General features: G+C 64.7%; 55 protein-coding genes, 1 pseudogene and 2 riboswitches (2 of these 58 cut by a window edge). Of the genes and pseudogenes, 38 read left to right on the top strand and 18 right to left on the bottom strand.

Annotated elements, in window-relative coordinates; all coding sequences use genetic code 11:
* Positions 1-678 carry the 5' portion of a cytochrome P450 gene (locus CH293_RS14815; RefSeq protein WP_094720648.1) on the bottom strand. 561 nt of this gene lie to the left of the window's left edge, so only the first 678 of its 1,239 coding nucleotides appear in the window; the start codon lies at positions 676-678; its stop codon lies off the left edge, out of view.
* Positions 679-740: 62 nt separating this feature from the next.
* On the opposite strand from CH293_RS14815, the gene CH293_RS14820 reads away from it, so the two are divergent.
* On the top strand, positions 741-2,342 hold the full coding sequence (locus CH293_RS14820; protein ID WP_255122864.1) for an NAD(P)/FAD-dependent oxidoreductase: 1,602 nt from the start codon (positions 741-743) through the stop codon (positions 2,340-2,342).
* 61 nt (positions 2,343-2,403) lie between these two features.
* Here CH293_RS14820 and CH293_RS14825 read toward each other — a convergent pair whose 3' ends face one another.
* The gene (locus CH293_RS14825) at positions 2,404-3,801 is read right to left on the bottom strand and encodes an FAD-dependent oxidoreductase (RefSeq protein ID WP_094720649.1); all 1,398 of its coding nucleotides are present in this window, start codon (positions 3,799-3,801) and stop codon (positions 2,404-2,406) included.
* A 385-nt stretch (positions 3,802-4,186) separates the two neighbouring features.
* On the opposite strand from CH293_RS14825, the gene CH293_RS14830 reads away from it, so the two are divergent.
* Genes CH293_RS14830 through CH293_RS14845 form a run of 4 tightly spaced genes read left to right on the top strand, consistent with a single transcriptional unit; the run spans position 4,187 to position 7,271 of the window.
* Complete coding sequence (locus CH293_RS14830; RefSeq protein WP_019663192.1) at positions 4,187-5,053, top strand: TauD/TfdA family dioxygenase; 867 nt, start codon at positions 4,187-4,189, stop codon at positions 5,051-5,053.
* A 29-nt stretch (positions 5,054-5,082) separates the two neighbouring features.
* Positions 5,083-5,610 (top strand): hypothetical protein, encoded by a 528-nt coding sequence (locus tag CH293_RS14835; RefSeq protein ID WP_019663193.1) that lies wholly within the window; start codon positions 5,083-5,085, stop codon positions 5,608-5,610.
* Between the two features lie 12 nt (positions 5,611-5,622).
* A complete protein-coding gene (locus tag CH293_RS14840) occupies positions 5,623-6,036 on the top strand; it encodes a rhodanese-like domain-containing protein (RefSeq protein ID WP_019663194.1) in 414 nt (137 codons plus the stop codon).
* 11 nt (positions 6,037-6,047) lie between these two features.
* Entirely contained in the window at positions 6,048-7,271 is a 1,224-nt protein-coding gene (locus tag CH293_RS14845; protein WP_026347444.1) for an O-succinylhomoserine sulfhydrylase, read from the top strand.
* Positions 7,272-7,273: 2 nt separating this feature from the next.
* Here the strand turns inward: CH293_RS14845 and CH293_RS14850 are convergent, their stop codons facing one another.
* From CH293_RS14850 to CH293_RS14860, 3 genes are read right to left on the bottom strand one after another with little or no spacing between them, the layout of a single operon-like run.
* Entirely contained in the window at positions 7,274-8,365 is a 1,092-nt protein-coding gene (locus CH293_RS14850; RefSeq protein ID WP_094720650.1) for an isochorismate synthase MenF, read from the bottom strand.
* Positions 8,365-9,162 (bottom strand): HAD-IIA family hydrolase, encoded by a 798-nt coding sequence (locus tag CH293_RS14855; protein ID WP_019663197.1) that lies wholly within the window; start codon positions 9,160-9,162, stop codon positions 8,365-8,367. The genes CH293_RS14850 and CH293_RS14855 overlap by 1 nt, the downstream gene beginning before the upstream one ends.
* Positions 9,163-9,210: 48 nt before the next feature.
* Positions 9,211-9,510 carry a WhiB family transcriptional regulator gene (locus tag CH293_RS14860; protein ID WP_026347446.1) on the bottom strand — a complete coding sequence of 100 codons (300 nt, stop codon included), beginning with the start codon at positions 9,508-9,510 and terminating at the stop codon, positions 9,211-9,213.
* Between the two features lie 295 nt (positions 9,511-9,805).
* Between CH293_RS14860 and CH293_RS14865 the strand changes: the two genes are divergently transcribed.
* The gene (locus CH293_RS14865) at positions 9,806-11,032 is read left to right on the top strand and encodes an amidohydrolase (protein WP_094720651.1); all 1,227 of its coding nucleotides are present in this window, start codon (positions 9,806-9,808) and stop codon (positions 11,030-11,032) included.
* Here the strand turns inward: CH293_RS14865 and CH293_RS14870 are convergent.
* Complete coding sequence (locus tag CH293_RS14870) at positions 11,011-12,891, bottom strand: HNH endonuclease signature motif containing protein (RefSeq protein WP_094720652.1); 1,881 nt, start codon at positions 12,889-12,891, stop codon at positions 11,011-11,013. The two genes, CH293_RS14865 and CH293_RS14870, sit on opposite strands and share 22 nt — an antisense overlap.
* A gap of 168 nt (positions 12,892-13,059) precedes the next feature.
* Positions 13,060-13,157: riboswitch (SAM riboswitch) on the top strand.
* A 162-nt stretch (positions 13,158-13,319) separates the two neighbouring features.
* Between CH293_RS14870 and CH293_RS14875 the strand changes: the two genes are divergently transcribed.
* From CH293_RS14875 to CH293_RS14970, 21 genes and pseudogenes are all read left to right on the top strand, one after another.
* Positions 13,320-14,285: an amino acid ABC transporter permease gene (locus tag CH293_RS14875; protein WP_094720653.1), complete on the top strand. Its 966-nt coding sequence runs from the start codon at positions 13,320-13,322 to the stop codon at positions 14,283-14,285.
* Positions 14,282-15,079, top strand: a complete 798-nt coding sequence (locus tag CH293_RS14880; protein ID WP_037163946.1) for an amino acid ABC transporter ATP-binding protein — start codon at positions 14,282-14,284, stop codon at positions 15,077-15,079. The genes CH293_RS14875 and CH293_RS14880 overlap by 4 nt, the downstream gene beginning before the upstream one ends.
* 32 nt (positions 15,080-15,111) lie before the next feature.
* Positions 15,112-16,086, top strand: coding sequence for an ABC transporter substrate-binding protein (locus tag CH293_RS14885; RefSeq protein WP_094720654.1), 975 nt, complete (start codon positions 15,112-15,114; stop codon positions 16,084-16,086).
* 7 nt (positions 16,087-16,093) lie between these two features.
* Positions 16,094-17,170: an FAD-dependent oxidoreductase gene (locus CH293_RS14890; protein WP_094720655.1), complete on the top strand. Its 1,077-nt coding sequence runs from the start codon at positions 16,094-16,096 to the stop codon at positions 17,168-17,170.
* Positions 17,171-17,326: 156 nt separating this feature from the next.
* Complete coding sequence (locus CH293_RS14895; RefSeq protein WP_033190170.1) at positions 17,327-17,839, top strand: GNAT family N-acetyltransferase; 513 nt, start codon at positions 17,327-17,329, stop codon at positions 17,837-17,839.
* Positions 17,840-17,923: 84 nt separating this feature from the next.
* Positions 17,924-18,961: an LLM class flavin-dependent oxidoreductase gene (locus CH293_RS14900; RefSeq protein ID WP_037163937.1), complete on the top strand. Its 1,038-nt coding sequence runs from the start codon at positions 17,924-17,926 to the stop codon at positions 18,959-18,961.
* A 1-nt stretch (position 18,962) separates the two neighbouring features.
* Positions 18,963-20,354, top strand: coding sequence for an NtaA/DmoA family FMN-dependent monooxygenase (locus CH293_RS14905; RefSeq protein WP_019663208.1), 1,392 nt, complete (start codon positions 18,963-18,965; stop codon positions 20,352-20,354).
* A complete protein-coding gene (locus tag CH293_RS14910; protein WP_094720656.1) occupies positions 20,326-21,765 on the top strand; it encodes an MFS transporter in 1,440 nt (479 codons plus the stop codon). The genes CH293_RS14905 and CH293_RS14910 overlap by 29 nt, the downstream gene beginning before the upstream one ends.
* A 44-nt stretch (positions 21,766-21,809) precedes the next feature.
* On the top strand, positions 21,810-22,910 hold the full coding sequence (locus CH293_RS14915) for an LLM class flavin-dependent oxidoreductase (RefSeq protein ID WP_217900764.1): 1,101 nt from the start codon (positions 21,810-21,812) through the stop codon (positions 22,908-22,910).
* Between the two features lie 65 nt (positions 22,911-22,975).
* Positions 22,976-23,078, top strand: a riboswitch (SAM riboswitch).
* 4 nt (positions 23,079-23,082) lie between these two features.
* Positions 23,083-23,178 (top strand): putative leader peptide, encoded by a 96-nt coding sequence (locus tag CH293_RS28790; RefSeq protein WP_342585481.1) that lies wholly within the window; start codon positions 23,083-23,085, stop codon positions 23,176-23,178.
* A 99-nt stretch (positions 23,179-23,277) separates the two neighbouring features.
* Positions 23,278-24,894: an ABC transporter substrate-binding protein gene (locus CH293_RS14920; protein ID WP_037163930.1), complete on the top strand. Its 1,617-nt coding sequence runs from the start codon at positions 23,278-23,280 to the stop codon at positions 24,892-24,894.
* A gap of 2 nt (positions 24,895-24,896) precedes the next feature.
* Positions 24,897-25,871 (top strand): ABC transporter permease, encoded by a 975-nt coding sequence (locus tag CH293_RS14925; protein WP_037112284.1) that lies wholly within the window; start codon positions 24,897-24,899, stop codon positions 25,869-25,871.
* The gene (locus tag CH293_RS14930) at positions 25,864-26,754 is read left to right on the top strand and encodes an ABC transporter permease (protein ID WP_033190175.1); all 891 of its coding nucleotides are present in this window, start codon (positions 25,864-25,866) and stop codon (positions 26,752-26,754) included. Before CH293_RS14925 ends, CH293_RS14930 begins: the two co-directional genes overlap by 8 nt.
* Positions 26,751-28,394: an ABC transporter ATP-binding protein gene (locus CH293_RS14935; protein ID WP_094720657.1), complete on the top strand. Its 1,644-nt coding sequence runs from the start codon at positions 26,751-26,753 to the stop codon at positions 28,392-28,394. The genes CH293_RS14930 and CH293_RS14935 overlap by 4 nt, the downstream gene beginning before the upstream one ends.
* Positions 28,384-29,532: an LLM class flavin-dependent oxidoreductase gene (locus CH293_RS14940; RefSeq protein ID WP_094720658.1), complete on the top strand. Its 1,149-nt coding sequence runs from the start codon at positions 28,384-28,386 to the stop codon at positions 29,530-29,532. The genes CH293_RS14935 and CH293_RS14940 overlap by 11 nt, the downstream gene beginning before the upstream one ends.
* Positions 29,529-30,908: an NtaA/DmoA family FMN-dependent monooxygenase gene (locus tag CH293_RS14945; RefSeq protein WP_019663217.1), complete on the top strand. Its 1,380-nt coding sequence runs from the start codon at positions 29,529-29,531 to the stop codon at positions 30,906-30,908. The genes CH293_RS14940 and CH293_RS14945 overlap by 4 nt, the downstream gene beginning before the upstream one ends.
* Complete coding sequence (locus CH293_RS14950; protein WP_037163927.1) at positions 30,905-31,678, top strand: DUF1684 domain-containing protein; 774 nt, start codon at positions 30,905-30,907, stop codon at positions 31,676-31,678. Before CH293_RS14945 ends, CH293_RS14950 begins: the two co-directional genes overlap by 4 nt.
* A complete protein-coding gene (locus CH293_RS14955; protein WP_037107633.1) occupies positions 31,675-32,802 on the top strand; it encodes an LLM class flavin-dependent oxidoreductase in 1,128 nt (375 codons plus the stop codon). The genes CH293_RS14950 and CH293_RS14955 overlap by 4 nt, the downstream gene beginning before the upstream one ends.
* Positions 32,803-32,868: 66 nt before the next feature.
* Positions 32,869-33,810 (top strand): NADP-dependent oxidoreductase, encoded by a 942-nt coding sequence (locus CH293_RS14960; protein WP_176460016.1) that lies wholly within the window; start codon positions 32,869-32,871, stop codon positions 33,808-33,810.
* A 36-nt stretch (positions 33,811-33,846) separates the two neighbouring features.
* Positions 33,847-34,086, top strand: a pseudogene (locus CH293_RS14965) (multidrug efflux SMR transporter); the annotation flags it as partial.
* A gap of 109 nt (positions 34,087-34,195) precedes the next feature.
* Positions 34,196-34,510 (top strand): multidrug efflux SMR transporter, encoded by a 315-nt coding sequence (locus CH293_RS14970; RefSeq protein ID WP_019663223.1) that lies wholly within the window; start codon positions 34,196-34,198, stop codon positions 34,508-34,510.
* A 2-nt stretch (positions 34,511-34,512) separates the two neighbouring features.
* Here CH293_RS14970 and CH293_RS14975 read toward each other — a convergent pair whose 3' ends face one another.
* The 5 genes from CH293_RS14975 to CH293_RS14995 all read right to left on the bottom strand — a co-directional run bounded on the left by CH293_RS14975 (position 34,513) and on the right by CH293_RS14995 (position 40,476).
* The gene (locus CH293_RS14975) at positions 34,513-35,841 is read right to left on the bottom strand and encodes an LLM class flavin-dependent oxidoreductase (protein ID WP_094720660.1); all 1,329 of its coding nucleotides are present in this window, start codon (positions 35,839-35,841) and stop codon (positions 34,513-34,515) included.
* Positions 35,838-36,593, bottom strand: coding sequence for an ABC transporter ATP-binding protein (locus CH293_RS14980; protein ID WP_255122865.1), 756 nt, complete (start codon positions 36,591-36,593; stop codon positions 35,838-35,840). Before CH293_RS14980 ends, CH293_RS14975 begins: the two co-directional genes overlap by 4 nt.
* A complete protein-coding gene (locus tag CH293_RS14985; RefSeq protein ID WP_094720662.1) occupies positions 36,569-37,465 on the bottom strand; it encodes an ABC transporter permease in 897 nt (298 codons plus the stop codon). The genes CH293_RS14980 and CH293_RS14985 overlap by 25 nt, the downstream gene beginning before the upstream one ends.
* Positions 37,465-38,550: an ABC transporter substrate-binding protein gene (locus tag CH293_RS14990; protein ID WP_255122866.1), complete on the bottom strand. Its 1,086-nt coding sequence runs from the start codon at positions 38,548-38,550 to the stop codon at positions 37,465-37,467. The genes CH293_RS14985 and CH293_RS14990 overlap by 1 nt, the downstream gene beginning before the upstream one ends.
* Before the next feature lie 66 nt (positions 38,551-38,616).
* A complete protein-coding gene (locus CH293_RS14995) occupies positions 38,617-40,476 on the bottom strand; it encodes an FAD/NAD(P)-binding domain-containing protein (protein ID WP_094720663.1) in 1,860 nt (619 codons plus the stop codon).
* A gap of 216 nt (positions 40,477-40,692) precedes the next feature.
* Between CH293_RS14995 and CH293_RS15000 the strand changes: the two genes are divergently transcribed.
* Positions 40,693-41,979: an NtaA/DmoA family FMN-dependent monooxygenase gene (locus CH293_RS15000; protein WP_094720664.1), complete on the top strand. Its 1,287-nt coding sequence runs from the start codon at positions 40,693-40,695 to the stop codon at positions 41,977-41,979.
* 285 nt (positions 41,980-42,264) lie between these two features.
* Here CH293_RS15000 and CH293_RS15005 read toward each other — a convergent pair whose 3' ends face one another.
* The 4 genes from CH293_RS15005 to CH293_RS15020 form a co-directional block, all read right to left on the bottom strand.
* Positions 42,265-42,894 carry a hypothetical protein gene (locus tag CH293_RS15005; RefSeq protein WP_094720665.1) on the bottom strand — a complete coding sequence of 210 codons (630 nt, stop codon included), beginning with the start codon at positions 42,892-42,894 and terminating at the stop codon, positions 42,265-42,267.
* 13 nt (positions 42,895-42,907) lie between these two features.
* Positions 42,908-43,621 carry an aminoglycoside 3'-phosphotransferase gene (locus CH293_RS15010; protein WP_094720773.1) on the bottom strand — a complete coding sequence of 238 codons (714 nt, stop codon included), beginning with the start codon at positions 43,619-43,621 and terminating at the stop codon, positions 42,908-42,910.
* Between the two features lie 65 nt (positions 43,622-43,686).
* Complete coding sequence (locus CH293_RS15015; RefSeq protein WP_094720666.1) at positions 43,687-45,369, bottom strand: HNH endonuclease signature motif containing protein; 1,683 nt, start codon at positions 45,367-45,369, stop codon at positions 43,687-43,689.
* Positions 45,370-45,505: 136 nt separating this feature from the next.
* Positions 45,506-45,976, bottom strand: coding sequence for a GNAT family N-acetyltransferase (locus tag CH293_RS15020; RefSeq protein ID WP_037107609.1), 471 nt, complete (start codon positions 45,974-45,976; stop codon positions 45,506-45,508).
* 211 nt (positions 45,977-46,187) lie between these two features.
* Between CH293_RS15020 and CH293_RS15025 the strand changes: the two genes are divergently transcribed.
* The 3 genes from CH293_RS15025 (at position 46,188) to CH293_RS28585 (ending at position 48,267) form a co-directional block, all read left to right on the top strand.
* Positions 46,188-47,120 carry a sulfite exporter TauE/SafE family protein gene (locus CH293_RS15025; RefSeq protein ID WP_037107605.1) on the top strand — a complete coding sequence of 311 codons (933 nt, stop codon included), beginning with the start codon at positions 46,188-46,190 and terminating at the stop codon, positions 47,118-47,120.
* A 166-nt stretch (positions 47,121-47,286) separates the two neighbouring features.
* A complete protein-coding gene (locus CH293_RS15030) occupies positions 47,287-48,105 on the top strand; it encodes an alpha/beta fold hydrolase (RefSeq protein WP_094720667.1) in 819 nt (272 codons plus the stop codon).
* Between the two features lie 36 nt (positions 48,106-48,141).
* Positions 48,142-48,267, top strand: coding sequence for a hypothetical protein (locus tag CH293_RS28585; protein ID WP_255122867.1), 126 nt, complete (start codon positions 48,142-48,144; stop codon positions 48,265-48,267).
* A gap of 12 nt (positions 48,268-48,279) precedes the next feature.
* Here CH293_RS28585 and CH293_RS15040 read toward each other — a convergent pair whose 3' ends face one another.
* Together CH293_RS15040 and CH293_RS15050 are read right to left on the bottom strand one after the other, a co-directional pair.
* The gene (locus CH293_RS15040; protein WP_037107647.1) at positions 48,280-48,486 is read right to left on the bottom strand and encodes a dodecin; all 207 of its coding nucleotides are present in this window, start codon (positions 48,484-48,486) and stop codon (positions 48,280-48,282) included.
* Positions 48,487-48,943: 457 nt separating this feature from the next.
* A complete protein-coding gene (locus CH293_RS15050; protein ID WP_094720669.1) occupies positions 48,944-49,423 on the bottom strand; it encodes a winged helix-turn-helix domain-containing protein in 480 nt (159 codons plus the stop codon).
* 165 nt (positions 49,424-49,588) lie between these two features.
* Between CH293_RS15050 and CH293_RS15060 the strand changes: the two genes are divergently transcribed.
* Entirely contained in the window at positions 49,589-50,083 is a 495-nt protein-coding gene (locus CH293_RS15060; RefSeq protein ID WP_094720670.1) for a GNAT family N-acetyltransferase, read from the top strand.
* On the opposite strand, the gene CH293_RS15065 is transcribed toward CH293_RS15060, so the two are convergent.
* Positions 50,073-50,939, bottom strand: coding sequence for a formylglycine-generating enzyme family protein (locus CH293_RS15065; RefSeq protein WP_255122868.1), 867 nt, complete (start codon positions 50,937-50,939; stop codon positions 50,073-50,075). The genes CH293_RS15060 and CH293_RS15065 overlap by 11 nt on opposite strands.
* Before the next feature lie 51 nt (positions 50,940-50,990).
* On the opposite strand from CH293_RS15065, the gene CH293_RS15070 reads away from it, so the two are divergent.
* The 6 genes from CH293_RS15070 to CH293_RS15095 all read left to right on the top strand — a co-directional run.
* A complete protein-coding gene (locus CH293_RS15070) occupies positions 50,991-52,352 on the top strand; it encodes a sulfatase (RefSeq protein WP_094720671.1) in 1,362 nt (453 codons plus the stop codon).
* Positions 52,353-52,434: 82 nt separating this feature from the next.
* On the top strand, positions 52,435-53,241 hold the full coding sequence (locus CH293_RS15075; protein ID WP_176460017.1) for a Stf0 family sulfotransferase: 807 nt from the start codon (positions 52,435-52,437) through the stop codon (positions 53,239-53,241).
* Entirely contained in the window at positions 53,238-54,170 is a 933-nt protein-coding gene (gene cysD / locus CH293_RS15080; RefSeq protein ID WP_019663258.1) for a sulfate adenylyltransferase subunit CysD, read from the top strand. Before CH293_RS15075 ends, cysD begins: the two co-directional genes overlap by 4 nt.
* Positions 54,170-56,023 carry an adenylyl-sulfate kinase gene (cysC, locus tag CH293_RS15085; protein ID WP_094720673.1) on the top strand — a complete coding sequence of 618 codons (1,854 nt, stop codon included), beginning with the start codon at positions 54,170-54,172 and terminating at the stop codon, positions 56,021-56,023. Before cysD ends, cysC begins: the two co-directional genes overlap by 1 nt.
* A gap of 90 nt (positions 56,024-56,113) precedes the next feature.
* Complete coding sequence (locus CH293_RS15090) at positions 56,114-56,827, top strand: GNAT family N-acetyltransferase (protein WP_094720776.1); 714 nt, start codon at positions 56,114-56,116, stop codon at positions 56,825-56,827.
* Between the two features lie 110 nt (positions 56,828-56,937).
* Positions 56,938-56,975 carry the 5' portion of a rhodanese-like domain-containing protein gene (locus tag CH293_RS15095; protein WP_094720674.1) on the top strand. Its footprint extends 283 nt past the window's final position, so the window shows 38 of its 321 coding nt (coding positions 1-38); the start codon lies at positions 56,938-56,940; its stop codon lies beyond the right edge, outside the window.

Raw genomic sequence — 56,975 nt, forward strand, 5'->3', positions numbered from 1 at the left:
GATCGGGCGGTCGTCGATGGACTGCTGAACGAGGAAGCTGATGGCGTCGTCGGTGGGGCTTTCGCGGCGTGCGGCGATGGTCTCGTGCATCTGTGCGGAGCACGCGGGAAGGTCCACCTCGACGGCCTGCTTGAACTCCGGGCTGTCCTGAGGAGATGCGAGAGTTGCTCGGTGCGCGGAGGAGTAGCGACGCCACTCGTCGGTGGGAATTCCCAGCCAGTCGATCGTGACGATCGACGGCACCCCGATGATGTCCGAGAAGTCGCACTCGCCTGCTTCGATCACCTCGTCGATGAACCAGGTCGTGTAGTGCGCGATCATGTCCGTCATCCGGCCGACGGCGGCGGGCGCGGTGATCAGGTTGACGATCTTGCGATACTTCCGGAACTCCGGTGGATCGAGCTCGATCGGGATGTGCTGATGCATAGGGGTCTTGGGGATGACCACCGACAGTCCGTCGCCACCGGAGGGGGTCCTGCGTGAAGTGAAGATGTCGTCGTTGCGGGCGGCCTCGAAGACTGCGTCGTATCCGGCGAGAACCCAGTAGCCTCCGTTGGCCTCACTCCATGCAATGTCGTGCTTGGACCGAAACTTGCTGTAAGAACCGATCGGGTCAGCGGAGTGCTCGGGCGAGTTGTGATCGAAATGGGCTACTGGGCAACGTGACTGGTCGGTCATGGTTGCTCCCTCCGCGCTTGTGACCGTTGACACAACCAGGCTACACCAATACCGTGCTAATCATGCGCACTAATACGAGATGTTCTCACGACGCGATCATCGTGGGCGCTGGCTTCTCCGGCCTCTACCTGCTGTGGAAGCTCAGAGGCCAAGGCCTGAACGTCCATCTCTTCGAGGCAGGCGACGACGTAGGAGGAACCTGGTTCTGGAACCGGTATCCAGGTGCGCGGTGCGACGTCGAGAGCGTCGACTACTCGTTCTCGTTCGACGACGAGTTGCAGCAGGAGTGGAAGTGGAAAGAGCGATATCCGGCGCAGCCCGAGATCTTCGAGTACCTACAGCACGTTGCAGATCGATTCGATCTCCGACGCGACATCTCGCTGACAACGCGAGTGCGGTCGGCGCGGTACGACGAGGACACGCGGACCTGGACGGTATACGCCGACGGAGCGGGGGTCACGACGCAGTTTCTGATCATGGCAACGGGGTGTCTGTCGGTTCCTCAGACGCCGAACATCCCTGGGCTGGAATGCTTTGCAGGCAGGACCTACCACACCGGAGACTGGCCCAAGGAGGGGGTCGATTTCAGCGGCAAGCGCGTAGCGGTGATCGGCACGGGGTCGTCGGGCATTCAGCTCATTCCGGAGGTCGCGATGGTCGCTGAACACCTGACCGTGCTGCAACGTACGGCGAGTTTCTCGGTGCCGGCGCTCAACGGGCCGCTCGACCCCGAGTTCGAGCGCGAGGTAAAGGCAAACTATCCCGAGCGTAGGCGTCGGGCGCGTGCGTCGTCGGCCGGTGTCGAGCGTGGAGACAACGAGCAGAACGCGCTGGATGTGCCCTACGAAGATCGGGTGAAAGAGTTCGACGGGCGATGGGGCAAAGGTGGATTCGCCCTCTTGGGTGCCTATCAGGACCTGATGCTCACCGACGAGGCGAACGACACCGTCGCCGATTATGTCCGGGACAAGATTCGCGCCACTGTCGAGGACCCTGATACTGCCGAATCGTTGATCCCGCGCGGTTACCCGCTGGGTGCCAAGCGAATCTGCGTCGACACGAACTACTTCGAAACCTACAACCGAGGCAATGTCACCTTGGTGGATCTACGGAAATCACCACTGGAATCGATCACTCCCGCGGGAGCGCGTACCGGAGATGCGGAGTACGAGTTCGACGTGCTCTGCCTCGCCACCGGATTCGACGCCATGACCGGTGCTCTCGATCGTATCGACATCACCGGCGTCGGCGGCGAGACGCTGAAGAACAAGTGGCAGCACGGACCGACCACCTACCTGGGCCTCGGTGTCGCAGGCTTCCCGAATCTGCTTCTCATTGCCGGATCGGGCAGCCCGTCCGTGCTGGCGAACATGGTCACCGCCATCGAGCAACACGTCGAATGGGCGGCGGAACTACTGGGTTACATGAGCTCTCACGGATACGACACCATCGAACCCGCCCAGGAAGCAGAGGACGGCTGGGTGGCGCACGTCAACGAGATGGCGTCGTACACGGTGTTTCCGAAGGCCGCCTCGTGGTACATGGGAGCCAACATTCCGGGGAAACCGCAGATCTTCATGCCCTATGTCGGCGGCTGCGTGGAGTACGAGAAGAAGTGCAACGAGGTCGCCGAGAAAGGCTACTCAGGGTTCGTCCTTCGTTGATGTGCCCGTGAGTGGTTCTACACAAGTGCTGTGCAGAACTACTCACGGGAACGCAACGTGCTCATTCCTTCGACGCGGCGACCATCTCTTCGCGTTCGACGACCTTGACGCGTTCGCGGCCTTCGGGTTCGCCGAGGGAGCGTTCGTGGGCGTCGAGGCGGTACCAGCCGTCCCAGGTGGTGAAGGGGACCTTCTTGTCTTCGAGGAACGTGGTGACCGCGTCGAGTTCGGGGTCGGTGGCGCCGGTGAAGCCGGGTGCGTCCTCGAGGAGGTTGGCGACGGTTTCGTTGGCGTCGCCCTTGGTGTGACCGATCAGGCCGACGGGTCCACGCTTGATCCAGCCGGTGACGTAGGTGGCCGGGACCGGGGTGGTCGAGGACGGGGATTGGCCGGGAGTGGAGTCTGCGGAATGACCCGGTGAGGCAAGTACGCGGCCTGCTTCGTTGGGGATGGTGCCGGCTTGGTCGTCGAAGGGGAGTTGGGCGATGTTCTGGGAGAGGTAGCCGACGGCGCGGTAGACCGCTTGGACGTCCCAGTCGTTGTAGGTGCCGGTGCCGCGGACGTTGCCGGTGCCGTCGAGTTCGGTGCGTTCGGTGCGTAGTCCGACGACTTTGCCGTTCTCGCCGAGGATTTCGGTGGGGGATTCGAAGAAGTGCAGGAACAGTTTGTGGGGGCGGTTGCCGACATCGCGGATGGCCCAGTCCTGCAGGGTGTTGGCGACCATGTCGACCTGCTTGGATCCGCGGCGGGCGGCTTCGGAGCCTTCGTCGTAGTCGATGTCCTCGGGGGCGACGATGACCTCGATGTTGGGGGAGTGGTCGAGTTCGCGGAGTTCGAGGGGGGTGAACTTGGCTTGCGCGGGTCCGCGGCGTCCGAAGACGTGGACTTCGAGGGCCTTGTTGGCTTTGAGGCCTTCGTAGACGTTGGCAGGGATTTCGGTGGGGAGGAGTTCGTCGCCGGTCTTGGCGAGGACGCGGGCGACGTCGAGGGCGACGTTGCCGACGCCGAGGACGGCGACTTTCTCGGCCTCGAGGGGCCAGGTGCGGGGGACGTCGGGGTGGCCGTCGTACCAGGAGACGAAGTCGGCGGCGCCGTAGCTGCCGTCGAGGTCGATGCCGGGGATGTTCAGTGCGCGGTCGGCGTTGGCGCCGGTGGAGAAGATGACGGCGTCGTAGAAGCGGCGCAGGTCGTCGAGGGTGATGTCGGTGCCGTAGTCGATGTTGCCGAGCAGGCGGACCTGGGGCTTGTCGAGGACCTTGTGCAGGGCGGTGATGATGCCTTTGATGCGGGGGTGGTCCGGTGCGACGCCGTAGCGGATGAGGCCGAAGGGTGCGGGCATGCGCTCGAACAGGTCGATACTGACATCTGTGTCGGACTTCATGAGTGCGTCGGCGGCGTAGATGCCTGCGGGTCCGGCGCCGACGATGGCGACGCGGAGTGGACGAGTCTGATCGGTCATGTGCAGCGAACTACCTTCGTCGAGGGCATGTACGGACACCCCAGCATAAATTAAGTGTTACCTGATCTGGGCTGGTGGTCGTCACTCAAGGCTACGTCGCACTCCGGGCACACTCCAAGGCATCCGGACTTGAGCTATTTCCCGGTTTCAGGTAGGAATTGCATCATGCAGACGACATTCCTGGTCCGGCGAATCGCCCTGGACCTTTGTCGTACCTGCACCACCATGTGTTGTCGGTGACCTCTCCCGCGCACCGGGCCCTCTGAGCGCCCTTCGCTTCTTTCGCCACACATCCAGTACGGCTGCACCGACCACGGTCTCGGCGCGGACGGGCCATGCGGCTCGCCGTCGAAACGTCCGCGGCCATCATGAATCGAGGACAGACATGACCACTGTGGAAACCACGGTTTCACTCACGCTCGACAAGTTCGGCCCGAGTTTCGGTGCCGAGGTGATCGGGCTCGATGTGGCGTCGGCGTCCGATGCGCACATTCGAGCGGTGCGCGACGCACTGGTCGAGCACAAGGTTCTGGTACTGCGCGGGCAGTCCCTCGACGATGCGGGGCAGATCGATTTCGGTCGACGGCTCGGCGAGCTGACGGCGGGGCATCCGGTGCACGACAGTGGTCATGTCGCTGCCGAGGTCTATGCCCTCGACAGTCAGGACAACGGGTTCGCGGACATCTGGCACACGGACGTGACGTTCATGGAGCGTCCGCCGATGGGGTCGATTCTGCGGCCCGTCGTCCTCCCTCCGCACGGGGGTGACACCAACTGGGCGGACAGTCAGCTCGCCTACGAGTCGTTGGCTGCGCCGGTGCGGCAGATGATCGACCAGCTGACCGCGGTGCACGACGGTAACCGCGAGTTCGGCTACTACCTCGCGCAGAAGCGAGGAGGCAAGGGCAACGTCTGGGACGGCAAAGAGGTGACTGCGCTGGTACCCGTCGAGCATCCGGTTGTTCGGGTGCACCCGGAGACCGGTCGCAAGGGCATTTTCGTCAACCCTGGTTTCACGTCGCACATCGTCGGTGTCTCCGAGGCGGAGAGTCGGGGCATCCTCGACTTCCTGTACGCGCATCTGACCAAGCCGGAGCACGTGGTGCGTCACCGCTGGCGTCTCGGTGACCTGGTGCTGTGGGACAACCGGAGCACCTCGCACTACGCCAACCGTGATTACGGCACCGAGCACCGCAAGATGCACCGCATCACCCTGCGCGGCGACATTCCAGTCGGACCCCAGCAGCACTAGAGGTTTGCCGGGCGGGGAAGATTGTCGCCATGGCGTCGTGGCGTGAACGTAGGCAACAGTGGGTCGACAGTCGTGAGGAAGCGCAGAACAACGCGTCTGCAGCAGCTGCCGCGTCGGGTGAACGCCGCCCGCCGAACGCGTGGCCGTTTCTGATCGCCGTCGGCATCGTCGTCGTGCTGCTCGCCGGAATCTTTCTCGCGGCTCGGTTCGCTCCCGCCGAGGACAACGTCACTCAGGCTCAGTTGCTCACCGACAGCATCACCGAGTTCGTCGACGCCCAGAACGAGGGCGACGCCGACGCTCTGCGCGCCGTCACCTGTGACGAGCAGGTGAGCAGCCTCGTCACCGGGTCCGATCAGGACTACACCGACGCTCGGGTTGCCGATGTGGAGGAGAACGGCAAACTTGTGGTCGACGGGGCTCCCAGTGAGTACGAGATCAACGGTGACCGCGGGGTCGTCACGGTGCCGACGAAGTTCGAGAAGACCGGGGCTACGTCGAGCGAGGTGTGGAAGTTCGTCCGCGTCGACGACAAATGGCTGGTGTGCAACGTATGAAAGGCTTGATCCGTGACTTACGCAGGTGACATAACCCCGGAGGCGGCCTGGGAGCTGCTTCGTGACAACCCCGAGGCAGTTCTGGTCGACGTCCGCACGCACGCCGAGTGGCAGTACGTCGGCGTCCCGGACACGTCGTCGATCGAGCGGCCCACTCACCTGATCGAGTGGGTGAGCTACCCGAACGGCGCGCGGAACGAGAATTTCGTCGATCAGCTGAAGGAAGCCGGTGTCGACGGCGAACGCCCGGTGGTGTTCCTGTGCCGCTCCGGTCAGCGTTCCATCGGTGCGGCGGAGGCCGCGACGGCCGCGGGTATCGGCCCGTCCTACAACGTGCTCGACGGTTTCGAGGGTGCAACCGACGCCGACGGTCACCGCGGCGTCGTCGGGTGGCGTGCAGTGGGACTTCCGTGGAGGCAGCAGTGAGCGAGCAGAGGATTCCGGGCCTGCCCAAGGGCGGAGGCTTCGACAAGAAGCTGCCTGACGGTGTGGGGCAGGGAACGCTGGGTGTTCGCGGCGGGTTGATGAGGTCCGGGTTCGACGAGAATGCGGAAGCGTTGTATCTGTCGTCGGGCTTCGTCTACGAGAGCGCAGGTGCGGCCGAGCAGGCGTTCACCGGGGAGATCGATCATTTCGTCTACTCGCGGTACGGCAATCCGACGGTCAAGATGTTCGAGGAGCGACTGCGGTTGATCGAGGGCGCCGAGGCGTGCTTCGGTACCTCCAGCGGTATGTCGGCGGTGTTCACGGCCCTCGGTGCGCTGTTGAAGGCGGGTGACCGTCTGGTGGCTGCGCGCAGCTTGTTCGGTTCGTGCTTCGTGGTGTGCAACGAGATCCTCCCGCGGTGGGGCGTCGAGACCGTGTTCGTCGACGGTGAAGACAACGCGCAGTGGGAAGAGGCGCTGTCGGTACCGACGACTGCGGTGTTCTTCGAGACGCCGTCGAACCCGATGCAGTCGCTGGTGGACGTCAGGCGTGTGTCCGAGCTTGCTCACGCGGCGGGCGCAACGGTGGTGTTGGACAACGTGTTCGCGACGCCGTTGCTGCAGAAGAGCTTGGAACTGGGTGCGGATGTGGTGGTGTATTCCGGCACCAAGCACATCGACGGCCAGGGACGTGTCCTCGGTGGTGCGATTCTCGGTAGCAAGGAGTACATCGAGGGCCCGGTGCAGACGTTGATGCGTCATACCGGCCCTGCGCTGAGCCCGTTCAACGCGTGGACGCTGCTCAAGGGTCTCGAGACCATGCCGGTTCGGGTGCGTCATTCGACGCAGTCGGCGCTCGAGATCGCGACGTTCCTCGAATCCCATCCTGCGGTGTCGTGGGTGAAATACCCGTTCCTGGAGTCACATCCGCAGCACGAGCTGGCGAAGAGTCAGATGACGGGCGGCGGAACCGTCGTCACGTTCGAGCTCGCTGCTCCGGAGGGCGAAGGCAAGAAGCGTGCGTTCGAGTTGCTCGACGCTCTGCGTGTCGTCGACATCTCCAACAACCTCGGCGACTCGAAGACTCTCATCACGCACCCTGCGACCACGACGCATCGCGCCATGGGGCCGGAAGGCCGTGCTGCAGTGGGTCTTTCCGACGGGGTCGTTCGTATCTCGATCGGCCTGGAGGACACCGAGGATCTCATCGCGGACCTGAAGCAGGCGCTCGGCTGAGCTCAGACGCCGAAGGCGGCCAGTACCGTTCGGAACTTGGCTGTCGTTTCGGCGAGTTCGGCGTCGGGGTCGGATTGGGCGACGATCCCGCCGCCGGCGGTGGCGAGGGCCGAGCGGCCGTCGGCGGCGAGTTCGAGGCCTCGGATGGCCACCATCCATTCACCGTCACCCACGGCGTCGGCCCATCCGACTGCGCCTGCGTAGAAGCCCCGTGGTCCTTCGATCCGCTTGATCGCGTCCATCGCCGCCCGGCGCGGTACGCCCGCGACGGCAGGTGTGGGATGCAGGGCGATCGCCAGATCGAGCGAGGTCGTCGCCGCGTCGCGCAGAGTCCCGGTGATGGGTGTGCTGAGGTGCCACAGTTGCGGGGTGCTGCTGAGCTGCGGTTCCGGCGGGATGTCGAGGTCGCTGCACAGCGGTTCCAGTGCGGACCTGATCTCGTCGACGACGAATCGGTGTTCGGCTTGGTCCTTGGCGCTGGCTGCGAGGCGAGCGGCGATGGCGGCGTCCTCGTCGGGGATGTCGCTGCGCGCCGCGGTTCCGGCGAATGGATGGCATGTCACGGCGCGGCCGTGGCGCCGAATCAACAGCTCCGGGCTCGACCCGACGAGGTACGAGCCCGCATGCTCTGCCCCCGCTGCGGAGAGGTCGACGGCATAGCCGTTTCCCAGGACGTCCTTCTCGACGAGGGTGCCGAGCAGGGCCATGGGGTCGATCGGGGAGTCGGCAAACAATCGGAGCGATCGCGCCAGCACCACTTTCTGCACCGACCCGTCGCGCATGCTGTTCACCAGTGCGCGCACGCGCGCGACGTGTTCCTCCGCAGAAGGGATCTGTTCTCCGACGCGGACCCGGGGCAGCGCACTCGTGAACGCTCGCCAGGGACCGTCGGTTCGACGCAGTGATGTCGGGTGTGTCAGGGCCACCGGGTCGGCGTCGTCGAACGGCAGGGCACCGACGACGGGCGTTCCACTGCGGACGGCTGCGACGGCGTCGTCCGTCGACGCGTACGCGTTCTCCACTCCGTCTGCTTCGACGTTGTAGGTGCTGCGTGACAGAACGAAGGTCGGTGTACCGGTGGGCGAGGGCGCCATCAGAACGGCGACTGGGTCCGGCCGACGAGATCGGCGACCGAGTTGATCACCTTCGTCGGGCGGAACGGGTAGTTCTCGACGGACGTCTTCGTGGAGATTCCGGTGAGTACCAGGATGGTCTGCAGGCCTGCTTCGAGTCCGGAGAGAACGTCGGTGTCCATGCGGTCACCGATCATCAGCGTGCTTTCGGAGTGACCGCCGATGGCGCGCAGCGCCGAGCGCATCATCAGCGCGTTCGGCTTCCCGACGTAGTACGGCTCTTTGCCGGTTGCCTTGGTGATGAGGGCTGCGACGGACCCCGTCGCGGGCAGGGAGCCTTCTCGCGACGGCCCGGTGGCGTCGGGATTGGTGGCGATGAACCGAGCGCCCTTCTCGACGAGGCGAATGGCGGTGGTGATGGCCTCGAACGAGTAGGTGCGGGTCTCACCGAGCACGACGTAGTCCGGATTGGAGTCGGTGAGCACGTATCCGATGTCGTGCAGCGCCGTCGTCAGACCTGATTCGCCGACGACGTATGCGCTGCCTCGGGGACGTTGGTTCCCCAGGAAGTTGGCCGTCGCCAGTGCCGACGTCCAGATGGACTTCTCGGGGATGTTAAGGCCGGTGCGTTCGAGCCTCGCGCGCAGGTCGCGGGGTGTGCGGATCGAGTTGTTGGTGAGCACGATGAACGGAATCTCGTTCGCCTGCAGCTCCGCGACGAACGCGTCGGCGCCGGGTATGAGGTGATCCTCGTGGACGAGCACACCGTCCATGTCCATCAGGTAGGTCCAACGCTGGGGCTCGTCCTTGTCGCTCACCCCTACAGTCTTCCACTCGCGACGTTTTCCACTCGCGGGAAGTGCGATCTAGCCGGCTTTCTTCAGTGCCGTGCGCCGCAGGGCCCGTTCGCGGGCGGTCATTCCACCCCACACTCCGAACGGCTCGTTGGTCGCGAGGGCGAACTGACGGCACTGAACGATGACCGGGCATTGTTCGCACAACACCTTCGCCCTGTTCTCGCGCTGGCGCCGTGCGGTCCTGCCTTCGCCCGACGGGGAGAAGAACACATCGGAGATCGGATCGGGGCCTGCGGAGTCTTCGGTGGTGCCGTGCCCACGGCAAACCGCGTCCAACTGCCACTGCCATGCTGTTGTCGTTGGGGCCATGAACCGATGATGGCGTTCCTGCAGACCACGGAGAAGGTTTCGAATCATCGAGCGTCTAATGATGGAGTGAACATCTGGTGACCGCGTAGGGCAACGGTGTTCAGTGGTGACAGCGCCTCTGCCGAGACCGGCAATAGAATCAGCCTGATTCTGAGTTTACCGAGTGCGCGAAAAGCATTGTCTTCGTGGGCCTTCGATGCACTTGTGCACTTCTCTTGTCGTCGAATTCAGGGAGATGTGAAGGTACGGGAACTAACCTCCTGACCGAAGTGTCTTCACTCGACGGGAGATCTGGATGACGACGTTGGCGGCGGTGCGGCCATCTCGACTGCGCGAACTGTACGAGGATTTCCACCGTTGGCCGGAGGTGGCGTTCCAGGAGAGACGGACTACGGCCGTGATCGCCGACGAGTTACGCGGCCGCGGACTTCACGTGTCCACGTCGGACACCGTGACCGGTCTCGTCGCGACGCTGGAGAACGGGCCGGGGCCGGTGGTCGGCCTTCGCGCGGACATAGATGCGCTGCCCATCGCGGAGCAGACGGGCGTTCCGTACGCGAGCACTACCGGTGCGATGCATGCCTGTGGCCACGATGTTCACATCACGTCGCTGATCGGCACGATCGACAGGCTCCTGGCGGTACGGGACCGGTGGTCGGGCACCGTCGTCGCGATCTTCCAGCCTGCGGAGGAGGTCGGATCGGGGGCACGCGCGCAGTTGGCGTCGGGAATCTTCGACGATCATCCGACCCCGCACATCGTGCTCGGGCAGCATGCCAGCGGCGCACTTGCTCCGGGCACCGTCGGGTCACGGCCCGCGGTGTTGCAAGCCGCTGCCGATACCTGGCAGATAACTCTGCGCGGCGACGGTGGGCATGCGGCCGGTCCGCACAAGACCGTCGATCTCGTCGTGCTGGCGGCGTCGATGATCCTGCGTTTGCAGACCATCGTGTCCAGGGAGGTTCCGCCGAACGAGACTGCGGTGGTATCGGTGGGCACAATTCATGCGGGCACCGTCAGCAACATCCTTCCCGACGAATTGACGTTCACCGTCAACGCTCGGTCGTTCACCGAGGAGGTGCGGTCTCTGATCGAGCGATCCGTGCGTCGAATCGTCGTTGCCGAAGCCCAGGCCAGCGGCCTCCAGGCAGAACCCGAATTCGAGCACACGGTGCACTTCCCGCTGAACGTCAACGACGTCGCCGCATTCGAGACCGTTCGATCGGCGCTCGAAACCGAGTTCGGCGAGCACGACTTCACCGTGGTCGACCCGGTCACCGGTTCGGAGGACTTCGGCGAATACGGCACCAGTTTCGGTGTCCCGTCTGTCTATTGGTACTTCGGCACCGGTCTGGCGGAAGAAGTGGCGAGCAGGGTTCCGGTGCCGAACGGTCACAGCCCCTGGTACGCGCCCGACCCCGACGTCGCCATCGACGTCGGGGTGCGAGCGTTCACCTCGGTTGCGCTCGCAGCGTTGAATTCGGTCGTGCCGCCTGTTCGTCAGAACGGCGGCGGCCGGTAGCGTTCACGCGCGGTCACGACTGCGCGATGTTCGAGGAATCGTTCTCGGAGGAAAATCGCGTCGGCACGTGCCGTGGGGTCTGTCAGTCGCGCGATGTCACCGAGCGACGGCACGTAGGCAGCCCGATCGGTGTCGGCCACGTCGCCGTATTCGCTGTACTCACCGATGTACGTTTCCCACCACGTGGGTGCATACAGCTCGTCGGGCGGATCGCCGGTGGGGGCGGTCGGTCGGGGCGTGCGTGTGCGTTTGTTCTTGCGCGCGGGGACACCGTGGCCCGGGACCATCACCGTGCCGAAGGAGGACGGTGTAATTCTTCGCAGACCGGAGCGCGATGTCCAGAACACACTGTCGCCGTCCAGTTTCGCGGCAGCCCAGAGCTTCATGGTTTTGGCTTGATGGTGAAACGCGCACAGCGGCTGCAGATTCGACGCAACGGTCCACCCACCGGCCAGCGGGTCGGTGTGATCGAACGGAACGACATGGTCGATCTCGCACTGCGCGGCGGGCACACTGCACCCAGGGAACGTACAGGTGCAATGGGTTGCACGCGTCAGCGCGGCCAGCTCGGCCGACGGCCGGTACGTCAGTGCACCGGCAGGGGGTTCGCTGAACCCTCCGTGACCGTCCGGGTGTATCCCGGAGGCAAGCGAGGGGTTTTCGTCGACAGCGGCCAGGAATGCGTCGATGGCAGCCGACAGACGAACATCTCGTCCGGCGCCGTTACGGCCGGTCCTCGCCTGATTCGGTTCGGGAAGTGTGGCGGCTGAACGGGTTCGGCCCCGTGCAATGATGCGGAAGGCTCTCGGCTCACCTGGCGATCCGGTAATGGCGTCGGGCTCGGGTTCGGGTGTCGTGTCACCTGAACTGTCGTCGGCAGCAGCTTTCTGTGCCTTGGCGGCGTCGAGGAATTCGGTGAGAAGTATCTGCCAGCGGGCGTCGCCTGCGATGAGGCGTGCCGTGTCGGGGTCCAGTACGGTGCCGTCACCGAGGGTCGCGGGTTCGCTGGCCAAACCGAGCAGTGTTTCCGCGCTGATCAGTATCTGCAGGAGGTGAGGGCGACGCCTCCGACCGAGGTCGCCCGATCCGCGGACAGGGCAATCCTCCCTGCCGCACAGGCACGCGATGGCCTCCTCGCGGTGGATCAGGGCAACCAGAGCATGTCCGCGCAGCTGTCTCGTGGAACGCGGGTCGTGCGCGCAGACCGTGCCTGCGATCTCGTCGAGAACCGAATTGCATTCCACGCCTTCGAGCGCGGTCATCTTTGCGAACAGAGTGGCCATTCCGTCGGCGCCGTGTTTGATCGACGCGCATCGTTCTTCCGATTCTGCTGCCTTGCGTGCCGCCAGTGCTTCCGCCTCGTTGTAATCGAACCAGTGCGCCCAGATGCGCTCGCGCAATCGACGGATACTGCACCGAAGTGCGGAGGCCAGAACGTCTGCTTCGATCCCGCGGACAGTGTTGTCGCTCGCTTTCGACAGCACGAGCGCGACGGTGCGAACCCGCTGATAGTCGAGGTCGCCCGCTCTGAATGCGTCGAGGATGGCCGGGAGTCGCTCCTCCAATTCCCTGCCCACGATCAGTCTCTCGCGAGTCGCTGTGCGCGACAGTGCAAGAGCCACCGAGGCCTCGCATTCGACGGCTCGCTGCGCGAGTGTCACGTCCGCTTCGCCGCCCTGGCTGTGGATGTCCGCCTCGGTGGCCAGCCTGAACTCTCCGAGTGCGTACAGGCCGTGGATCAGTTCGGCCGAAGCTCGGTTTTCTGCCCTGCGTGACTCCGCAAGGCCGTCGAGGATATGCACAGCAGCCGCGTCGGCCTCGCTCCGTACCCGCTCTTCGATGCCCCCCGGCTTCCCCATGGCTTCGAATGTACTCGAACATGTGTTCGATTGCAATGCACTCCGAACAATCCGTCTTCCTGGAAGCAAGGTTTGAAATCAGGGTGATTCGAACCCTAACGTCAAGCGCCGCTGCACAAATCGGTTGCGCTGACTTGACGGTTGCACTATCGAGCGAATACATTCCTGTCACCATCCAGAGCGACCGAGAGACCTTGGCTCTACGACGTCGCAGCAACCCCCTGCCTCACGGTAGGTGTGGGTGCTACCGCCAGGACCGATGGAGGACACATGAACAGCGCACCGCTGTACCGGACCGAGTGGCGTCGTCTGCACGTCGACCTGTGCCGTATCGCGACGTACTGCTGTAGCTAGCGCGCTACCCGCATCGCACCACCCCTCGCTCTACTCACCTCGGCAAAGGCTTCGATCATGCATGCTCACACCCGGTGGATCCGGTGACTCAATTGGACGCGCGGCCCGCCGCCGCAGAACCGACCGTCGACGACGAAGATCTGATCGTCGCCAAGAAATGGCACCCGTGGCGCTGGATCGTCAGCGTGGTGGTTCTCGTACTCGTGGCGCAGTTCGTCCACGGTCTGGCCACCAACCCGGGCTGGGATTGGACGACGTTCGCTCAGTACTTCACGGCGGCGTCGGTCATGTCCGCGCTGTGGTTGACGATCCAGCTGACGTTCTGGGGCACGCTGATCGGGTTCGCGATCGGTATCGGTCTTGCTGTCGCTCGGTTGTCCAACAACCCTGTTCTGCAGGTCATTTCGTGGTTCTACATCTGGGCGTTCAGGTCCATCCCGCTGATCGTGCAGCTTCTGTTCTGGTTCAACATCGCGTACCTGTATCAGACATTGACGCTCGGAATTCCCTTCGGTCCTGCGTTCTTCGAGTTCAACGTCAACAACGTCATCAGTGGATCGACGGCCGCGATCATCGGTCTTGCTCTTCATCAGGCTGCGTACTCGGCCGAGATCGTCCGTGCCGGCATCATCTCGGTGGACCAGGGTCAACTCGAAGCCGCTGCTGCGCTGGGTATCCCGAAGCGGCGCGAGTTCTTCAAGATCGTTCTGCGACAGGCGATGCGGGGCATCCTGCCGAATGCCGCCAACGAGGTGATCAGCCTCTTCAAGGGGACCTCGATCGTGTCCGTCATGGCGATCGCCGAGCTGTTCTACCAGGTGCAGGTCATCTACGGCCGTAACGGCCGCGTCGTTCCGCTGCTCATGGTCGCGACGGTCTGGTACATCATCTTGACCTCGGTTCTGTCCGTCGTCCAGTTCTACGTCGAACGGCACTACGCCAAAGGCGCGGTGCGGACCATTCCCCTGACGCCGATCCAGAAGATTCGCAAGCGGGTTGCCGAGATCACCGCACCGCCGCGCGGAGGAGCTACGCGATGACGACGCTCGACGCCACCACGCCCACCGAGAACAGCAAGTACGCCGTCGAGGTCCGGGGCGTGCACAAGTCCTACGGACCACTCGAGGTCCTCAAGGGTGTCGACCTCGTCGTCCGGCCCGGTGAGGTGACGGTGATCATCGGTCCGTCCGGATCGGGCAAGTCGACGCTGTTACGCAGCCTCAACCACCTCGAGAAGGTCGATCAGGGAACGGTCCGTGTCGACGGCGACCTCGTCGGATACCGTCGTCGGGGCAACAAACTGCACGAGCTCAGCAACAAGGACATCCTGAGGCAGCGCTCGCAGATCGGTTTCGTGTTCCAGAACTTCAATCTGTTTCCGCACCTGACCGTTCTCGAAAACGTGCTCGAAGCTCCGGTGTCCGCGCAGAAGCGCAAGCGTGCCGACGTGGAACCCGAGGCGCTCGCGCTTCTCGAGCGCGTCGGGTTGAAGGACAAGGCACACGACTATCCACGACGCCTGTCGGGCGGGCAGCAGCAGCGTGTGGCGATCGCACGCGCACTTGCTCTGCGTCCCAAAGTGATTCTGTTCGACGAACCGACGTCGGCCCTCGACCCCGAGCTGGTCGGAGAGGTACTCGAAGTCATCCGAGGACTGGCCCGTGAAGGCGCGACCCTGGTTATCGTGACCCACGAGGTCGGATTCGCCAAGGAAATCGCCGACACCGTCGTCTTCATGGATGCCGGGCAGGTCGTCGAACGAGGCACTCCTTCCGAACTGCTCGACAATCCACAGGAACCGCGCACCAAAGCTTTTCTCGCGCACGTTCTCTAGACCTCCACACCCACACAACACAAGGAACAACCATGCCCAGATTCAACCGGGGACTTCTTGTCCTCGCGTCTGCACTCTCTGCTGCGGCCGTGACCCTCACCGCATGCAGCGAGCCGGCGGCGGAATCCGAGGTGGTGACCGAGACAGGTCAGACCTTCGATCTCTCGCCGGAGCAGGAAGGCCGAGTCCACGCCGACAAGGTGGACGACATCGCAGCCAAGGTTCCGCAGGCGATCCGTGACAGCGGCGTGCTGACCGTCGCCGGAACATCCGGAACTGCCCCGCCGCTGCGCTTCTACGCCACCGACGACACCACCGTCGTCGGATCCGAGGTCGACTTCGGCATCCTCATTGCCGACATCCTGGGATTGAAGCCCGAGATCACCGTCGCCGACTGGGCGCAGAACTTCGTCAAGATCGACTCGGGCGAGAACGATGTCTTCATCTCGAACGTCACGGTCACCGAGGAGCGCAAGGACAAGTACGACTTCGCGACGTACCGTCTGGACAACCTCGCGTTCGAGACGCAGAAGGACACGGACTGGACGGTCGCCTCGAAAGAAGACATCGCGGGCAAGAAGATCGGTGTCAGTTCCGGAACCAATCAGGAACAGCTGCTCGTCGACTGGAACGCTCAGAACGTCGCCGCCGGACTGGCTCCGGCCGAGATCGCCTACTACCAGACGACGTCCGACTACTACCTGGCGCTCGCGTCGGGCCGGATCGACGGCTACCTCGGCCCGAACCCGAGCGCTGTCTACCACGCTGCCACCAGTGGCGGGAGCAAGATCATCGGCACGTTCTCGGGAGCAGGCGACGCTTTGCAGGGTGAGATCGCCGTGACGACGAAGAAGGACAACGGGCTCATCGAGGCCGTGCAGGAGGCGATCGACCATGCGATCGAGACCGGTGATTACCAGAAGGTCATCGACCGGTGGGGCCTGAAGGACGAGGCAGTCACCGAATCGGTCGTCAACCCGCCGGGTCTGCCGCGCAAGGCTGGATAATCGCTACATGAACGTAGTAGTCGTCGGTGGCGGAGTGATCGGTGCGGCGTCCGCCTGGGTGCTCGCACGGCGTGGACACAGTGTCACCCTGCTGGAACAATTCGCGCCGGGCCATCGTAACGGCGCGTCACACGGAACTTCCCGCATCTTCCGTCATGCCTACGCCGACGACTACTACGTCGACCTCGCCGCGCGTGCGTACACACTGTGGCGAACGCTCGAAAACGACACCGCTACAGAACTACTGACGCTCACGGGCGCCGTCGATCACGGTGCACCCGTCATCGTGACTCCGCGCGTCGAGGCGCTCGCGAAGGCCGGGCTGGCGAGCGAGGTCCTCGAACCGCGTGAGGCACAGAAGCGTTGGGCAGGGCTGAAATTCGACACAACCGTGCTGTACCACCCGGACGCCGGGCGGTTGCATGCAGACCGTAGTGTCACCGCGTTCATCGCTGCGGCCGACGCTCTCGGGGCGAGGGTCGAGTACGGAAGTCCGGTGCGCAGCATCTCCGCGAACGAGGTGTCCACCGACGCGCACACCTACGTGGCCGACCACATCGTGGTCGCCGCAGGTGCCTGGACGTCGAAGGTCGTCTCCTCGCACGTCACCCTGCCTGAATTGGTCACCACCCAGGAACAACCCGCACACTTCCTACCGTCCGTGGAAGCCGACTGGCCGAGCTTCATCCACCACCCCGGCGCCGAACTCGACGGTGAGGGGATCTACGGTCTGCAGGGCGAGGAGGGCGTCAAGATCGGCGAACACGGAACCGGACCGATCGTCGATCCCGATACGCGGGATTTCGTCGCTCGCGATGACGGTGTCGATCGACTGCAGACGTATGCCCGCACCTGGCTGCCCGGCGTCGACGCCGCATCAGCCGACCCTCTGACCTGTCTGTACACCACAACCCCCGACTCCAATTTCGTCGTCGACCGTGTCGGGAACCTGACCGTCGCCGGTGGATTCTCCGGACACGGCTTCAAATTCGCGCCTGCGATCGGCGAGCTCGTCGCGGACCTGGTCGACGGTGGGACGTCCGAGACACCCTTGTTCCGGCTGGGAGCTCGACAGATTTCCTAGCAATCGGGAATGGAACAGCACCGGTCCCGGTTCGTACAACTGAAAACACCATCCAGACCATCCAGAGCGACCGAGAGACCTTGGCTCGACGACGTCGCAGCAACCATCACGCCGTGTGCGTGCGGGTGCTCCCGCCAGGACCGATGGAGGAGAAACATGACAACCTCGCTGGGAACCACAGCACTGCAGTTCGTTGCCGTCCACCAGACCGATCCGCTGGCGGCGCCGCTGATCGAGGAGCTGGCACTCGAGTATTCGAGCCGGTACGACACCACGCCGGGGCAGATGTACAGCGAGTTGACGTCGTATCCGGCCGACGAGTTCGAGCCACCGGGCGGTGCACTGGTGGTGGCGATCGCCGAAGGTGTTCCGGTGGCCGGGGGAGCTTTTCGTCAGTACGACGCCACCACTGCGGAATTGAAACGCATCTGGACGTCGGCCTCGCATCGTAAGAGGGGTTACGGCAAGCTCGTCGTTGCCGAACTCGAGCGCATCGCGTCCGAGCGGGGCTACCGCCGTGTCTACCTGACCACCGGATGGAATCAGCCCGAGGCTGTTGCGCTGTACCTGTCCACCGGGTACACAGCGCTCTACGATCGGTCGCTGCCCTCGGCGGAAGTCGGCGTTCATCCGTTCGAGAAGTCCTTGAGCTGTGAGGGCGCAGAATGAAGTTTCTGCTGATGAGCCCGATCACTCACCGCCGGACCCCCGTCGGCCGCTGGTTTCCGACAGTTCTCCGAAAGAGGTTCTGGTATGAGCATTTTCGCCCTCGGTATCGAGCTGGACGGGGAGGGAACGCATCCAGCGGCATGGCGCCGGGCGGCGCACGTACCGAGCGAATCCCTGTCCGGTCGAGTGCTCGGCCGCCGCGTCGCTGCCGCGGAGAACGCAGGATTCACGTTCGCGACGTTCGACGACTCCATCGTGGCTCCCACCGGGGACGTGAGCGCCCGGGTCGACGCCGTCAACCGCGCGTCGTTCGTTGCTGCGACCACGTCGACGATCGGGTTGGTTCCCGTCGTCGGGACCACCTACGCAGAGCCGTTCCACACCGCCTCGCAGCTCGCCACGCTGGACTACGCGTCCCGTGGCCGCGGCGGATGGATTCCGGTGCGGGTCGACGACGCTGCTGCGGCGCGGGCGTGGGGCCGTCCCCTCGTCGAGTCTGCGGTGGACCTGGACCGCGAACAGGCGGACACCATCACCGTCGTACGGCAGTTGTGGGATTCGTGGGAGGACGATGCCGTTGTGCGTGACGTCGCGACCGGGCGCTTCCTGGACCGAGACAAGCTGCACTACGTGGACTTCGAGGGCGAGAGCTTCTCGGTGAAGGGCCCGGCGATCGTGCCGAGGCCGCCGCAGGGGCAGTTGGTCGTCTTCGGTACCGAAGACGACCGGGATCAGGTCGACGTCGTGCTCGAGTCGAACGAGAGCACACACCGCGGCGACGGGCTCACGTTCCTCGAACTGGACGTCACGCTCGACGCGTCCGGCGTCACGGCGTCCGAACGTACGGAGCTGTTGAATTCGCAGGGGAGTGCGCCGACGAGCGGACGGCGCGAATACGTCGGTGACGCGGCCGGATTGGTGAACCTTCTGACCGACATCGCAACGCGATACGACGGCGTTCGCCTGTTTCCGACCGTTGTCGACGAGGACCTTCCGGCCCTCGCGCGCTACGTCTTACCGCCGCTGTTGAAGTCAGGTGTTGCACATCGACCCGTACCCGGATCGACGTTGCGCGCCAACCTCGGACTGACTCGGCCCGCCAACCGCTACGAAAGGGTCTGACATGAGCCCGTACCGCCCCGACGCCCAAGTTCACTTCGGTGTCTTCTTCCAAGGCGTCAATCACACCACCATCTGGTCGGATTCGGCCAGCGGTTCGCAGATCGACTTCGAGACGTTCCGTCGGATGATCACGACCGCGGAACGGGGACTGTTCGACGCGTTCTTCCTCGGTGAAGGCCTGCGCCTGCGCGAGCAGGAAGGCAAGATACTCGACCTGGACATCGCGGGCCGTCCCGACGCGATCGCGCAATTGTCCGCGTTGGCCGGCATCACGTCTCGGATCGGCCTGGTCGCGACTCAGAACACGACGTACAACGAGCCGGGTGATCTCGCGCGTCGTCTGGCCGGCCTGGATGTTCTGTCCGACGGCCGGGCGGGATGGAATGCCGTCACCACCGACAATGCGTGGACGGGTGAGAACTTCCGGCGCGGCGGCTTTCTCGACCACGAACTGCGTTACGAGCGAGCCGGACAGTTCATTCGGACTGCCCGTGCGATCTGGGATTCCTGGTCGGACAACGCACTCGCGACCTCGCGTGACAGCCAGTACTGGGCCGAGAAGAACGCCGTCCAGCGGGTGTCGAGAACGACGTCCCAGTTCGACCTCGAGCTCGATGCGACTCTGCCACGCAGCGCGCAGGGGCATCCCGTCATCTTCCAAGCCGGTGACTCGTCGACCGGTCGCGATTTCGCTGCTGCGAACGCCGACGTCATCTTCTCTCGACACGGAACCGATTTCGACGAGGCACTGACTTTCGCCGACGACATCCGCGCCCGGCTTCGCGCCGCGGGTCGTCCGGAGGACGACATCAAGATTCTTCCTGGTACTCAGATCGTGTTGGCGGAGAACGCGTCCGAGGTGGAGGAGAAGGAGCGGTGGGTTCGGGAGGGACAGTTCACCGGTCCGACCGCGCTGTCGCTCGTCGGCCTCGTCTGGGGCAAGGATCTGTCCGATCGCGACCCGGACGGGCCGTTGCCCTCCGAGGATCCGGTATCGGCGCCGATCTCCGGAACCCGGGGTGCGTTCCGCGACGGCAAGGATCCCAACGCCATCGCCAAGGAGTGGCGCGCATTGGCCGAGGCCAAGAACCTCTCGCTACGCGAGGTCGCCATCGAGACGACGGCGCGCTCCGGGTTCGCCGGCACGCCAGGGCAGGTCGCCGACGAGCTCACGAAATGGGTCCGCGAAGGAGCGACGGACGGATTCAACATCTCGCCGTACATCGTCCCCGGTGGCCTCGACGAGATCGTCGACTGGTTGGTTCCGGAACTGCAGGAGCGCGGTGCGTACCGGACCGAGTACACGGAGACCACGTTGCGTGGTCATCTCGGTCTTCGCGAACCGTTGACGTGGAGAAAGACCGGTGAGACCGATAGCAGCGCTGCAGGCTGATCTCGAGCAGCAACGAACCGGTGTCTCGCGAAAGGACGTATACGTCTGCGCGGCAGCGGGGTTCACCACCCTTCTGGACTCCGCGGTTCTGAGTATCGGCGTGCCCGCGATCCGGTCGTCACTGGATGCGGGCACGTCCGAGGTTCAATGGATTCTGGCGAGTTACTCCCTGACGTTCGGTCTCGCGCTGGTACCGGCGGGCAGGCTGGGCGACGTCATCGGGCGACGACGGTTGTTCCTCGCAGGACTCGGTGTGTTCTCCGTCATGGGCCTGATCGGGGCAGGTGCGGCCGAGCCGTGGATGATCGTCGCAGCGCGGCTGGGACAGGGGATAGGTGCCGGCACCGTCAGCTCGCAGGTTCTGGGCATCATCACCGATCGGTACAGTGGCCGCGAACGCGCGAAGGCACTCGGTGTCTACAGCACGGCGGGCGGCCTGGCAGGCCTCTGTGGTCCGATCCTCGGCGGAACGCTTCTCGGCGTTGCCGATCCAGACGTCGGCTGGCGCCTGCTGTTGCTGCTCAACGTCCCGTTCGCCGTAGCGACCCTGATCGCGGGTTCCCTGTGGCTACGCAGGGATTCCAGTAGACGCTCCGGCGCCAGCATCGACGTGCTCGGCCTCCTCGCACTGGGTGTCGCGACGCTGCTGCTGTTGCTGCCCATGGTGTCTTCGCTCGGCGCGGTGTTCTCGACCCTGTCGGTGGTCGGATCCGTGGGACTGCTGGTGGGCTTCTGGTTCTGGGAGAAGCGTTTCGCGTCGAGGGGCGGCACACCCGTTCTCCTGCCTGCACTGCTGGCCGCCAAGGGATACACGCTGGGGACGGCCGTTGCGATGTTCTGGTTCGGCGCCGTGCTGGCGCTGCAGGCGGTGCTGAGTCTCTACCTCATCGAGGGCCTGGGATACCCCGCGCTGCAGGCCGCTCTGATCATGGTCGGCAGTTCGATTCTGATGGCGGTGACGTCTGCGTTCGGATGGAGGGTCGTAGCGAAGTTCGGCCGAAGTGCCGTGGTCGGTGCGATCGTGCTCGAACTGTTCGTGGTGGCCGGCTACATCGGCGTGATCGCATACCTGCCCCGGGGTGCGACGGTACCGGCGTTCGTCGTGCTCGCGGTGTTGTCCGGCGTGGCAAGTGGATTCGTGGACGCACCGAATCGCGCGATGACGCTCGAGTACTCGCCTCCCCAGGCCAACGGTGTCGCGGCCGGATTTCTGCAACTGTCCCAACGACTTTCGGCAACCATTTCCCTCGCCGCGGTGCCGGGCATCTACCTGGGGGTGCTCGCGGCCGACGACACCGACTTCGGGCGTGCGGCAGGCCTCGGACTCGGGGTCAGTGGCATGATGCTGATCGGGTCTCTCGTATGTGCAGTGGCGGACAGCCGGCGTAGAGCTGATCGGAGACAGCAGTGACACGAACAGAAGCGACACGAACAGAAGTGAGCCAGAAGGCCTCGGTGACACCGAAGTTCTCGTGGTTTCTCCCGACGGGCGGTGACGACGAACGTCTGGGTGGCGCGTCGCACGGAGTCGGCATCGGGGCCACCGGAGTCGTCGTTGCGGACACCGGCCACCGGGAGGCGTCGCTCGACTACCTCACGCAGGTCGCGCAGACCGTCGATCGGCTGGGTTTTCACGCGGTTCTGACGCCGACGGGTGCGCATTGCGAGGACGCGTGGCTGGTGACGTCGGCGCTGATTTCGGCGACGAAGAATCTGAAGTTCCTGGTGGCTTTTCGTCCCGGTGCCGTGGCGCCCGTTCTGTCCGCGCAGATGGTGAGTACCTTCCAACGATTGTCGGCCGGACGCGCGTTGTTGAATGTCGTCGTCGGTGGAGACGACGCCGAGCAGCGGGCATACGGCGACACGCTGGACAAGCAGTCGCGGTACCGTCGAGCGCAGGAGTTCCTCCAGATCGCGAGAGCCGTGGGCGACGGCGAGGCAGTCTCGGTGCACAGTGAGTTCTACGAGGTGGACCGGCCTGCAGGTGGATTCGGCGGGTACGCATCTACTCCGCTGCCCGAGGTGTACCTGGGCGGGTCCTCGCCGGAGGCGATCGACGTCGCAGCCTCCGAGGCGGACGTGTTTCTCACCTGGGGAGAACCGCCCGCGCAGGTCGCGGACAAGCTCGCCGCGGTCAAGGCCGCCGCGAGGGAGAAGGGGCGGAGCATTCGCGGCGGGATTCGCCTGCACGTGGTGACGAGGGAAACCAGTGAGGAGGCGTGGCAGGTCGCGGAGAATCTGATCTCGGGTGTCGACGACGAACTCGTTGCGCGGCGCCAGAAAGCGTTGCGCAGCATCGGATCCGAAGGGCAGCGGCGAATGCTGGATCTGCACGGTGGGGACCGAACGAAGCTTGTGGTCGGACCCAATCTGTGGGCCGGTTTCGGGCTGGTCCGCGGCGGAGCGGGCACGGCCCTCGTCGGGAGCCACGACGAGGTGGCCGAGCGAATCCGCGAGTACGTCGGCGTCGGGATCGAGGAGTTCATCTTCTCCGGCTATCCGCACCTCGAGGAGGCCGAGCACTTCGGGGAAGTACTGCGCAAGAACTTCACCTAGTTTGCCGGTAGGAAACCTACCCAATTGGCGTGACCCGCCTGCGTCGTCGTAGACTCGTCGGCGAAACACCATCCAGAGCGACCGAGAGACCTGGCTCCATGACGTCGCAGCAACCCCCCGCGGGGTGAAACACGCGGGTGAGGGTGCTACCGCCGGGACCGATGGAGGAACGATGAACAGCACGCAGCACAGCGAGGGCTTCGTCACGGCCTGGGGCCGTATTCACGTGGATCTGTGCCGGTTGACCGGCTCGATCTGTCGCCGCTGAGTTTCAACTCGGACTGCACGCTCTTCATCCCTTTTCCGCCTGGTTCGGCGCGGCGATCTCGCGCGTCGATGGCGTCCTATCAAGATCCGGAGTATCTCGGTGTCTTCACGTTCCGTTTTTGCAGGTGTCAGCGCTGTCGCTGCCCTGAGTGTCGTGCTCACAGCCTGCGGAGGTGGCGGGGCAACCACCTCGGCCGATGCCGGAGAGCCCACTGCCGGCGGCACTCTGCGCTACGGATTGTCGGGTGCTCCCACCTGCTCGGACCCCGCTCAGTCCGGGACCAACCAGACCATCTACGTCGTCAGGCAAGTCGTCGACTCGCTGACGGATCAGGATCCGGAGACGGGGGAGATCACTCCGTGGCTCGCGGAGAGCTGGGAGGTGGCACCCGACGCGTCGTCGTTCACGTTCAAGCTGAAGGACGGTGTCACCTTCAGCGACGGCACACCGGTCGACGCGGAGGCGGTGAAGGCCAATTTCGACTCGATCGTGAACATCCTGACCACGGCCAAGTCGCCGCTCGGTGGTAGCTACCTGTCGGGTTACCAGGGCACCACTGTCGTCGACCCGCTCACTGCGCAGGTCGACTTCGACGGCCCGAACGCACAGTTCCTGCAGGCGACGTCGACGGCGCAGTTGGGCCTTCAGGCGCTGTCCACCGTCGCCAAGCCTGCCGAGGAACGGTGCGACGGCTCCAACGTCGGCAGCGGGCCGTTCACCTACGCCGATTATCAGCAGGACAGGTCGGTCACGTTGGCCAAGCGCACCGGGTACGACTGGGGCTCGGACGTGTTCGGACACGAGGGCGAGGCATACCTCGACACGATCGAGTTCACCGTCGTACCCGAGTCGGGTGTGCGTACCGGCAGCTTGTCCTCCAACCAGCTCGACGCCATCTCCGACGCGCTTCCTCAGGACGCGCCGCAGATCGAGGCCACCGGAGGGCAGATTCTGACGACGTCCAACCCGGGCACACCGTTCGGCTTCCAACCCAACGTCACTCGCGGGGTGCTGCAGGATCCCGAGGTCCGTAAGGCGCTGGTGCCGGCGATCAACCGTCAGGAACTGATCGACACCATTCTCGGACCCGACTTCAAGGTCGCGACGAGCACGCTGGCCAGCAAGACCCCCGGTTACACGGAGTTGGCGGACGTCACGTACGACCCGGAGAAGGCGAAATCGATTCTCGACGCAGCAGGCTGGGTGCCCGGTGCCGACGGAATCCGCGAGAAGGACGGCCAGAAGCTCTCGTTCAAGGTCATGTTCAGCGCGGTGTTCGCCGGTAATCAGGCGATCCTCGAACTGACGCAGCAGCAGCTTCGCGACGTCGGAGTGGATCTGCAGCTCGAGCTCGTTTCCAATTCCGAGGCCACGGCGCGTCAGGGGACGAAGGACTACGACTCGACGTACTACAACAGCACCCGCGCCGACGGCGACATCCTGCGTACGTCCTTCGCCGTGGACGGGCGAAACCTCAACGCCCGCGGACCGATTCCCGACCTCGACGCCTCGCTCGACGAGGAGTTGGCCACCACCGACACCGCTGCCAGGAACGAGATCATCGCTACCGCGCAGCAGCAGGTTCTCGACAACGGACTGTGGATTCCGACGATCGAACTGTCGCAGGCCATCGGTGCCGGACCGAACGTGCAGGACCTGAAGTTCGAGGCGTCGGCCCGGCTGCAGTTCTTCGACACCTGGCTGAGCGGACAATAACCATGATTCGTTATCTCGCACTGCGCGTCGTGCAGGCCGTCCTCGTTCTCTGGGCGGCGTTCACGATCTCGTTCATCGTGCTGTTCCTTCTGCCGTCGGACCCCGTCAGCATCGCCGCCGACTCGGCGGGGTCCGGTACGCCCGTCGACGCGGCGGCCATCGCCGAGTTGCAGGCGCGATACGGACTGGATCAGCCGGTGTGGGTGCAGTACTGGAACTCTCTGAGCGGTGCAGTGCGAGGTGACTTCGGGTTTTCCATCGCCACCGGTCAGAAGGTCACGACGGCCATCCTCGACGCACTGCCGAGCACCCTGGCGTTGGCGACGACCGCGCTGGTGCTGTCGCTGATCTTCGGCGGATCGGTTGCCTTCCTGGCCACCTACACGCGTGTCCAGTGGCTGCGTACCCTTCTGTTCTCCATCCCGCCGTTGGGCGTCGCGGTGCCGACCTTCTGGGTCGGGCTGCTTCTGCTGCAGGTGTTCTCGTTCCAACTCAGGATCTTCCCCGCGTTCGGTGACCAGGGAGCGTCGTCGCTCGTGCTGCCTGCGATCACGCTCGCGTTGCCGACGGGTGCCGTGATCGCTCAGGTTCTCGCCACATCGATGACCACGACCTGGAAGCAACCGTTCGTCGAATCTGCCCGCGCCAAGGGAGTGTCACGTCTGCGAGTACAGACCAAGCACGTCGTGCGGCTGTCCTCGATTCCGGCCTTCACCATCGCGGGTGTACTCGTCGGCAACCTGCTCGCCGGATCGGTCGTCGTGGAGACGGTCTTCTCCAGGGCCGGTGTCGGCAGGTTGACTCAGACGTCCGTTCTGGCGCAGGACATTCCTGTGGTACAGGGCATCGTCGTTCTGACGTCGCTGGTGTTCGTTCTGGTCAACCTGCTGGTCGACCTGTTCTATCCGTTGATCGACCCTCGGATCGTGTCCGAGTACAAGCAGTCCGCTCCCGCGAAGGAGAAGGCACATGTCTGACATCCTGACCCGCGTCGAGACGGTCGCCACCGCTGAACCCGTCGTCCCGAAGCCGAACCCTGTTCGTCGTAGACCGCGTGTGCGGTCACTGGTGAAGAACATCTGGCTGGCGCTGTCGGTCGTCGTACTGGTTCTCGCCGTCGGCTTCGCATTGTTTCCCTCGCTCTTCGCCAGTGGGGACCCTCTGAAGGGAACGCCTGCGGACAAATTGCAAGGGCCGAGCGCGGCGCACTGGTTCGGAACCGACAACATCGGACGTGACCTCTACACCCGCGTCGTCCACGGTGCCGGGTTGTCGCTCACCGCAACGTTGTTCGCGGTCGCGATTGCACTCGTGGCCGGATCGCTGATCGGTCTGCTCGCAGGCGCCGTCGGCGGCGTCGTCGACGCGATCCTGATGCGCATCGTCGACGTGCTGCTGTCGATTCCCGCACTTCTGCTCTCGCTGGCGCTGGTCACGGCGCTCGGGTTCGGTACACGCAACGTCGCCATCGCTGTCGGTGTCTCCCTCGTCGCGAACTTCGCGCGCGTCATGCGCTCCGAAGTGCTGCGGGTGCGGCAGTCGCTGTACGTCGAAGCCGCCTACGCCTCCGGCGTCCGGTGGTACGACGTGTTCGGGCGCCACATCCTCCGCAACTCCTACGGACCGGTCATCGCCCTCGCCGCAGTGGAATTCGGCCAGGCGGTGCTGGCGGTGTCCGCCCTCAGTTTCCTCGGATTCGGCGCTGTTCCACCGACACCCGAGTGGGGATCGTTGATCTCCGAGGGCCGGAGTTTCCTGGCCACCGCATGGTGGATGACCACACTGCCCGGCCTGGTGATCGTGGCCGTCGTCCTGTCGGCCCACCGCGTCGGCCACGCAATCGAGGGAGGCACACGATGAGCCCCATTCTGGAAGTCGAGAACCTCCAGGTGGACTACGGCAACGGTGCCGCGGTCCGAGGAGTGTCGCTGACGGTCGAGCGCGGCGAAGTGGTGGCGGTGGTGGGTGAGTCCGGATCGGGCAAATCGACGACGGCACACGCGATCATCGGTCTGCTTCCCGGCGCGGGTCGCATCACGTCCGGCGAAGTCCGCTTCGACGGCAAGCGGATCGACGATGCCTCCGAGAAGGTGCTGGACCGCCTGCGCGGGGCTCACATCGGTCTGGTTCCTCAGGATCCGACGACGTCGCTCAACCCGGTCATCCGAGTCGGTGAGCAGGTGGCCGAGGTGCTCCGTGTGCACGGGCTGGCCACCAAGCGGTCCGCGAAGCTCGAAGCGATCAGGATCCTCACCGAGGCCGGGATCGACAACCCCGAGGTGCGGGCCCAGCAGTACCCGCAGGATCTCTCGGGCGGTCAGCGTCAACGCGTTCTCATCGGCATCGCACTGGCATGCACGCCCGAGCTCGTGATCGCCGACGAGCCCACGTCCGCGCTCGACGTCACCGTGCAGCGCCGCATCCTCGACCACCTGGACGCCCGTATCGCCGAGACGGGGACGGCCGTTCTGCTCATCACTCACGACCTCGGGGTCGCTGCCGACCGCGCCGACCGGCTCGTCGTCATGAGCAAGGGCGACATCGTCGAGACCGGGCCTACCTCCGAGGTTCTCGCGAACCCGAAGCACGAGTACACGAGGTCGCTGCTGGCCGCCGCACCCAGCCTGGGGACGGCACTGCGGCCGGCGAGACCGTCGACGACACCGATTCTGACGGCCACCGAGGTGTCCAAGACGTTCCGAATCGGACGGCAGGAGTGGAGCCTGCGGAACGACTCGAAAGGCGGTGTGCACCTCGATGCGGTGAAGGCTGCGTCGTTGACGGTCGAACGTGGGCGGACACTGTCGCTCGTGGGGGAGTCCGGATCCGGTAAGTCGACGTTGGCGCGCATCACCATCGGGTTGGAGAAGCCGACGTCCGGGCGCGTCGAGTTCGACGGGACCGAGGTGACGGGCTTGCGTGGCTCGCGGCTTCGTGATCTTCGCCGACGCGTTCAGATCGTGTATCAGAACCCCTACGCCTCGCTCGACCCGAAACTGACCGTCGAGCAGATCATCGAGGAACCACTCGACGCGTTCAAGGTCGGGACGAGTGCCGAGCGTTCGGCGCGGACCGCGGAGCTGTTGGATCGAGTCGCGTTGCCTGCCGACTACTCCCGGCGCAAACCCGCGGAACTGTCCGGCGGGCAACGCCAGCGCGTTGCGATCGCGCGAGCGCTGGCACTCAGGCCGGAACTGGTGGTTCTGGACGAACCGGTGTCCGCACTCGACGTCTCGGTGCAGGCGCAGATTCTGGACCTTCTCGACGAGTTGCAGACCGGACTGGACCTGAGCTACCTGTTCATCTCGCACGACCTCGCCGTCGTGCGGCAGATCAGCGACACCGTCGCGGTGATGCAATCCGGGACGATCGTCGAATACGGGCCGACGGCACAGATATTCGATTCGCCACAGCGTGAGTACACCCGTGAGTTGCTGGCGGCCATTCCCGGCAACTCGCGCCCGAGAAGTCACGACAAGGAGACCGCAGGTGCCCGATAAGTTCTTGATCGCCGTCGAACTGCGCGGAGCCGGAATTCACCCGCATGCCTGGCGGCGTGAGGATTCTCGCGCCGAGGAACTGTTCACCGCGCGGTACTGGACCGATCACATCGAGGCGGCCGACCGCGCAGGGATCGACATCGCGTTCCTCCCCGACGCCTTCGCGCTTCAGAGCGGTGACGGCGTCGAACTGGGCAGGATCGAGGCGGCGGCGATCGCCGCACGGGCTGCCGCGGGCACCCGTTCGATCGGCCTCGTCCCGACGGTGACCGTCACGCACACCGAGCCGTTCCACGTGTCGAAGCAGATCGCGAGCATCGACTACGCATCGTCGGGTCGCGCAGGCTGGGAAGTCGCGGTCTCGCAGGACGCCGACGAGGTGACGCTGTTCGGGCGCAAGGGCCCGCAGACCGTGGGCGAACTCTGGAGGGAGGCCGACGACGCCGCCGAGGTGGTCACCCGGTTGTGGGACAGCTGGGAGGACGACGCGGAGATTCGCGACGCGTCCACCGGACGCTTCATCGACCGAGACAAACTGCACTACATCGACTTCGAGGGCGACTACTTCTCGGTGAAGGGCCCGTCCATCACGCCGCGCCCGCCGCAGGGGCAGCCGATCGTCGTCGTCCGGGCCGAGGACGACCCGTCCACGGCCGTTGCCGCCAAGCGCGCGGACATCGTGCGAATCTCCGCGCCGACGATCGACGACGCAGCCGTCGTGGCCGCGCGGGTGCGTCGTGCCGTCGTGGCCGAGGGACGTGACCCTGCCGAGGTTCACGTGGTGCTCGATCTCGAAGTGCACGTCTCGGACACCGCGGCGGCCGACGTCGATCAGCTGAACAGCTGGTCGCCGTACGTGCCGGACTCGGTGAGCTTCCGGGGGAACGCCGCGGAACTGCAGGAGTTGCTCGACGGCCTCGCCGCATCCGGCGTCGTCGACGGCGTGACCCTGCGACCGTTGGCGCTCGCCCAGTCGGTCGAGGCCATCACGACCGATGTCGTACCCGGCTTGGCCTGGCACGATGGTGCAACGCCCCGTCTGCGCCCCGGTCCGCTGCTGCGCAGCAGGCTCGGCCTTGCACGACCGGAGAACCGATACGCAGTACGCCGTCAGGCAGCACAGGGAGCGTCGAAATGAGCGCGATCAAGAAGCAAATCCATCTGGGAGCGCACTTCCCGGGTGTCAACAACACGACGGTGTGGCAGGACCCGGAATCGAAGAGCCAGATCGAGTTCGACTCGTTCGTCCACCTCGCGGAGACCGCGGAGCGCGGGTTGTTCGACTTCTTCTTCCTGGCCGAAGGGTTGCGGCTGCGCGAGCACCGAGGCCGTATCCACGACCTGGACGTCGTCGGTCGTCCCGACACGTTGATCGTGCTCAACGCGTTGGCCTCCGTCACCACGCATCTCGGGCTGGCCGGCACCATCAACACGACGTTCAACGAGCCGTTCGAGCTGGCGAAGCAGTTCGCGACGCTCGATCACCTGTCCGGTGGCCGCGCGGCGTGGAACATGGTGACCTCGTCGGATGCGTTCACCGGCGAGAACTTCCGCCGCGGTGGATATCTGGACCGAGCGGATCGGTACGTCCGTGCTCGCGAGATCATCGACACGGCCCGAGAGCTCTGGGACAGCTGGTCACCCGACGCGCTCGTCGTCGATCGAGAGAACGGGGTGTTCGCACGTCGCGAGCACATCGCACAGGTCCGCCACACCGGACCGCAGTTCGACATCGATGCGGCGTTCACGGTGCCACGTAGCCCGCAGGGTCACCCGGTGCTTCTGCAGGCGGGCGATTCCGACGAGGGACGCGAGTTCGGTGCCGCGAAGGCCGACGCCATCTTCACCGTCCACGGCACGCTCGAGGCGGGGCAGGCGTTCTACTCCGACGTCAAGGGCAGGCTGGCGAAGTACGGCCGGGAGCGTGACGATCTGAAGGTCCTTCCCGCCGCGACGTTCGTCCTCGGCGACACCGCCGAGGACGCGGAGGAGCGAGCCGACGCCATCCGCCACCAGCAGGTCGGGCCGCAGACAGCGATTTCGTTCCTGGAGCAGGTGTGGGGGCGTGACCTGTCGGAATACGATCCCGACGGTCCTCTTCCCGACGAAGACCCGACGGACGACGTCAACATCACCCGAGGCCGGGTCCGCCACGCCGATCCGGTGCAGGTTGCGCGCGACTGGCGTGAGCGGGCCGAGTCGAAGGGTCTGAGCATCCGCGAACTGATCATCGAGGTCACCACGCGTCAGCAGTTCGTCGGCACGCCTGCACAGGTGGCCGAGGAGATCGACAGTTACGTACAGAACGACGCGAGCGACGGGTTCATCCTCGTCCCGCACATCACCCCGGCGGGGCTGGACGAGTTCGTGGACAAGGTGGTTCCGATTCTGCAGGACCGCGGCAGCTTCCGTACCGAATACTCCGGTACGACGCTGCGCAGCCACCTCTTCGGATCCGATTCCGCCGCGCTGAACCATCCGGACACCGAGCGAGAAGGAGTGCGAGCATCATGACCGCCACCGTGAACGAGACGTTCGAAGCATCGTGGAACCAGTGGCACAGCGAGCGTGAGAGTTACTACAGCGACCCACTCGGATGGGTGTCGCTCACCGGGCTGTACTGGCTGACGGACGAATTCGAGACCGTCGGAGATCTTCCCGGCCGCTGGCGCGCCGACGAGGATGTCGTTCATGTCGACGGATTGTCGGTCACCACGCTCGAACCGGTCGAGGGCGCACCGGGCATTCTGGTCGAGGACGGTGACCGACGCATCGAGGTCATCCGTCGTACCGGTTCGGTGGCGCTGCGAGTGCACGACCCCGCATCACCTCACCTTCAGGAATTCTCCGGAATTCCGACCTACGATCCCGACGAGAAGTGGAGTGTCACTGGCACGTTCACGCCGTATCCCGAGGCGAAGATCGTCACCACCGGTGCTGTCGTCGAGGGACTGGAGCACCACCACGCCGCGGTCGGTGTCATCGACTTCGAACTGGGCGGAGACAAGCAGCAGTTCGTAGCTTTCGGCGGCAAGGACGGTGGGCTGCGGGTGATGTTCACCGATGCGACGTCGGGTGTGACGACGTACCCGGCCGCGAGGACGCTCGTCGTGACCGATCCGACCGACAGCGGCGAGGTGATCCTGGACTTCAACCGTGCGTCGAACCTGCCGTGCTCGTTCACCGATTACGCGACGTGCCCCGTGGCGCCGGCGGAGAACAAGCTCGCCGTTGCGGTCGAGGCGGGCGAGAAGAATCCGCGTCCGTTCGGCAGCGCGTCGTGAGCAGGGTTCCGCTGTCGGTACTGGATCTGTCGCCGATCAGCGAAGGTTCGACCGCCGCCGAGGCATTGCGCAACACTCTCGACCTGGCGCGTCAGGCAGAGGAATGGGGGTACGAGCGCTACTGGGTCGCCGAGCATCACTTCGTCGCGGCCGCCAGTTCGTCCCCGGCCGTGCTCGTCGGGTTGATCGCGGCCGCCACAAACAGGATTCGCGTCGGGTCGGCGGCCGTACAGATCGGTCATCACACGGCTGCATCGGTCGTGGAATCGTTCGGCACCGTCGACGCCGTGTATCCCGGTCGAATCGACCTGGGTATCGGACGATCGGGTCAGCGCAGGCAGGAAGCGCTGGCGGGTAAGGACGTTCCGGAGCCCGAGCACGAGGAAAGGGTCGTCGACGGCATTCTGTTCCCGAAGCCGTTCCGTTCCGGCAAGCTCGTTCTCTCCGAGCGGGTGCTCGCATCGGGTGAGGTGCTGCAGCAACCACATGCAGTCGCCCCGGATTTCGACACCCAACTGCAGGACGTCCTCGACTTCCTCGGTGGGCGATTCTCCACGTCCGGTGGTGTGGAACTGACGGCCACACCCGGACTCGGTGCGCAGGTCGAAGTTTGGCTCTTCGGTAGCAGCGGTGGCCAGAGCGCACAGGTCGCCGGAGCACGAGGATTGCCCTTCGTCGCCAACTACCATGTCAGTCCCGGTACGACGCTCGACGCTGTCGAGGCCTACCGTGCGGCGTTCGTGCCCTCGGACACCGTGAAGGAGCCGTACGTCGTCGTGTCGGCAGACGTCGTCGTCGCGGACACGGATGCGGACGCGCAGTACCTGGCGTCGTCGTTCGGCCAGTGGGTCCACAGCATCCGTAGTGGCCACGGTGCCATTGCGTATCCGGATCCCAAGACTGCCACGCCGCTGACCCCGGAGCAGGCGGAGTTGGTGTCGGACCGGGTCGCCACTCAGTTCGTCGGCTCCGCCGTCACGGTGGCGGAAAAGCTCGACGCTCTGCAACGAGCCACCGGGGCAGACGAACTCGTCGTGACCACCGCGACGCACGGACACGGAGACCGGCTGCGGTCCTTCGAACTGCTCGGGAAGGAATGGGGACTGCCACGGCTGCGCGTGTAGGGGCCCCACGCGCATGATCGTTGTGGGCCAGGAACAATCCGTGACAGCGAGGAGTTGAAAAGTTAAATGACACGAGTAGCGGTAGCAACGGCATTCGGTGGACCCGAGGTGGTGCGCATCGTCGACGAGGCCTTGGCCGCCCCGGCGGCCGGCCAGGTCTCGATCGAGGTCAAGGCCATCGGCGTGAACCCGATCGACTACAAGCTCTACAGCGGAGCGTTCGGCTCGGACCCCTCCACTCTCCCACTTCATCTCGGAAGTGAGGCCAGCGGTGTCGTTGTCGCCGTTGGCAATTCGACCAGTGGTCCGGGCGGGCAGATCTCCGTCGGCGACGAGGTCATCGTCTCCGGGGCGAAGGGAGCGTACGCGGAGAAGCTGCTGGTTCCGGCAGATGCTGTGCTTCCCAAGCCTGCGTCGCTCGGCTGGGAGGCCGCAGCAGGACTGCTCGTCGTTGCCGGGACGTCGTACGACGCCCTCGAGGTCACGAAGGTCGCCGAGGGCGACACGGTGCTGGTACACGGCGCAGCGGGAGGTGTCGGGTCGATCGTCGTTCAGCAAGCGAAAGCGCGCGGGGCGCGGGTCATCGGTACCGCTCGGCCCGTCAACCACGACGCACTGCGTGAGCTGAGCGCCGAGCCCGTCGAGTACGGTGACGGATTGCTGGAGCGGGTGCAGGAACTGGCTCCCGACGGAATCGATGTCGCGATCGACACGGTCGGTACCGACGAGGCCGTGGACGTCTCGCTCGCTCTCGTCTCGGACAAGGATCGCATCGTCACGATCGCCGCATTCGAACGCGCGGCCGAGGAAGGGTTCCCCTCCGTGGGCGGTGGCAACCCGGAGAGTGCGAAGCGCCGCAAGGCAGCTCGGCTCGACCTGGTGAACTCGGCCGGTGCAGGCGATTTCATCGTGACAGTCGCCAAGACGTTCCCTCTCGCGGAGGCGGCCACGGCACACGAGGAATTGAAAGCCGAACACCCGCGCGGGAAGTTCGTGTTGATCCCGTAACTCCTGTGTGAGGTGTGGAATCAATCTCGATCGCCGATGGTTCGTCGAACGGTGAGCAACAGATACTGGGCGCTGCTGGCGTCGGCCATCGTGTCGGAAGTAGCGGCATCGCTGTCGTTGAAAGCTGCGCTGAACACGCCGGTCTGGTACGGCGTCGTGGTGGGAGGGTACGGCGCATCGTTCGTACTGCTGTCGCTGATCCTGCGGATGGGCTCGCCCATCGGGAAGACCTACGGGATCTGGGCTGCGTCGGGAATCGCGTTGACCGCCGTACTGGGTACCGCGGTGTTCGGGGAACCGCTGACGCCGACGATGCTGGCCGGCATCGTGCTGGTCGTCGGGGAGTGGTGTTGGTGGAATTCGGCGCGGGCAGGGCGCACGCCTGATGTGGTTGTTACTCGCCGGAGCAATCGTCACCGAGGTCATGGCCACGCTGTCCTTGCGAGCATCCGAGGGAGGACGCAAGAAGTGGTGGCTCGTCCCCGTCGTCGCAGGGTACGGAGCCGCGTTCACGCTGCTGGCCCTGACACTGTCGGCCGGGATGGCTGTCGGTGTCGCCTACGGCGTGTGGGCAGCGAGCGGCGTGGCCTTGACGGCCATCGCCGGCCGCTACCTGTTCCGAGAACCGTTGACCTGGGTCATGGGCGCAGGTATCGCCCTGATCATCGGCGGCGTTCTGCTGATCGAGATCGGTGCGTAGCGCTACACGGGTACCGCTGTGAACCGGTTGGCCGGACGCGGAAGACCGTAGTGCTCGCGCAATGTGGTCCCGGTGTACTCGCTGCGGAACAGCCCACGGGCCCGCAGAATGGGCACTACTTCGTCGACGAAGATCTCCAGTCCCGACGGCAATGCCGGCGGCATGATGTTGAAGCCGTCGGCTGCACCGCCGAGGAACCATTCTTCGATGGCGTCGGCGACTTGCTCGGGCGTGCCGGTGAACGTGTGGTGTCCACGCCCGCCGCCGAGTCTGCCGATGAGTTCGCGCACGGTGAGCGACTCCCGTCGCGCAAGCTCGACGATCAGCGTGTAGCGACTCTTGGCTTCCTCGATGTCGTCTTCCGCCAACAGATTCTCCGGTAGCTGCTCGTCGAGCGACAGCACCGACGGATCCACCTTCAACGTTTTCGCGAGCTGCAGCAGTGCGTATTCCGGAACGATGAGGCGGTCCAGTTCGGCGTCGAGCGCGCGAGCCTCGGCCTCGGTGGAACCGATCACCGGAACGATGCCGGGCAGAATCTTGATGTGGTCCGGGTCCCGGCCTACGGCGATGGTGCGCGCTTTGAGGTCCGAGTAGAACGCCCTCGCGTCCTCGATGGTCTGCTGCGCGGTGAACACCGCTTCGGCGTACTTCGACGCGAGGACCTTGCCGTCGTCGGACGAACCCGCCTGAACCAGAAGCGGATATCCCTGTACCGGACGCGGAACGTTCAACGGGCCGCGCACGGTGAAGTAGTCACCTCGATGGTCGACGGTGCGAACCCGGTCGTTGTCACCCCACACTCCGGCATCCTTGTCCGCGAGGACGGCGTCGTCGTCCCAACTGTCCCAGAGTTTCTGGGCGACATCGACGAACTCGGCTGCTCGGGCATACCGATCGCCGTGCGCCGGTAACGCGTCGAGATTGAAGTTCTGGGCCGCATCGAGCCCCGCTGTGGTGACGATGTTCCATCCCGCGCGGCCACCGGAGATGTGGTCGAGCGACGCGAACGCTCGGGCCAGGTTGTACGGCTCGTTGTAACTCGTCGTCGCGGTGGCCACGAGTCCGATTCGCTCGGTGACCGTCGACACCGCGGTCAGGATCTGAAGAGGTTCCAGATATCCCGACGGCCGACGACCGACGTCGGCGACGAGCTGGGGGCTGTCGGCGAAGAAGATCGAATCGAACTTCCCTCGTTCCGCGATCTGCGCGAGCCGCTGGTAATGCTTGATGTCGACACCGGCGAGCGGGTCGGACTGAGGTAGACGCCAGGACGACTCGTGATGCCCGGTCGTCATCAGAAAAGCGTTGAAGTGCAATTGCCTTGTCATGCCGTCACTTTCTCGAAAGCGCCCAACGCGGTCAGCAGATCTTCACGCTGAGCGGTGAACCTCGGATCACTGTGTGTACGGGGCGTGTCGAGTTCGACTGTCCTGTCGGAGACGATGCGACCGTCCTGAAGGACGAGTACACGATCTGCGAGCAGAAGAGCCTCGTCGACGTCGTGGGTGATGAACAGAACTGCAGGCGTGTGCGTGGCGCACAACTCGCGCAACAGAGCGTGCATGCGGATTCGAGTGAGTGCATCGAGGGCACCGAACGGCTCGTCCGCCAACAGGAGTTCGGGCTCACGCACCAACGAACGCGCCAGTGCAACGCGCTGCTGCTCGCCACCGGAAAGCTCCTTGGGCCAAGCCTTCTCGCGGCCGGCCAACCCGACTTCGGCCAACGCTGCCTGACCTCGCTCCGCCGCATCGCGGCCGGGAAGACCGAGGATCACGTTGTCCAGCACTCGGGACCAGGGAAGCAGGCGTGAATCCTGGAACACCACGGACCGATTCGCCGGCACCTGGAGTTCACCCGAACCGAGCACGTCGTAGTCCAACTCCGCCAGCGCCCGGAGCAACGTGCTCTTGCCGGACCCACTGCGTCCCAGCAGCGCCACGAACTCACCGCGTGCGATATCGAGATCGATGGCATCGAGCACCACCCGATCACCGAACCCCCGGCTCAACGACCTCGCACTCACCACCCGACCGGCCTGATCCCCGCCCGTTCCTACCCGCCCAGTGTCCGGCGCCATGACAATGCTTTCCTTTCCACTCGCCTGACCAGGAAGTCGCCCACGAGTCCGAAGATCGCGTAGACAACCAGGCCGACGACGATGATGTCGATCTGTCCGTACGTTCGCGCCTGGGTCATCAGGTAACCGATGCCGCTGGTGGCGTTGACCTGCTCGACGACGACGAGGGCGAGCCACGAAATGGTCACGGCCATGCGAAGTCCGGTGAAGAAGCCGGGCAACGCGCCCGGGAGGGCGATTCGCCGGACGAACTGCCACCTGGACAGACCGACCGTCTCGGCGAGCTCGACGTAACGATTGTCGACACTGCGCAACTGTGCATGGGTGTTGATGTAGACCGGGATCAGCACGCTGGTGGTGATGACGATGATCTTCATCGACTCGCCGATGCCGAACCACACGATGAACAGAGGAATGAGCGCAAGCGTCGGGATCGCTCGTTTGATCTGGACCGGGCCGTCGATGATCGATTCTCCGAGCCTCGACAGACCCGACACGAGTGCGAGTACGACACCGATCGCCACACCGAGAACGAGCGAGATCACTGCCCGCTGCAGCGACGTGAGCAGGTTGCTCTGGAGTCGACCGTCGTCGATCAGGTCTCGCGCGGCCTCGACGATGGTCAGCGGTGCGGGCAGGGTCTGAGGATCGAGTATCCCTGCCGCCGAGGAGGCTATCCATGCCACGACCAGGATGAGCGGACCGATCGCGAGACCGTACGGAATGGCCTTACCAGGCCCCAGCCTGCGACGCGCGATCTTCCGGGGTCGTAGAACCGTCGACGACGCCGTGTTCTTCGATGTACCCGTGTTCTTCGAGGTACTGGTGGTCCTGGATTTTCTCTTGTCTCCTACCGGGGTTGCGATTGCCATCAGCTCTCACTCCTGGTGAACGATCCGCCGACTTCTTCGACGGTGCGGGCGCCGACGTCGCCGAACCGGAGGTCGAATCCGTCCGAGGCCTGAACGGACTTGGGTAGCTCACCGGCGTCGTCGATGACATCGATGGTCGACTGCTGCTGCTCCACGAGACTGTCCAACTTGGGAAATGCGTACGCGCCGAGCGAGTCGACGATGCGCCGGCCGTCCTCGGGCGTCAACCCCTGCCCCTCGACGTAGTACTTCTGCAGCCACTCGTCGGGATGCTCGTTGGCCCACTGGACGGCACGCGTGAAGCTGGCGATGTATGCCTGCAGCGCAGCGGCTTTGGCGGGATCCTGAATGGCCTCACGACGGGCGTAGAGGTAGGACAGGCCCGTGGACGTGCCCCCGGACTCCGACGTGTCGATCAGTGTGGTCCCCGGATTGTTCAGAAAACGAGTCAGGTTCGGCTCGTTCAACGGAGCGACGTCCACCTGTCCGGTTCTGATGGCGTCGGGAAACTCCGAGAGTTGCAGACGGACCAGTTCGACGTCGTCGGTGCTCAGATCGGCCTTGGCGAGTGCGCGCAACACGATGGCCTGCTGCGCGGTGCCCTCGGCGTAGGCGACCTTCTTGCCCTTCAGATCGGCCAGTGTCGTGATATCCCGATCCGCAGCTACGGCCAACCGAGTGTTGTTCGGCTCGGATTGAGTGGCGTGGATGATCGGGACGTCCTGGCCGGCGATGAGCGCTTGGATCGGTGGGGTGTCGCCCACTCTCGCAGTATCGGCTGCGCCTGCCCGGAACGCTTCGAGAATGGCCGGGCCACCGACGAAGTTCGCGAACTCGTACTCGAACGGCAGCTTGTCCAGCTCACCCGAGGCGCGGAGGACGGATTGCTGGAACTCGGACTGGTCGGCGATGACAAGCGTGGTGCCGGCCGGGATCTCGGTCGGAAGTGCCGCATCCGACGCAAGTGCGTTCTCCGGAGTGTCGCTGCTCGCGCAGCCGGCGGCCATTCCGACCGCGAGAACAAACGAGGTGAGGGCGACCGTTGCCCTGCGGGTCGATCTTCGGCCTGTCAGGAATGTGCGCATCCGCTCAGCCAACATGCACAGTTAAGCCCTGACAACAGTTTACGTTCCCGTGAATATAAGTATGGATCAGCGTGATTCGTCGGCGTTCGACGCGAGAAGTTCTTCGGCGAGCGCATCGTTGTGGCGGAAGAATCCGGCGTTGGTCCGAGGTCGCGGGAAGGCAGAGGACCAGGTGTGACCCGCGACCCAAGGACCGACCGCGAATCGAGCGGGGTGAACGCTGCCGTCGGAGTGCAGGATTCGGGACCGTCCGTCGACGGAGATCTTGGCGGCACTGCGTTCGTTGGCGCGCACCTCCACCATCTGTCCACGTTCGTGCAGGGAGCGAAGCAGTGCGTCCCCGCTGGATCGGATGGACGCGACGGGAAGTCTGGCGTCGACGAGCGTTCGCGCGGTGACGGTGTCGTCGTGTGACGCGCTCCGAGCCGTGAACACGCCGGCGTTGGTATCGGCACTGAACGTGGTGTCGGGGCCGAGGAACCGAACGATCCCGCTCGACGCGAGCGCGCGCAGCTGTTCGAGACGTTGTGGAGGAGGGCCGCTGGCGATGAAACTGAAGAACGAGTGCAGCCACCCTTCGATGTCCTGCGCTACCGACTCGGCAGGAATTCGACCGCGTCTCAGCAATTCTCCCGTGGTCATGTACACCGACAGCAGCGCGTTGAACACCGCTGCGTCGCTACTGTAGTGATGATCGGCGCGTCGGGCCAGGTCCGATTCGATGTATCCGATGATGCGCGCGGTGGCGTCGTCGACGCTGTCGTACGTCTCACCGGTGAGAGGGCGATCGATCAGAGCGAGATCGATACGGTCGTCGTCTTTGGGTACGAACCGCTCGACCAGGGCTGCCGACTCCTTGGAACCCCAGGCGACAGCGTCGAACTCGATCTCGAAATCCTGCCACGTGCCGGTGGTGCGGTCGGCGTGCGAGGCGAACAGCTCGTGATAGTGAGCGCCGGCAAGCTCTTTCGCTGCGGTCGGCCACACGTCGCGCCGGAAGTCGAGAAACCCGTCCCCGGGGAAGCCGTCGGCGGTGAAGTACTTCGGGAGCGGTGGCCGGGCGGCGGCGATGTCGTAGCCGATCTTCGAGTGGTACGGCACGCCGCGGCGCGAGCCTGCATAGATTGTCGGCTCACGGCCCGACGGCCGGTAGGTCAAAGTTCCGTCCGGTAGCCGCGAGAACGTTCCACCGCGGCTTTCGGCCAGCAACACCATCCAGTCGACGAACGCGAGCCCCAGACCTGCCACGAGGATGGGTTCCGACTCCGGGACGACGTCCGGATCCAGGTCGGCCGTGTACCCGGGCCCGACGTACGTCAGTCCGTGGGTGTCGGCGAACGTGTGCAGATACTTCTCGGCGGACGACGGCAAGGCGTCCGGATGGCCCTGGGACAACAGCACGACATCGACCTCGACCACCGAACCGTCGTCGAGAATCAGGCGCTGCCCGGGCTCGGCGTCGACGAGGTCGACGACGGTCCTGCGGTGCACCGTGACATCCACGGGAGCGTCCGTCACGGCTCTTGCGAAGACCCACTCGAGGTAGCGGCTCTGCAGTGTCCGCGACGCGAACGACCTGGGTGTGAAATCGGCGAGCTCGGCGGTGAGCGCCGGGTCGTCGCGGAGGGATTCGAGGTTGGTCTCGACCCACTCGGCGAGGGTCGGGCCGGTCGAGACCGGCCCGGCGACCACGGTGGTGTCGTCGGTGAACATCGTGACGTCGGCGGCGACCGAGTTCATCCACAGCAGCGGCGGTTGCGAGCCTCGCCAGATGCGGCCGGCGCCGGCAGGAAACGGATCGAAGACGTCAACGGTGACGCGGCGCTCCGGCGTCGCGTCGAGATGGGCGAGCAGTCGCTCGAGGACACCGGTACCGCGCGGTCCCGCACCGACGATCGCAATACGGTGCGCGGGGGTGGTGCTCATAGTTCTGGTGCCTCCGTCGACCCTGGTAGTACCGCCTGATTGTTGCGGGAGTCGCATTGAAGAGTCAACGCAGAATCACGCTGATTCTATTTCTGTTCAGGGCCGTCGGTGCTCCTTAAACTTGTGTGTTGCTCTGCCGCGTGTGCTGTGTCCACGGCGGCTTTCCTGTTCGTTCTCGTTCGTTGGTGAGGTGCAGATGTCCATGGTGTTGACCCGATGAGCAGACGTCGAACACTCAAGACGGTCACCGGGGTCAGCGGCGGCCTCGACGTGTACGACGCCGCGGTCGACCCGACGCGGTCCACCCTCGCGTCGTCGATCGAGATCGCGAAGATCGCCGAGAACAACAAGATCGACGCGTTGTTCGCCGCGGACCTGTTGAGTTTCGGTGCACAGGGGGCGATCGGGGCCCAGGAGCCACTGATCTACCTTGCGGCGCTGGCGGGTGTGACCACGGACATCGGGTTGATCGCGACCGTGACCACGACGTTCCATCACCCGTACAACCTGGCCCGACTGTTCGGGACGCTGGATCACGTCAGTAACGGACGCGCCGCCTGGAACGCGGTGACGTCCTCGCTGGGTGAGGAGAACTACGGAGATCAGGACCTGCCGAGTCCCGAAGAACGGTACGCACGTGCCACCGAGTCGCTCGAAGTGGTGAACGCACTCTTCGACAGCTGGAAGCCGGGCGCGCTGGTGCCGGGTTCCGACGGCGCGGTGTTGGATGCGTCGTTGGTGCGACCCATCGAGTATCGCGGCACGTACTACACCGTCCAAGGGCCGCTGAACATTCCGTCGCTGCCTCAGGGCAGGCCGGTTCAATTCCAGGCCGGACAGTCGGCGGGAGGAATCGAACTCGGCGCTCGTTTCGCCGAAGTCGTGTTCACGTCGTTGTCGACCCTCGAGGATGCCATCACCTACACCAAGACCATCCGAGCCCGCGCTGCCGAGTTGGGGCGCGGTGACGAACTTCCGTTGATCTTCAGTTCGTTCCACGCAACATACGGCGCGACGGAAGCAGAGGCTCGGCAACGGGTTCAGGACTCTATCGACACTCTGGACTTCGTTGCTGGACGTGCACGTTTGGAGGATATGCTCGGCGGTGGCATCGATCTTTCAAAGCTTCCACTGGACAAGCCGGTCCCGGTCGAGTTGCTCCCCGACCCGAGAACAGTCAACCGCCGTCGTGGACGGGTGGAGATCTTCGCCAAACTCGCGTCGGAGGGAAGAACGCTGCGCGAGTTGATCATCGCGTCGAAGGACACCGGGCACTGGGCCGAGTCCGGGACACCCGAACAACTGGCCGACGCAATTGCGCAACGGTACGACGCCGGGGTCCTCGACGTGATCAGTCTCGGCGGTCTCGGTGATCCACGCACACGCGATTTCGTCGAGAACGGATTGCTGCCGGAGCTTCGACGCCGCGGGATCGTCGGAAATGACTATCTCGGCGGCACATTCAGGGAGAATCTCGAACTCCCTCCTCTCGCGCGCTTTTAGGAGCAAGCTCGAGACGGTCGGCTCGGATCCCGCGCAGGGTGTCACCGCGTTGGGTAAGAATCATCGTGATTCGAAGGGTCCCGCAGCGGCGTCCATCGGTCTAGGTTGCAGTGATGACCTGGCTGAGGCGCTTGTTCGACCTGCGATGGTTCGACAGTCACACCGCGTGCGGAGTCGGCTGTGCGCAGGCTGCAGTCGACTTGTCGGTTCACGGCTGAATTGCGACCAGCTGATCGGCGGCTCTCGTTCCTCGGTGTGCTCGGTTCCAGCGCCGGAGCTTCCAGATTACGTGTTGTTGTGCACGACGAAGTCGCTCGCCGATTTCGGATCGACTTCGTCGAGGTAACGACGGCAGGCCGCGTGGTAACGCAGGTCGAACGCTTGTCCCGCCGCGTCGGCGCCGCCGAACGATTCTGCGTCGCGAGTAATGCCGCGGGCACGGGCGGTGTCGAAATCGGTGTCCACGAACACAGTGCTGTCCCAATGCAAGTTCGGCCCCGGTCGCTGTAGAAAAGTGCCGTCGACGACGAGTACTGCCTGTGACGGGGCCTTCGACCTGGGCGCCTCCAACGGTGTATCCGTCGCAAGGTCTATGACTGCTTCCCGGTAGTACCCCGAACCATTCGGCCCGAGCGGCATCAGTACGTGCTCGATCAACGCATCGAAGTCGTAGGCGTCCAAGTAATACCCGTCTGGGGAGAGTCGTCCCCGTCGATGCCTGTGGACTCGAGGGTGGTGAAAACCGTCCATGGACAACGCGATCACAGGACGTCCTCGATCGCGAAGAGCAGAGACGAGTGCGGCCGCAGTAGTGGTCTTTCCCGATGCAGTGATCCCGTCGACGGCCACTCTCACCGTGTGGCCGGGATTCTGGCCGGACACGTGATCGACAACGCTGCTGAGATCGTTTCTCATGTTCTCCCCGCATTCATGTCTCGTCCCAGAGTCGGCAGTAGAAATCCAGTTTCCGGCGGTCCAGTTCGATGCCGTAGCCGTCCAGAACTTCGCTGGTGAACCGATGGCCGTAGTTCCACTCCGTGCTCATGATTGCAGGCGCCAGATCAGCCCATCGGTCGGCGACACCCAGAGAACCCAGGTCGACGTGGGCGAACCAGTTGCCGTCGTTGTCCAGCAGCGTGTTCGGTGCGCACGCGTCGCCGTGACACACCACCGGGTCTACTGGAGGTGCTGTACCGACGGACGGATTCAACCCCAGCTTTTCGGCGGACTCGACTCGGGATTCGATCGACCAGTCGTAGGGGCACGTGGCGCGAGGCACTGCGTCATGGAACGCGCGTAGACCGGTGCCGATGGAGCGGGCAGCGACGGTGGGATTCGCCGTCCAGGCATCGTCGACTGCGTTTGTCCCCGGTAGTGCTACGGTCACCAGCCACTGCGCGTCGGAGTCGGAACCGGCGTCGACAACTTCCGGAACCCGAGTGTAGGCAGAAACCCAGCGTAACTTGTCGGCCTCGACAGTAAGGTCGATCTGCACGTCCAGTCGACACCATTTCACGAACACCTGTCCGGCACGGAAGGTCAGTCCACCTAACTCGTTCAGCCAGACCGGCTCTATCTCGGAGCTGCCTGCGTGGCGCCGCACCACAGGCGGAATCGACACCGAGGAATCCGGACGGGTCACCCTGCCATTCCACCACAGTGCAGTAGTCCGCACAGGTTTGTTTCTCGACGACTGTGCTGCGCCTGTCAGAACGGTGCGGGGTCATCGGTGTCCTCTGCGTAGGACGGCGGGGCGGTGGTGTCTTCGAGATCGGATTCGGGTTTGTCGGTGCGGTGGTGGGGTTGTCGTCGTTTCTTCGGTATGTGGGGTAGGAGTGAGCTCGGGGCCAGGTCGGTTCGGCCGGTGGTGTTTCCGGGGAGGGTGACTGCGGTGGTGCCGGAAGTCGACTTCCAGTATTCGGCGGCTCCGGCGAGCATGGTGGGTGTCCAGGCGCCCATGGTTTTGAGGGAGTGGTGGTACCTGCAGAGGCAGTGGAGGTTGGTGAGGATGGTCCAGCCGCCGCGGGTGGGGTTGTGGTGGTCGAAGGCGATGACGTGGTCGATCTCGCAGCCGGCTGCGGGGACGTCGCATCCGGGGTGGCGGCAGGTGCGGTCGCGGTGTCGGACGAGGTCTGCGAGCGCGGTGCCGGGTCGGTAGGTCAGTGCGCCGGGTGGTGGGGGGGTGAGTCCGCCGTGGCCGTCGGGGTAGAGCGGGACGGCGAGTGCGGGGTTGGTTTTGATGGCGGCTTCGAGTGCATCGATGAGTTGATAGGTGCCGCTGTAGTTTTCGTTGCACTGTCGAGGTGTTGGGGTCGGCGGTGTGGATGGAGTGGGGAGTGCGAGTCCGCTGCGACGTCGACCGCGGCCGAGTGGGTTGAAACTGATGTGCGTCGGTCGTGGTTGTGCCGGGGCAGTGGTGATGCCTGTGCGGTCGGCGAGGTTTGTGGCGTCGGTGAGGATGATGTTGAAGTGACTGTTGGCTGCCAGTTCTCGGGCGTATTCAGGGTCGATGATGCCGTGGCCTGCGAGGTAGGCGGGGAGGTCGCGGAGTCCGAGGAGGGTGTCGACGTCGATGGTGATGCTGGTCAGTGGGGTGCGGCGGTCGGGGAGTTGGGGGTTGGCGGTGCAGGGTTTGTCGTCGTCGGGTGTGCAGGTGCAGGTGAGGTGGGTGTCGCGGTGGATGAGTGCGACGAATGCTGCGGCGAGGCGTTGACTCCGGGTGCGTGGGTCGCGGGGGCAGAGGGTGGCGGCCATTTCGGTGATCAGTTGCCAGCAGGCGGCGGCTTGGGCTGCGGGGAGGTTGGCTTCGAGTGTGGCGATGAGGTCTTTGTCGCGGTAGCGCAGTGAGGTGAGTTTGTCGGTGACGTCTTTGCGGTTGGCTGCGGCTTCGTCGGGTGCGGTTCGAGTGATGATGGCGTTGATTTCAGTGGCGAGGGGGCCCGGGGAGAGGTGTCGGGCTGCGGTGAGGGTTTCGGTTTCGATGCGGTGGGCGGCGTCTGCGGTGAGGCCGGCGGTGGTGCGGTAGATGGCGCGGATGCGTGCGACGTCGATGTCGCCGTCGGCGAATGCGGCGGCGATGGCGGGTAGGCGCAGGCGTAGGTCCATGCCGATCTCGGCGAGGGTGTCGGCGACGGTTTTGGAGCAGCCGAGGGTCGCGGCTGTTTCGGAGGCGGCGTAGTTTCCGGCGTCGGTGATGAAGTCGCCGATCTGGACGGTCTGGTTTATGCAGGAGTCCCAGATCTGCGCGGCAAGTGCGATTTTGCGGGCGCAGGCTTGGTTTTCCTCACGTGCTGCGTCGGCAAGTTGGGTCAGCAGGGTGGGGTCGATGGTGGGTTGTGGTTGTGGTCCTGCGCATCGGGCGAATGTGCTGCGTGGTGCGGTGCGTGGCATACGGTGAACCCCCCGGCTCATGGGAACGTATGTTCGAATATACCGTGACACCCAACCGCGTGCAAGGGTTGTAATGCTGCGGGGCAATCGATTTCGTAGGTGGGGCTGCTACCACATGCCACCGACACAGCGGTGCTCAGCGCACCATCCGGATGGTGACGTAACCGTCGATCCCAAGGAGGTCCTGGGCTGCACCGTCGGGCTCGAAGCCGTTGCGTCGATAGAACTTCATGGCACGTCGGTTCGTCTGGGCGACCCAGAGTTCGGTCGGTTCGTCGGTCAATACAGCATCGAGCAGTAGCTGCCCGACGCCGGTGCCGTGGAACGCTTCCAGAACGTAGAGTGCAAACAGCTTGCGTCGGCCGTCTTCGAGGCCGCAGTGTGCAATCCCGATGATGCCGGAATCCTCCACTGCAACTGCAACATCCTGGCCCTCTTCCTTCGGTTCGAGTACTGTCCGCCAGTGCTGAGTTCGCCGTGTGATCGAACCCTCGTCGAGGTAGGTGTCGGGAACCGACCCTCCGTATGTAGTGCGCCAGGCCTCAGTGTGCATCCGAGCGATCGCCTCGGATTCGTCTCGACCCGGTCTTCGCACTACAGGAGTCATGAAGTCACTGTAGATCGACGGTTCGAGCAAGTAATACAGCGATGGTCATCGGATCCAACGAATTCGCCGAAATCCAGGGTGATTTCAACCCTTGACGTAATACGCGTCGATGGGTTGCATGGGCGGATGTCGAACGCGCTGTTGCCGAGGTGTTGTGGGTCGATCTGACCTGCACCCGAACATTATTCACTCGACTCATGGAGCACACGCAGTGAAAACAATCATTCTTATCGGCATCGTGGGGCTTGCGGCCCAACTCGTCGACGGCGCTCTCGGTATGGCGTACGGCGTCACGACGACGACGCTTCTGCTCGCCATCGGCACCAATCCCGCGGCCGCATCGGCCACCGTGCACTTGGCGGAGATCGGAACCACGTTCATCTCCGGTCTGTCGCACTGGAAGTTCGGTAACGTCGACTGGACGGTCGTTCGGCGGATCGCCCTGCCCGGTGCAGTGGGTGCATTCGTCGGAGCGACGGTTCTGTCCAACCTGTCCACCGAAGCCGCAGCACCCGTCATGGCGTTGATCCTTCTGGGCCTGGGGTTGTACATCCTGATCAGGTTCACCGTCCAGGGGATTCCTCGGGGAAATCTCGGAAAGCCGCTGCGCAAGCGGTTCCTGGCGCCGCTCGGGTTGCTCGCGGGCTTCGTCGACGCCACCGGCGGAGGCGGGTGGGGCCCCGTGGGAACCCCGGCCATTCTCGCCAGCGGACGGCTCGAGCCTCGGAAGGTCATCGGCTCGATCGACACGAGCGAGTTCGTGATCGCGCTCGCCGCGAGCCTGGGCTTCCTGTTCAGCCTCGGCTCGCAGGGAATCAACATCGGCTGGGTCTTGGCGATCCTTGCCGGTGGCGTTGTCGCGGCTCCTCTCGCGGCGTGGCTGGTCCGTCACGTTCCGCCTCGTTTGTTGGGGGCTTCGGTGGGCGGCATCATCGTGCTCACCAACACGCGGAGCCTGTTCCGGAGTGGTTGGTTCGAGCTCAGCGGCGCAGTCCAGGCCACTGCGTACGTCACCATCGTCGTGGCCTGGGTGGGGTGCTTCGCATTCTCACTGAAGGCGTACCTGCAGGACCGCGAGAACGAATCGGCGGACAAGATCTCGGAGGAGGCGAAGACCAATGCGCAAGAGGAAATTGCTGTCTGAGCTCGCCTGTCCACCAGACCGGCCCTGATCGGGTTCGGATCGACCATGTTCGCGGGGCTCACCACGTACGGCGAGTACCACCTCGGCTCGCGCTGACACACCGGAATTACGAACGTGCCCGATTCGAACCATTGACGAGGTTCTGCGCTGGTGGTGGACTTCGAGGATGCCATTCTTCGACGGGGCGCGGGGACCGATCTACTACAGGCACTGGGCCGCGGAGGTGCCGCGCGCGAACGTAGTGTTCCTCCACGGCTACGGAGAACATTCCGGTCTCTATCACCGGTTCGCGGATTCTCTCAGCGCCGACGGTATCGACGTGTGGGCGTTGGATCTGATCGGCCACGGGCTGTCGTCGGGGGACCGCGGGGACTTCGGGTCGCTGCGTGATCTGCAATCGGACGCGGGCACTCTCACCTCGCTGGCCAGGGTGAGTGTGCCCGACGTGCCTGCCGTCGTGATCGGGCACTCGCTCGGTTCGGTTGTCGCGACGCTGTCGGTCCTGGACGAGCCGGATCGCTACGTCGCCGCTGTGATCTCCGGTGCGACGCTGGCTCCCATCCCGTGGTTGGACCCCGACAACGCTCGATTCGATCTCGATCCGAGTGAACTGTCGGCCGACCCGTTCTACCTCGACGCGTTGATCAACGACCCCCTCGCATTCGTCAGTGCAGATTCGGGTCGGCTGTTGGGCACCGAGCTGCAGAGGGCGTGGGACAGGTTCGACCTCGACCTGGCATCGGTGCGGGTGCCGACGCTCGCAGTGCACGGCGACGCCGACACGGTGTCGCCGATCGACAACGTCCGGACCTGGGCGGGACGAGCTCGTGAACTCGAACTCCGCGAGATCGCGGGCGCCAGGCACGACGTGTTGAACGAGACCGGGCATCGTCGAACCGCTGCCATCGTCGCCGATTTCGTTCTCGAACGTGTCGGTGCCGCATCATTTGTCGTCCACGAGGAGGAACCGTCATGGCGAGGCTGACGATCACCGGCGCGTGACGGGCCGCCCTCGCCGACCGTGCCCACCGTCCACGTGCTGATGTATCTGCAGGCCCAGAACATCGACCTGGATTTCTACGACACTCACTTCGCCCCGGGGGCGTACCTGCGCACCCACGCCGAGCATGCCCGGCGCGGGTGGTGAGGACGCTGCACCTCACTCCAGTTTGAACCCGACCTTGATCGTCACCTGGAAGTGAGCGATCGATCCATTTTCGATGTGACCGCGGGTTTCGAGGACCTCGAACCAGTCGAGGTTGTGGAGGGTGGTGTTCGCGCGTGCGATCGCCTTTCGGATGGCGTCGTCCGTGCTCTCGGTGGAGGTTCCGACGATCTCGGTGACACGGTAGATGTTGTCGCTCATGGGTTCTTCGCTCCTCTGTGGTCTGGTGAACTTTCCGACTGCTGATACTTCTCCTGCGATGCCGACTTCGAAACAGAATTGGGAAATCGTGTGCTGTCGGCGCTGGTCGAGGCCGTGCGAGGAAGAATCACCGTGATTCGAAGGGCGGTTTCTCGTTCGACGGCGGACCACGCTCGGGCACCGGCATGCAGTGAACAGCGTCCGGACCTCGGTCGACGAGGCCGAGTTCTCCGAAACTGCAGGGTCTTTCATTCGAGTGCTTGGGTCCAGGCAGAGTGCTGGTCGATCACACGGCACGCTCGTTCGCACGATCCTCGTGAATGCTTCTGATTGCACACCGACCGCTTCGTCACGGCCGGATCGGATGTACCCTGCTGAGCCGATTTGTGTGCACCCAGGAACACCGTCGCCCCAGAACACATCGTCAAGCACGTGGATCGGCCGCTGACAGCCGTGTTCACGCACTGCGTAGTGATGTGGGTTCGGTCACCACGCGCACGCCTGGTTCCGGATCGAATCGGTATCCGGTACCGCGCACCGTGGTCACGAGCCGACCGAACGATCCGAGCTTGGTACGCACTCTCGAAAGATGAACGTCCACACTGCGGCCCAGCCCGCTGCGGGTCAGTTCGTCGCGTCCGACGACGACCCGAGGGTTGCGCACGAGGTGGGAGAAGATCTCGAACTCGGTGTGACTGAACGACACACTCTGTCCGCCGACGACGACGTCTCGTGCAGGTAGATCGATCACCAGTGGCGAGTTGCGGTCGTTGAACCGAACGTCGAATCTCGTCAGGATGCGTGCGTTCGGGGCGAACGTTTCGGTGGTTCGGCGCAGCGCATCCGCGAGCGCGTGCAGTTGCGCCCTGGACAGGCCCTCCAGGGAGGGCGTACCCGTGTCGGAGATGTGCAGCACCACGGTGTCTTCGACAGTCATTCTCTCCCCGGCATGTTGGGTAAGACGGGTAAGTCCCGACGTCGGTCCATGGAAACTTCTCGATGCGCACTTGGGAAGATATTCGCTCGAGGTGATCGAAATCGAGAGGATCTGTGTGATCGAAACCGTTGACGTGCAACGGCCCGCGGTGATGGACTTTTCGGCGTGAACGTCGAGAACGACCTGGTGGCAGTGGCCCTCCGGATCGAGGAGGTCCCGTGGGACCACACCGATGCCGAAGCCTTGCGCGCGGCGATGGCCGCGGAGGTCGGGCCGCGGTACGCCGATAGGGCCGCGGACCTGGCCCGCACGCAGGCGAATGCCGTCGACCCGGACACCGTGCACCGCACCATCGTCGTCTACGCGGGAGACACACCCGTCGGGCACGCGGCCGTCCGATGGAACGCCGGTGACCTGGAACTCAAGCGCATGTTCGTCCATCCGGATCACCGCGGAACCGGAGTGTCCACGGCCTTGCTCACCGCATCGGAGCACGCGGCCCGCGAGCTCGGACTGCCGCGCCTGATCCTGCAGACCGGCGACCGCCAGCCCGACGCCGTGCGCCTGTACGAGAAGAGCGGTTACACGCGGATCCCGATCTTCCCGCCTTACGAGGCCATGCCGTTCTCGAACACCTTCGAGAAAGTCTTCACCGGCTGAGCCTGAATCCGATGTGGCTGCTGGAGGTGTCCTCGGTGACGCCCGATCGCGCCGAGGTTCGGTATCGCCGGCAATAACTGGCGTGGCACAGGTGCGACCCACCGCGGATGACGGCCCGGGTGTCGCGGCGGGCGGCGTCGAACGTTCCGGTGGTCCATTCCCAGACGTTGCCGGTGGTGTTGTAGAGGCCGTAGCCGTTCGGCTCGAACGACCGGACGGGTGCGGTGAACACCGTGTCGACGTGCTCGCCGGGGAACTCACCGCGCCACGTGTTCATCCGGTCGAGCGATTCGTCCGCCCCCCAGGGGAACGGTTGCTGCTCCAACCCGCCGCGCGCCGCGTACTCCCACTGCTCCTCGCTGGGCAACGACGCCCCGACCCACGCGCAGTACGCGTCGGCGTCGCGCCGGGACACGTGGGTGACGGGGTGATCGGCCGCGGGGGTGATCGACGACGCCGGGCCCGACGGCCGCCGCCACGACGCCCCCGAGACGACGTTGAACCACGGCGTCGCGGTGACCGCGGGCGACGAGTCCTCGGCGGGGAGCGATCCGGCGAAGACGAGGGAATCACCGAACTGCTCGGCGTCGGTGACGTATCCGGTCGCGGACACGAACGCGTCGAACTCGGCGACGGTGACCGTCGTCGGCGCGATCGAGAACGACGCGACCTGAACGCGGCGGACCGGACCCTCCAGATCGGCCGGATACGCCAGGGGATCCTCCGACCCCATCAGAAACGTTCCACCGGGCACGTCGACCAGGGTGCCCGGGTCCGCGCCGCGCCCGGGAAGGTCCCGACGCCTACTCGATTCGTTGCGATCGGGCGCACAGCATCCACCGCTCATGCTCACCATGCTGCCACCTGTGCCCCTGAGTGAGGTTCGGACATGTGCTAGGCAATAGGAATGACGAAAGAGAACGTCCTGCTGATCCACTGGCACGATCTGGGGCGGCATCTCGGCGCGTACGGGCACCGTTCGGTATCGAGCCCGCGAGTCGACGCGCTTGCCGCAGAAGGCTTTCTCTTCACCCACGCGCACGCGACGGCGCCGCTGTGCTCACCGTCGCGGGGATCGCTCTTCACCGGCCGCTATCCGCACAGCAACGGACTGGTCGGATTGGCCCACCACGGGTGGGAGTATCGCCCGGGGGTGCAGACGTTGCCCTCGCTGCTCGCCGAATGCGGTTGGCAGACGGCCCTGTTCGGCATGCAACACGAGTCCTCGTTTCCGTCCCGGCTGGGCTTCGATTCCTACGACGTCTCCAACTCGTACTGCGAATACGTCGTGGAGAAGGCCGACGCCTGGTTGCGCGAGGATCGCACCGAGCCGTTCCTCCTGACCGCAGGATTCTTCGAGACACACCGTCCGTACCCCGCCGAGCGGTACACCCCGGACGACGCCGATGCCGTGGAGCTTCCCGACTACCTGCCGGACACGCCGGAGGTCCGCGAGGACCTCGCCGAATTCCACGGATCGATCACCGTCGCCGACGCCGCGGTGGGGGAGTTGCTGGACACGCTCGCGGAGACCGATCTCGACCGTTCGACGTGGGTCGTGTTCATGACCGATCACGGTCCGGCGTTTCCCCGAGCGAAGTCGACCCTGTACGAGGCGGGGACGGGGATTGCGTTGATCGTCAGGCCGCCGACCGATCGCGGCCTGGCGCCCCGGGTCTACGACGACCTCTTCAGCGGCGTCGACCTGGTGCCCACCCTGCTCGACCTCTTGGGTGCACCCGTGCCCGACGAGGTGGAAGGGCTCTCGCACGCAGACAATCTCGCCTCGGGCCGCGCGCCGGTGCGCGACGAGGTGTTCACCTCGAAGACGTACCACGACTCCTTCGATCCCATCCGCGCCGTGCGGACGAAGGATTTCAGCTACATCGAGAACTACGCCGAACGTCCCGAACTCGATCTGCCGTGGGACATCGAGGAGAGCCCGTCGGGCCAGGCCGTGGCCGAATCGGTGCGTTCACCGCGTGCACGCAACGAGCTCTACGATCTGCGGAGCGACCCGGGGGAGACAGTGAATCTGCACGAGGACACTGAGTACCGTGCCATCGCCGAGGACCTGGCTCTGAGGTTGCACACGTGGCGTGAAACCACGCGAGACGTGATTCCGTCGGACTTCGTCGGGTCGCGCATTTCCGACCGCTACACCCACGACTACCTCGTCACGAAAGGCCTGAAACTACCGTCGCGATCTCCGCTGTCGTCCGAGCGCGGAATAGCGGAGGGCACGCAGGACGGTACCGCTGCACACTGAGTTCGGTTTGGCAATGGTTTGACGCAGTAGGATCGAAAACCCTGTTGTGCACAGTATTTCGGTTGTGGCTACTATTCCCGGCATGAGCGATCAGCCGCGTTCGTACCTCGTCCTCGCGTCACAGCGAAGCGGAAGCACCCTGCTCGTCGAATCGCTTCGTACAACCGGGCAGGCGGGCGAACCACAGGAGTTCTTCCAGTACCTCCCGAGTACGTCGCTGGCGCCTCAGCCGCGTGAGTGGTTCGCCGGCGTCGACGACGAGAACATCCTTCGATTGCTCGCGCCGTGGAAGCCCGGAACACCGTCGATGGAGACGCCGCAGGAGTGGCGCGCCCGAATTCTCGACGCCGGGCGCACCCCGAACGGAGTGTGGGGCGGCAAGCTCATGTGGAACCAGACGCCGCTGCTCACCGCATGGGCCGACGGATTGGCAGGCCGGCAGGCCGACGATCCGGACGCCGGCGACCTGAAGACCGCCATAGAGGACGTACTGGGCCCGGACGTTCTGCTGGTGCATGTCGCACGGAAAGACACTGTGGCGCAGGCGGTGTCGATGTGGCGTGCCGTGCAGACCCAGGTGTGGCGTGGCCGTGCCGACCCGGAGGTGGACGCTCGCGCCGAGTACAACGCCGACGGCATCGCTCATCTCCACGCCATTCTGGAGGATCAGGAGCGGCAGTGGGCGCGATGGTTCGGCGAGGCCGGTGTCGAACCCCTCGAAATCGACTACCACGAGCTGGCATCGGACACGACCGGACAGGTCGCCAGGGTGCTCGTCGCCTTGGGGCTCGATCCGGAGTTGGCGCCGCCTCCCGCCCTGCAGCGGCAGGGCAACGACAGGTCGAACGACTGGATCGAGCGTTACCGCGCAGAAAGGATTTCAGTATGACGACCACCGACGAGGTGACCCCCGACGTCACTCACGTGGACGAGCTCCGTGTTCTCGAAGCCGAGGCCGTGCACATCATCCGCGAGGTGGTGGCCGAACTCGAACGTCCCGTTCTCCTGTTCTCGGCGGGTAAGGATTCGATCGTTCTCCTTCGGTTGGCGGAGAAAGCATTTCGTCCGTCACCGCTTCCGTTCCCGGTGATGCACGTGGACACCGGGCACAACTTCCCCGAGGTCATCGAGTTCCGCGATCGCAGGCTCGAAACGGCGGGACACAGACTGATCGTCGCCTCCGTGCAGGAATCCATCGACTCCGGGCGTGCGAGCGAGATCGGTGGCCCCAACGGCTCGCGGAACCGACTGCAGACCAGAACGCTGCTCGACGCCCTCGAGGCGGGCCGGTTCGATGCCGCCTTCGGCGGTGCGCGACGCGACGAGGAACGGGCACGTGCCAAGGAGCGCGTACTGAGTTTTCGAGATGCATTCGGGCAGTGGGATCCTCGTGCGCAGCGGCCCGAGCCGTGGTCGCTGTACAACGGCCGAATCAGACGCGGCGAGCAGGTGCGCGTGTTTCCGCTCAGCAACTGGACCGAACTCGACATCTGGCGGTACATCGAACTCGAAGGCCTCGAGCTCCCGTCGATCTACTTCGCGCACGAGCGCGAGGTGTTCGCCAGAGACGGAATTCTGCTCGCCACATCGGAATTCACATCTCCGGCCGAGACCGAACAGGCCGCGACGGAATGGGTTCGATACCGCACCGTCGGTGATCTCACCATCACCGGCGCCGTCCGTAGCCATGCAACCGACATCGCCGGAGTGATCGGGGAGATCTCGGCCGCGACGGTATCCGAACGGGGAGAGACGCGCGCCGACGACCGGACTTCGGTGGCCGCGATGGAAGATCGCAAGCGCGAGGGGTACTTCTGATGACACGGCAACTACTGCGACTGGCAACCGCGGGCTCGGTCGACGACGGCAAGAGCACGCTCATCGGCCGGCTCATGTTCGACACCGACAGCCTGCCCCTCGATCACCTCGAAGCAGTGACGCGCGACGACGGTGTCCCCGACCTGGCGGCCCTGTCCGACGGATTGCGCGCCGAACAGGAACAAGGCATCACCATCGACGTCGCCTACCGGTTCTTCTCCACCGAGAACCGCAGCTACATCCTCGCCGACACACCGGGTCACGAGCGGTACACCCGCAACATGTTCACCGGCGCATCGACCGCTCACGTCGCCGTTCTCCTCGTCGACGCCCGGGCAGGCGTACTGCGGCAGACCAGACGGCACGCACGGATCTCGTCGCTGCTGGGCGTCCGGCACCTGGTCGCCGCCGTCAACAAGATCGATCTGATCGACTATGCGGAAGACAAGTTCCGCGACGTCGAAGCCGAGCTGCACACGCTCGCCGGCCGTCTCGGCGCCACCGATCTGACGGTGATCCCACTCGCGGCCAAGGACGGCGACAACGTCGTCCACCGATCGACCAACACCCCGTGGTACACCGGCCCCACCTTGCTCGAGTACCTCGAAACCGTCGAACTCGTCGCTCCTGCAACACGTCCGGAGGAACTGCGCCTGCCCATCCAATGGGCGTCGCGACCCACGGCGAACGAGCGGCGACGCTACACCGGTCGCCTGTCCGCCGGAACGCTGCAGGTCGGCGACGCCGTGGTGACACTGCCATCCGGATCTCGCAGTACCGTCACCGCGCTCGACACACTCGATGACAACCGCGCCACCGCGGTGGCACCGCTCTCGGTGTCCATCTCCCTCGCCGACGACATCGACATCGGTCGCGGCGACGTCGTCGTCAGCGGCGTCGAGGCCGCACACGTTCCGGTCCTCGCCCGCGAGATCGAGGCAACCGTCTGCTGGTTCGGCGACACCCCGCTGCGCGCCGGTGATCGTGTCGCGCTCAAGCACACGGCGTCGACCGTGCGTGCGACCGTGCAGGCACTGCACTCCAGGCTCGATCCCGAAACTCTCGACGAGCAGGATCAACCGGTCGAACTGACGCTCAACGACATCGGCACCGTGACACTGCGAACGTCCTCGGTGATCCTCGCCGACCCGTACACGGACAACCGCGACGCCGGTGCCTTCATCCTCATCGACGAGACGTCGAACGACACCGTCGGCGCAGGCACGATCTCCGAGGCCCGCGAGGTCAAACCCGGCGAACAGACCCGCAACGACATCAAATGGCACCCGTCGGCTCTCGACCGCGCCCACCGGTGGTCGTCCACCGGTCAACACGGAGCGACGGTGTGGTTCACCGGGTTGCCGGCGTCGGGCAAATCGACCGTCGCCGTCGCTTTGGAGCGTGCGCTCGTCGAATCGGGCCGCGCTGCATATCTTCTCGACGGTGACAACGTCCGGCACGGATTGTCCGACGACCTCGGATTCACCCCGGGCGACCGAGCCGAGAACATCCGACGCGTCGGGCATCTGACGAGGCTGCTCGCCGACGCAGGCGTCGTGGCCATCGCATCCCTCGTCTCGCCTCTCGAATCCGATCGGGCCGTCGCGCGCGCCCTCAACGACGCTGCAGGTCTCACCTTCGTCGAGGTCGCCGTCAGCACGCCGCTGGAAGAATGCGAGCGCCGCGACCCCAAGGGCTTGTACAAGCGTGCCCGCGCCGGCGAGCTCGAGGGACTCACCGGGATCGACGCACCCTACGAGCCGCCGTCGTCGCCCGACCTGACCATCGACACCACCGGCGCCGACATCGACGACCTCGTGACCCAGGTCCTCGCCGCGCTGGACCGGGGATGAGCACACTCGTCGTCCTCGCAGGAATCGGTGGAGCAGGTGCTGCGTTGGATGGATGTGAGTGAAGGGCAGAGAATTCTCGAAAGGAACACGTTGAGCATCAACTTCCTCGACGAGCAGGCGGGTCACCCGCTCGACGATCCGATTCGCAGTTCACTGCTGGGGGCGCACGCCCGGTTCGCGCGCACGGTGGGCCGCAGTTTTCGCTTCGACCCGGAGGTCGCGCCGTTCCTCGGGCACCCTCCCGTCCTGGAGGCCACCGATTGGAACGACATCGTCGAACTGTTCGGACACGGTGAGATCGTGTCGCTGCGCGGCACCGGGCACGTGATTCCCGACGGCTGGGAGCTGATCGACCAGTTCGGCCTCGTCCAGCTCGTCGGGACTCATCTCGAGACGCGGCCCTACGCGGATGCCGTCGAACTCGGTGCATCCGATGTTCCGGAGATGCTGGATCTCGTCGACCGCACCAAGCCGGGACCGTTCCTGCCGAGGACGTTCGAGCTCGGAACCTACCTCGGGATCCGTGACGCCGATGCCGGGGGTGCGCTGATCGCGATGGCGGGGGAGCGGATGCACCCGGAGGGGTGGACCGAGATCAGCGCTGTCTGCACCGATTCGGCCTACCGTGGTCGTGGCCTGGCCACCGAACTCGTGCGTGCCGTCGGGCACGGCATCCGGGAACGCGGCGAGAAGCCGTTTCTGCACGCGTCGGCGTCGAACGAGAACGCCATTCGGTTGTACCTGTCCATCGGGTTCGAGCTTCGCCAACGCTCGGAACTGACGTTGGTGCGTACCCCGGCCTGAGGTGTCCATTCGACTCAGGCTGATCCCAATCCTTTTTCCTACCTGATCCGTGGGGAAAGATCGATGGTCGATTGAGGCAAGTAATTCCACCTTTTCTCGAAAGTAGGACCATGAGCTCGAACGACGCATCACTGATCTCTCCCGCCGA

Origin of the sequence: Rhodococcus sp. 14-2470-1b (assembly GCF_002259415.1) — a bacterium.
Lineage (GTDB): Bacteria > Actinomycetota > Actinomycetes > Mycobacteriales > Mycobacteriaceae > Rhodococcoides.

What these genes read in the sequence shown, in the direction of transcription:
- CH293_RS14820 (WP_255122864.1), top strand. Translation starts at nt 741, where the DNA reads ATGCGCACTAATACGAGATGTTCTCACGACGCGATCATCGTGGGCGCT.
- CH293_RS14825 (WP_094720649.1), bottom strand. Translation starts at nt 3,801, where the DNA reads ATGACCGATCAGACTCGTCCACTCCGCGTCGCCATCGTCGGCGCCGGA.
- CH293_RS14830 (WP_019663192.1), top strand. Translation starts at nt 4,187, where the DNA reads ATGACCACTGTGGAAACCACGGTTTCACTCACGCTCGACAAGTTCGGC.
- CH293_RS14835 (WP_019663193.1), top strand. Translation starts at nt 5,083, where the DNA reads ATGGCGTCGTGGCGTGAACGTAGGCAACAGTGGGTCGACAGTCGTGAG.
- CH293_RS14850 (WP_094720650.1), bottom strand. Translation starts at nt 8,365, where the DNA reads ATGGCGCCCTCGCCCACCGGTACACCGACCTTCGTTCTGTCACGCAGC.
- CH293_RS14860 (WP_026347446.1), bottom strand. Translation starts at nt 9,510, where the DNA reads ATGGCCCCAACGACAACAGCATGGCAGTGGCAGTTGGACGCGGTTTGC.
- CH293_RS14865 (WP_094720651.1), top strand. Translation starts at nt 9,806, where the DNA reads ATGACGACGTTGGCGGCGGTGCGGCCATCTCGACTGCGCGAACTGTAC.
- CH293_RS14870 (WP_094720652.1), bottom strand. Translation starts at nt 12,891, where the DNA reads ATGGGGAAGCCGGGGGGCATCGAAGAGCGGGTACGGAGCGAGGCCGAC.
- CH293_RS14880 (WP_037163946.1), top strand. Translation starts at nt 14,282, where the DNA reads ATGACGACGCTCGACGCCACCACGCCCACCGAGAACAGCAAGTACGCC.
- CH293_RS14885 (WP_094720654.1), top strand. Translation starts at nt 15,112, where the DNA reads ATGCCCAGATTCAACCGGGGACTTCTTGTCCTCGCGTCTGCACTCTCT.
- CH293_RS14890 (WP_094720655.1), top strand. Translation starts at nt 16,094, where the DNA reads ATGAACGTAGTAGTCGTCGGTGGCGGAGTGATCGGTGCGGCGTCCGCC.
- CH293_RS14895 (WP_033190170.1), top strand. Translation starts at nt 17,327, where the DNA reads ATGACAACCTCGCTGGGAACCACAGCACTGCAGTTCGTTGCCGTCCAC.
- CH293_RS14900 (WP_037163937.1), top strand. Translation starts at nt 17,924, where the DNA reads ATGAGCATTTTCGCCCTCGGTATCGAGCTGGACGGGGAGGGAACGCAT.
- CH293_RS14905 (WP_019663208.1), top strand. Translation starts at nt 18,963, where the DNA reads ATGAGCCCGTACCGCCCCGACGCCCAAGTTCACTTCGGTGTCTTCTTC.
- CH293_RS28790 (WP_342585481.1), top strand. Translation starts at nt 23,083, where the DNA reads ATGAACAGCACGCAGCACAGCGAGGGCTTCGTCACGGCCTGGGGCCGT.
- CH293_RS14925 (WP_037112284.1), top strand. Translation starts at nt 24,897, where the DNA reads ATGATTCGTTATCTCGCACTGCGCGTCGTGCAGGCCGTCCTCGTTCTC.
- CH293_RS14930 (WP_033190175.1), top strand. Translation starts at nt 25,864, where the DNA reads ATGTCTGACATCCTGACCCGCGTCGAGACGGTCGCCACCGCTGAACCC.
- CH293_RS14935 (WP_094720657.1), top strand. Translation starts at nt 26,751, where the DNA reads ATGAGCCCCATTCTGGAAGTCGAGAACCTCCAGGTGGACTACGGCAAC.
- CH293_RS14945 (WP_019663217.1), top strand. Translation starts at nt 29,529, where the DNA reads ATGAGCGCGATCAAGAAGCAAATCCATCTGGGAGCGCACTTCCCGGGT.
- CH293_RS14950 (WP_037163927.1), top strand. Translation starts at nt 30,905, where the DNA reads ATGACCGCCACCGTGAACGAGACGTTCGAAGCATCGTGGAACCAGTGG.
- CH293_RS14960 (WP_176460016.1), top strand. Translation starts at nt 32,869, where the DNA reads ATGACACGAGTAGCGGTAGCAACGGCATTCGGTGGACCCGAGGTGGTG.
- CH293_RS14970 (WP_019663223.1), top strand. Translation starts at nt 34,196, where the DNA reads ATGTGGTTGTTACTCGCCGGAGCAATCGTCACCGAGGTCATGGCCACG.
- CH293_RS14975 (WP_094720660.1), bottom strand. Translation starts at nt 35,841, where the DNA reads ATGACAAGGCAATTGCACTTCAACGCTTTTCTGATGACGACCGGGCAT.
- CH293_RS14980 (WP_255122865.1), bottom strand. Translation starts at nt 36,593, where the DNA reads ATGGCGCCGGACACTGGGCGGGTAGGAACGGGCGGGGATCAGGCCGGT.
- CH293_RS14985 (WP_094720662.1), bottom strand. Translation starts at nt 37,465, where the DNA reads ATGGCAATCGCAACCCCGGTAGGAGACAAGAGAAAATCCAGGACCACC.
- CH293_RS14990 (WP_255122866.1), bottom strand. Translation starts at nt 38,550, where the DNA reads ATGCGCACATTCCTGACAGGCCGAAGATCGACCCGCAGGGCAACGGTC.
- CH293_RS14995 (WP_094720663.1), bottom strand. Translation starts at nt 40,476, where the DNA reads ATGAGCACCACCCCCGCGCACCGTATTGCGATCGTCGGTGCGGGACCG.
- CH293_RS15000 (WP_094720664.1), top strand. Translation starts at nt 40,693, where the DNA reads ATGAGCAGACGTCGAACACTCAAGACGGTCACCGGGGTCAGCGGCGGC.
- CH293_RS15005 (WP_094720665.1), bottom strand. Translation starts at nt 42,894, where the DNA reads ATGAGAAACGATCTCAGCAGCGTTGTCGATCACGTGTCCGGCCAGAAT.
- CH293_RS15015 (WP_094720666.1), bottom strand. Translation starts at nt 45,369, where the DNA reads ATGCCACGCACCGCACCACGCAGCACATTCGCCCGATGCGCAGGACCA.
- CH293_RS15020 (WP_037107609.1), bottom strand. Translation starts at nt 45,976, where the DNA reads ATGACTCCTGTAGTGCGAAGACCGGGTCGAGACGAATCCGAGGCGATC.
- CH293_RS15030 (WP_094720667.1), top strand. Translation starts at nt 47,287, where the DNA reads ATGCCATTCTTCGACGGGGCGCGGGGACCGATCTACTACAGGCACTGG.
- CH293_RS15040 (WP_037107647.1), bottom strand. Translation starts at nt 48,486, where the DNA reads ATGAGCGACAACATCTACCGTGTCACCGAGATCGTCGGAACCTCCACC.
- CH293_RS15050 (WP_094720669.1), bottom strand. Translation starts at nt 49,423, where the DNA reads ATGACTGTCGAAGACACCGTGGTGCTGCACATCTCCGACACGGGTACG.
- CH293_RS15065 (WP_255122868.1), bottom strand. Translation starts at nt 50,939, where the DNA reads ATGGTGAGCATGAGCGGTGGATGCTGTGCGCCCGATCGCAACGAATCG.
- CH293_RS15070 (WP_094720671.1), top strand. Translation starts at nt 50,991, where the DNA reads ATGACGAAAGAGAACGTCCTGCTGATCCACTGGCACGATCTGGGGCGG.
- CH293_RS15075 (WP_176460017.1), top strand. Translation starts at nt 52,435, where the DNA reads ATGAGCGATCAGCCGCGTTCGTACCTCGTCCTCGCGTCACAGCGAAGC.
- cysD (WP_019663258.1), top strand. Translation starts at nt 53,238, where the DNA reads ATGACGACCACCGACGAGGTGACCCCCGACGTCACTCACGTGGACGAG.
- cysC (WP_094720673.1), top strand. Translation starts at nt 54,170, where the DNA reads ATGACACGGCAACTACTGCGACTGGCAACCGCGGGCTCGGTCGACGAC.